Annotated in this window: 45 protein-coding genes and 3 tRNA genes; 23 read left to right on the top strand and 25 right to left on the bottom strand. The window is 50.5% G+C overall.

Annotation, left to right across the window (positions count from 1 at the left end):
- On the bottom strand, window positions 1-533 hold a 533-nt coding region (locus G465_RS15355; RefSeq protein WP_211213684.1), incomplete at its 3' end, for a hypothetical protein.
- Between the two features lie 162 nt (window positions 534-695).
- Here G465_RS15355 and purN point away from each other — a divergent pair.
- The 3 genes from purN to G465_RS0105130 are packed head-to-tail and all read left to right on the top strand — an operon-like array spanning window position 696 to window position 3,563.
- Complete coding sequence (gene purN, locus G465_RS0105120; RefSeq protein WP_022653409.1) at window positions 696-1,289, top strand: phosphoribosylglycinamide formyltransferase; 594 nt, start codon at window positions 696-698, stop codon at window positions 1,287-1,289.
- Window positions 1,290-1,300: 11 nt separating this feature from the next.
- Window positions 1,301-2,299, top strand: a complete 999-nt coding sequence (locus G465_RS0105125; RefSeq protein WP_081642698.1) for a DUF3108 domain-containing protein — start codon at window positions 1,301-1,303, stop codon at window positions 2,297-2,299.
- Window positions 2,292-3,563 (top strand): RsmB/NOP family class I SAM-dependent RNA methyltransferase, encoded by a 1,272-nt coding sequence (locus tag G465_RS0105130; RefSeq protein ID WP_022653411.1) that lies wholly within the window; start codon window positions 2,292-2,294, stop codon window positions 3,561-3,563. Before G465_RS0105125 ends, G465_RS0105130 begins: the two co-directional genes overlap by 8 nt.
- A 16-nt stretch (window positions 3,564-3,579) precedes the next feature.
- On the opposite strand, the gene G465_RS0105135 is transcribed toward G465_RS0105130, so the two are convergent.
- Genes G465_RS0105135 through gpmI form a run of 5 tightly spaced genes read right to left on the bottom strand, consistent with a single transcriptional unit; the run spans window position 3,580 to window position 8,664 of the window.
- Window positions 3,580-3,990 carry a hypothetical protein gene (locus tag G465_RS0105135; protein ID WP_022653412.1) on the bottom strand — a complete coding sequence of 137 codons (411 nt, stop codon included), beginning with the start codon at window positions 3,988-3,990 and terminating at the stop codon, window positions 3,580-3,582.
- A 12-nt stretch (window positions 3,991-4,002) separates the two neighbouring features.
- Window positions 4,003-4,128, bottom strand: coding sequence for a hypothetical protein (locus tag G465_RS16345; protein WP_022653413.1), 126 nt, complete (start codon window positions 4,126-4,128; stop codon window positions 4,003-4,005).
- Between the two features lie 33 nt (window positions 4,129-4,161).
- Entirely contained in the window at window positions 4,162-5,580 is a 1,419-nt protein-coding gene (locus G465_RS0105145; RefSeq protein WP_022653414.1) for a S41 family peptidase, read from the bottom strand.
- A 23-nt stretch (window positions 5,581-5,603) separates the two neighbouring features.
- On the bottom strand, window positions 5,604-7,124 hold the full coding sequence (locus G465_RS13610) for a peptidoglycan DD-metalloendopeptidase family protein (RefSeq protein ID WP_022653415.1): 1,521 nt from the start codon (window positions 7,122-7,124) through the stop codon (window positions 5,604-5,606).
- Between the two features lie 13 nt (window positions 7,125-7,137).
- A complete protein-coding gene (gene gpmI / locus G465_RS0105155; RefSeq protein ID WP_022653416.1) occupies window positions 7,138-8,664 on the bottom strand; it encodes a 2,3-bisphosphoglycerate-independent phosphoglycerate mutase in 1,527 nt (508 codons plus the stop codon).
- A 104-nt stretch (window positions 8,665-8,768) separates the two neighbouring features.
- Here gpmI and G465_RS0105160 point away from each other — a divergent pair, with 104 nt between their 5' ends.
- Window positions 8,769-9,083: an ArsR/SmtB family transcription factor gene (locus G465_RS0105160; RefSeq protein WP_245556751.1), complete on the top strand. Its 315-nt coding sequence runs from the start codon at window positions 8,769-8,771 to the stop codon at window positions 9,081-9,083.
- On the opposite strand, the gene G465_RS13615 is transcribed toward G465_RS0105160, so the two are convergent.
- From G465_RS13615 to folD, 3 genes are all read right to left on the bottom strand, one after another.
- A complete protein-coding gene (locus G465_RS13615) occupies window positions 9,080-9,694 on the bottom strand; it encodes a hypothetical protein (protein WP_052165395.1) in 615 nt (204 codons plus the stop codon). The genes G465_RS0105160 and G465_RS13615 overlap by 4 nt on opposite strands.
- Window positions 9,694-10,554: a formyltetrahydrofolate deformylase gene (gene purU, locus G465_RS0105170; RefSeq protein ID WP_027405188.1), complete on the bottom strand. Its 861-nt coding sequence runs from the start codon at window positions 10,552-10,554 to the stop codon at window positions 9,694-9,696. The genes G465_RS13615 and purU overlap by 1 nt, the downstream gene beginning before the upstream one ends.
- An 83-nt stretch (window positions 10,555-10,637) precedes the next feature.
- Window positions 10,638-11,492, bottom strand: coding sequence for a bifunctional methylenetetrahydrofolate dehydrogenase/methenyltetrahydrofolate cyclohydrolase FolD (folD, locus tag G465_RS0105175; protein WP_027405189.1), 855 nt, complete (start codon window positions 11,490-11,492; stop codon window positions 10,638-10,640).
- Window positions 11,493-11,606: 114 nt separating this feature from the next.
- Here folD and G465_RS0105180 point away from each other — a divergent pair.
- From G465_RS0105180 to G465_RS0105190, 3 genes are all read left to right on the top strand, one after another.
- Window positions 11,607-11,683, top strand: a tRNA-Pro gene (locus G465_RS0105180).
- Between the two features lie 43 nt (window positions 11,684-11,726).
- Window positions 11,727-11,803: transfer RNA gene (locus G465_RS0105185), tRNA-Arg, on the top strand.
- Between the two features lie 23 nt (window positions 11,804-11,826).
- Window positions 11,827-11,902 (top strand) — tRNA-His (locus tag G465_RS0105190).
- Between the two features lie 81 nt (window positions 11,903-11,983).
- On the opposite strand, the gene yacG is transcribed toward G465_RS0105190, so the two are convergent.
- The 7 genes from yacG to G465_RS0105225 all read right to left on the bottom strand — a co-directional run bounded on the left by yacG (window position 11,984) and on the right by G465_RS0105225 (window position 17,845).
- Window positions 11,984-12,166: a DNA gyrase inhibitor YacG gene (gene yacG / locus G465_RS0105195; protein WP_027405190.1), complete on the bottom strand. Its 183-nt coding sequence runs from the start codon at window positions 12,164-12,166 to the stop codon at window positions 11,984-11,986.
- Between the two features lie 12 nt (window positions 12,167-12,178).
- Entirely contained in the window at window positions 12,179-12,937 is a 759-nt protein-coding gene (zapD, locus tag G465_RS0105200) for a cell division protein ZapD (protein WP_022653421.1), read from the bottom strand.
- Between the two features lie 31 nt (window positions 12,938-12,968).
- The gene (gene coaE, locus G465_RS0105205) at window positions 12,969-13,622 is read right to left on the bottom strand and encodes a dephospho-CoA kinase (protein ID WP_022653422.1); all 654 of its coding nucleotides are present in this window, start codon (window positions 13,620-13,622) and stop codon (window positions 12,969-12,971) included.
- A 13-nt stretch (window positions 13,623-13,635) separates the two neighbouring features.
- The gene (locus G465_RS0105210) at window positions 13,636-14,397 is read right to left on the bottom strand and encodes a prepilin peptidase (RefSeq protein ID WP_022653423.1); all 762 of its coding nucleotides are present in this window, start codon (window positions 14,395-14,397) and stop codon (window positions 13,636-13,638) included.
- On the bottom strand, window positions 14,397-15,656 hold the full coding sequence (locus tag G465_RS0105215) for an HlyC/CorC family transporter (protein WP_022653424.1): 1,260 nt from the start codon (window positions 15,654-15,656) through the stop codon (window positions 14,397-14,399). The genes G465_RS0105210 and G465_RS0105215 overlap by 1 nt, the downstream gene beginning before the upstream one ends.
- 138 nt (window positions 15,657-15,794) lie before the next feature.
- Entirely contained in the window at window positions 15,795-16,865 is a 1,071-nt protein-coding gene (locus tag G465_RS0105220; protein WP_022653425.1) for a porin, read from the bottom strand.
- 371 nt (window positions 16,866-17,236) lie between these two features.
- A complete protein-coding gene (locus G465_RS0105225; RefSeq protein WP_022653426.1) occupies window positions 17,237-17,845 on the bottom strand; it encodes an OmpW/AlkL family protein in 609 nt (202 codons plus the stop codon).
- A gap of 259 nt (window positions 17,846-18,104) precedes the next feature.
- Here G465_RS0105225 and ubiD point away from each other — a divergent pair, with 259 nt between their 5' ends.
- Together ubiD and G465_RS15360 are read left to right on the top strand one after the other, a co-directional pair.
- Window positions 18,105-19,586, top strand: coding sequence for a 4-hydroxy-3-polyprenylbenzoate decarboxylase (ubiD, locus tag G465_RS0105230; RefSeq protein ID WP_022653427.1), 1,482 nt, complete (start codon window positions 18,105-18,107; stop codon window positions 19,584-19,586).
- Window positions 19,583-19,960 (top strand): DUF423 domain-containing protein, encoded by a 378-nt coding sequence (locus G465_RS15360; RefSeq protein WP_022653428.1) that lies wholly within the window; start codon window positions 19,583-19,585, stop codon window positions 19,958-19,960. Before ubiD ends, G465_RS15360 begins: the two co-directional genes overlap by 4 nt.
- Here the strand turns inward: G465_RS15360 and G465_RS15005 are convergent.
- The gene (locus G465_RS15005; RefSeq protein WP_155846495.1) at window positions 19,879-20,778 is read right to left on the bottom strand and encodes a ProQ/FINO family protein; all 900 of its coding nucleotides are present in this window, start codon (window positions 20,776-20,778) and stop codon (window positions 19,879-19,881) included. The two genes, G465_RS15360 and G465_RS15005, sit on opposite strands and share 82 nt — an antisense overlap.
- Before the next feature lie 251 nt (window positions 20,779-21,029).
- On the opposite strand from G465_RS15005, the gene G465_RS15010 reads away from it, so the two are divergent.
- The 6 genes from G465_RS15010 to G465_RS0105270 all read left to right on the top strand — a co-directional run bounded on the left by G465_RS15010 (window position 21,030) and on the right by G465_RS0105270 (window position 25,952).
- Window positions 21,030-21,575 (top strand): DUF2802 domain-containing protein, encoded by a 546-nt coding sequence (locus G465_RS15010; protein ID WP_022653430.1) that lies wholly within the window; start codon window positions 21,030-21,032, stop codon window positions 21,573-21,575.
- A gap of 12 nt (window positions 21,576-21,587) precedes the next feature.
- On the top strand, window positions 21,588-22,916 hold the full coding sequence (gene fliK, locus G465_RS15015; RefSeq protein WP_022653431.1) for a flagellar hook-length control protein FliK: 1,329 nt from the start codon (window positions 21,588-21,590) through the stop codon (window positions 22,914-22,916).
- Entirely contained in the window at window positions 22,909-23,244 is a 336-nt protein-coding gene (locus tag G465_RS0105255; protein ID WP_022653432.1) for an EscU/YscU/HrcU family type III secretion system export apparatus switch protein, read from the top strand. The genes fliK and G465_RS0105255 overlap by 8 nt, the downstream gene beginning before the upstream one ends.
- Window positions 23,241-24,092 (top strand): NAD(P)-dependent oxidoreductase, encoded by an 852-nt coding sequence (locus G465_RS0105260; protein ID WP_022653433.1) that lies wholly within the window; start codon window positions 23,241-23,243, stop codon window positions 24,090-24,092. Before G465_RS0105255 ends, G465_RS0105260 begins: the two co-directional genes overlap by 4 nt.
- Window positions 24,093-24,348: 256 nt before the next feature.
- A complete protein-coding gene (locus G465_RS13635; protein ID WP_052165396.1) occupies window positions 24,349-24,762 on the top strand; it encodes an LPP20 family lipoprotein in 414 nt (137 codons plus the stop codon).
- Window positions 24,763-24,770: 8 nt separating this feature from the next.
- The gene (locus tag G465_RS0105270) at window positions 24,771-25,952 is read left to right on the top strand and encodes a flagella assembly protein FlgT middle domain-containing protein (protein ID WP_162138813.1); all 1,182 of its coding nucleotides are present in this window, start codon (window positions 24,771-24,773) and stop codon (window positions 25,950-25,952) included.
- 39 nt (window positions 25,953-25,991) lie between these two features.
- On the opposite strand, the gene G465_RS0105275 is transcribed toward G465_RS0105270, so the two are convergent.
- Window positions 25,992-27,611 (bottom strand): flagellar assembly protein A, encoded by a 1,620-nt coding sequence (locus G465_RS0105275; protein ID WP_162138814.1) that lies wholly within the window; start codon window positions 27,609-27,611, stop codon window positions 25,992-25,994.
- A 182-nt stretch (window positions 27,612-27,793) separates the two neighbouring features.
- Here G465_RS0105275 and hemE point away from each other — a divergent pair, with 182 nt between their 5' ends.
- From hemE to G465_RS0105305, 6 genes are all read left to right on the top strand, one after another.
- The gene (gene hemE, locus G465_RS0105280) at window positions 27,794-28,861 is read left to right on the top strand and encodes a uroporphyrinogen decarboxylase (protein WP_022653436.1); all 1,068 of its coding nucleotides are present in this window, start codon (window positions 27,794-27,796) and stop codon (window positions 28,859-28,861) included.
- Window positions 28,858-31,044, top strand: coding sequence for a primosomal protein N' (locus tag G465_RS0105285; protein WP_022653437.1), 2,187 nt, complete (start codon window positions 28,858-28,860; stop codon window positions 31,042-31,044). The genes hemE and G465_RS0105285 overlap by 4 nt, the downstream gene beginning before the upstream one ends.
- An 89-nt stretch (window positions 31,045-31,133) precedes the next feature.
- On the top strand, window positions 31,134-31,400 hold the full coding sequence (gene grxC / locus G465_RS0105290; RefSeq protein WP_022653438.1) for a glutaredoxin 3: 267 nt from the start codon (window positions 31,134-31,136) through the stop codon (window positions 31,398-31,400).
- A 98-nt stretch (window positions 31,401-31,498) separates the two neighbouring features.
- Complete coding sequence (gene secB, locus G465_RS0105295; RefSeq protein WP_022653439.1) at window positions 31,499-31,948, top strand: protein-export chaperone SecB; 450 nt, start codon at window positions 31,499-31,501, stop codon at window positions 31,946-31,948.
- Entirely contained in the window at window positions 31,938-32,402 is a 465-nt protein-coding gene (locus G465_RS0105300) for an SH3 domain-containing protein (RefSeq protein WP_022653440.1), read from the top strand. The genes secB and G465_RS0105300 overlap by 11 nt, the downstream gene beginning before the upstream one ends.
- Window positions 32,403-33,395, top strand: a complete 993-nt coding sequence (locus G465_RS0105305) for an NAD(P)H-dependent glycerol-3-phosphate dehydrogenase (RefSeq protein ID WP_022653441.1) — start codon at window positions 32,403-32,405, stop codon at window positions 33,393-33,395. It begins immediately after the preceding gene.
- Here G465_RS0105305 and G465_RS16350 read toward each other — a convergent pair.
- From G465_RS16350 to aceK, 7 genes are all read right to left on the bottom strand, one after another.
- Entirely contained in the window at window positions 33,392-33,532 is a 141-nt protein-coding gene (locus tag G465_RS16350) for a DUF2256 domain-containing protein (RefSeq protein WP_081642701.1), read from the bottom strand. The two genes, G465_RS0105305 and G465_RS16350, sit on opposite strands and share 4 nt — an antisense overlap.
- A 66-nt stretch (window positions 33,533-33,598) precedes the next feature.
- The gene (locus tag G465_RS0105310) at window positions 33,599-34,351 is read right to left on the bottom strand and encodes an SDR family NAD(P)-dependent oxidoreductase (protein ID WP_022653442.1); all 753 of its coding nucleotides are present in this window, start codon (window positions 34,349-34,351) and stop codon (window positions 33,599-33,601) included.
- Window positions 34,348-35,148 carry a GTP cyclohydrolase FolE2 gene (gene folE2 / locus G465_RS0105315; RefSeq protein ID WP_211213695.1) on the bottom strand — a complete coding sequence of 267 codons (801 nt, stop codon included), beginning with the start codon at window positions 35,146-35,148 and terminating at the stop codon, window positions 34,348-34,350. Before folE2 ends, G465_RS0105310 begins: the two co-directional genes overlap by 4 nt.
- 54 nt (window positions 35,149-35,202) lie before the next feature.
- Window positions 35,203-35,787: a glutathione peroxidase gene (locus tag G465_RS0105320; protein ID WP_022653444.1), complete on the bottom strand. Its 585-nt coding sequence runs from the start codon at window positions 35,785-35,787 to the stop codon at window positions 35,203-35,205.
- Between the two features lie 114 nt (window positions 35,788-35,901).
- On the bottom strand, window positions 35,902-36,519 hold the full coding sequence (locus tag G465_RS13640) for a pseudouridine synthase (RefSeq protein WP_022653445.1): 618 nt from the start codon (window positions 36,517-36,519) through the stop codon (window positions 35,902-35,904).
- A gap of 82 nt (window positions 36,520-36,601) precedes the next feature.
- A complete protein-coding gene (locus tag G465_RS0105330; protein WP_022653446.1) occupies window positions 36,602-37,015 on the bottom strand; it encodes a hypothetical protein in 414 nt (137 codons plus the stop codon).
- An 84-nt stretch (window positions 37,016-37,099) separates the two neighbouring features.
- A complete protein-coding gene (gene aceK, locus G465_RS0105335; RefSeq protein ID WP_022653447.1) occupies window positions 37,100-38,848 on the bottom strand; it encodes a bifunctional isocitrate dehydrogenase kinase/phosphatase in 1,749 nt (582 codons plus the stop codon).
- A 338-nt stretch (window positions 38,849-39,186) separates the two neighbouring features.
- On the opposite strand from aceK, the gene icd reads away from it, so the two are divergent.
- Window positions 39,187-40,434 carry an NADP-dependent isocitrate dehydrogenase gene (gene icd, locus G465_RS0105340; RefSeq protein WP_022653448.1) on the top strand — a complete coding sequence of 416 codons (1,248 nt, stop codon included), beginning with the start codon at window positions 39,187-39,189 and terminating at the stop codon, window positions 40,432-40,434.
- 182 nt (window positions 40,435-40,616) lie between these two features.
- Window positions 40,617-40,912 (top strand): helix-turn-helix domain-containing protein (locus tag G465_RS0105345; protein WP_022653449.1); only part of this gene is annotated, 296 nt, incomplete at its 3' end.

Here is a 40,912-nt window from a genome sequence, read left to right on the forward strand (position 1 = left end):
CCCAGCACAGGGCCGGATGCCACGGGTTCAACGTCGCCCTGCTCGACGACGAGGTTGAAAAACCATTGCCCCTTGCGCAAGACCAGCTCCGCCTCCTTCGGCTGGCCGGATTCGAGGATGCGGCGCTGGTGTTCGCCGAGACGCAACGGCACGGTGATACGCCCATCGAGGGTATAGAGCGAGACGGTCTTGCCTTTGAGGGTGTAGGTGCGTTTGTCGAAGTGGACACTGGCGCGGTTGAAGCGAATGTCGGGAATGGGGGCATCCTTCCTGATGCGCCCGAGTTCTTTTTGTGCCTTATACGCCTTGCAGACCGAGAAGATGGCGTTGCAGCACATCTGGCTGCCCAGCGGCGTCGCTTCGCGCAGCATCGTATAGGTGCGCTGGTGCAGACCGACGCGGTTATACAGACGGTGCTCGCGCACGATGGGAACAAGACGGTTGCAGGCGTCCGCATAGACCACTTGAAGTGCTGCAAGACGGCCCGCGTGTTCTGCCGTCATATCAAGCCGAATCGACGCCGTGCGCATCATCCCTTATCGCCTCTTGGTGACATACTCGGTATGCCGTTTGATAGACACAATTATGTTTCGTGACAACATCAACCATACGTCACAGTTTATACCACATGGTGCGCTTCGCGCACCCGCAATTCCTCCCGCGATTGAAATCGCGGGTTTCCTTGCGGAGATTCTATGAAGAATGTTGTGATTCTGATTTCTGGTCGTGGTTCGAATATGCAGGCCATCGTGGACGCGCAAATCAGCGGTGCCCAAATTGCAGCGGTGATTTCGAACCGACCCGATGCCGCCGGTTTGGCTTGGGCTGCTGCGCGAGGTATCGCGACTGCGGTAGTTGACCATAAAGCATTCTCGAGCCGCGAAGGGTTTGATCAAGCCTTGGCAGATTGTATCGACAGCTATCAACCCGATTTGGTGGTGTTGGCTGGCTTTATGCGTATTCTGACCCCCGAGTTTACCCGTCACTACGAAGGACGGATGTTAAATATCCACCCTTCCCTGCTGCCGGCTTTCCCTGGGCTGCATACCCATGAACGAGCGATTGCCGAGGGTTGTAAAGTGGCTGGTTGTACCGTGCATTTTGTGACTGCCGAGTTGGATCATGGCCCCATTGTTGCGCAGGGGGTGGTGAATGTGGCGGATGATGAAGATGCCGATAGTTTGGCGGCTAAGGTCTTAAAAATTGAACATCAGCTGTATCCACAAGCGGTGGCTGATTTTGTTGCAGGGCGTTTGCAGATTCGCGGCAATCGAGTTGTGATGGTATAGGTCTTAACGTCATGCGAATGCCGCTGAGTGTGGCAATCGGGCTGTCCCTTCTGTGTCATGTAGTCGTGTTGACACAGGGGGGATGGCAACTGCCTGCACCCGAGGTAGCTGCACCCGTTAGCCCGTTGTCGGTGACATGGGTTCAGCAAACCGTGGCAGTCAACATCGCGCCTCCGCCTGTCGCCTCTGCTGTCGCTGAGCCCAGCATCACCCTTTCTCCTGTCGAGCCACCATCACCTGATCCCACCGATCTCATACCTGATCCAAGCGAGATACCGCCAGCCGTAGCAGAAACACCCGCAGAGACCGATGACGCTACCGCAGCACAGCAACCACCCACACAAACCGAGGTGCCGCTGTTTCCACAACATGCTTTGCTGCGCTATGAGGTGTTTTATGGCAGTTTATTGGCGGGATTGGCGGAGTTGAATTGGCAACAACAGGGTGCGGATTACCAGCTACAGTTGCGATTGCAGCCGGTATTTAGCCGTCCGCTGCTGTATCAGAGTGAGGGCCAGATTGACAAAAATGGTCTGAAACCACGGCGATTTTCTGGTGAACGTAAAGGACAAGTGCGCGAACAAGCCGAGTTTGATTACGCACAACAACAGTTGCGTTATGGGGCACAGCTTGAACATCTCAGCCCCTTGCCTGATGCGGCACAAGATATTCTCAGCGTGGCATTCCATATTGCCTTGCAGGGCGCATCAGTTTTACAACAACAATTAGCAGTCACCAATGGCCGTAAACTCTATCATTACCCTTTGACCGTGATGGGCGAGGCGACTTTTACCCTAGAATCACACTCGATTCCGGTCATTCATCTCGCCAGCCAAACCGATCAAGAAAGTACCGAATTTTGGTTTGCCCCACAATTTGCCAATCTTCCTTTGCGCATCCGGCGGCATAGCCCCGAGCTGACGCTCGATCAACGATTGATTTTTCTCAGTATTAACGGCGAAACCCAATTGGAACGCCCTCCTAAAGAAAGACCCCAAGCCCATGGCTGATTCTTCCTCCCCAATTCCTTTACTGGCGATTGTCAGTGCCCTGCACCGTGTTCTTCCGGCTGAGCATCCAGCAGACACTGTGTTATCGCATTTTTTCCGTACCCATCCGAAATTGGGTGCCAGCGACCGCCACCATATTGCAGAAACGGTTTTTGCTACGCTGCGCCGCTTGTCCTATTTGCGCGTTTTGATTGCGCCATACGATACCCCTCGCGCTTTTGCCATTGCTGCGCTGATTAAATTGCGCGGTGTACCGATTCGGGCGATTGAGCATGATTTGGGTCGTGATGAAAAAGAATGGGTGGTGACCTTAAAAGGTGCGCATCCTGAATTAACCCTATCTGAACAAGCCGAATTACCGCCGTGGGCCGTGACCTCATTGCAAGGCAGTGGGATGAGCGACGAGGCTATTTTGGCCTTGGGTCGTGGTATGCAACGCCCTGCGCCGTTGGATTTACGGGTCAATACCATTAAAGCCAAACGCGAAGATGTGTTAGCACAATTGGAGCGTGAGGGTATTGCCGCTGAAGCGACACCGTACTCACCATTTGGTATCCGCTTAAAAGACAAAATTGCTTTGAATAAACACAGTTTATTCGCGGGCGGTAAAGTCGAAGTGCAAGATGAAGGCAGCCAATTATTAGGCTTGTTGCTGGCGCCAAAGCGTGGCGAGATGGTGACCGATTTCTGTGCTGGTGCCGGTGGCAAAACCTTGTTGCTGGGGGCGATGATGCAATCGTCAGGTCGTCTGTACGCCTTTGATGTTGCCGAAGGACGCTTAAGCAAGATGAAGCCACGCCTAGCACGCTCTGGTTTGTCGAATGTTCACCCACAACGGATTGAGCATGAACGCGACAGCCGTATCAGCCGCTTGGTGAATAAAATGGATCGGGTGTTGGTCGATGCCCCGTGTTCAGGCTTGGGCACTTTGCGTCGTAATCCTGATTTGAAATTACGGCAAAACGCGGAATCGGTCGCCGAACTCAATACTTTGCAACGCAATATCTTGCAGTCGGCTTCTCGTCTGGTGCGAGTCGGTGGCCGTTTGGTGTATGCCACATGTAGTATTTTGCCGGCGGAGAACCAAGAAATCGTTCAGGCCTTCCTTGCTGATAATCCGCAATTTAGCCTGCTTCCGGTCAATGAGCTGTTAGCGGCACAACGGGTTGATCTGACGATGCCTGACGAGTATCTCAACCTCACCGCCCACCAACATGGTACCGATGGTTTCTTTGCCGCGGCGCTGGTTCGCCACGATTACTAAGTCTTAATTTGATGGCCTAAAGGGCACGCCGGAGTTCTTCTGGCGTGTCGTCATGATCGCCATGCAAATGTTGCTCGTACACCTTTGAATAGGCTTCATGGCTCTTGGTGGGTTTGGCTGGTTCTGCCAGATTTTCTAATTGCACTGCTTCACAGTAGGTAATCAAAGCATGATGCAGCTTTTGTAATAAGTTGTTGTCGATGTGAAAACCTTCATCCTGTAGCCATTGCAACAGCGCTGCCAGCGACGATTCCCCTAAGACATAGGTGACTAACACACGGTTTTGATGCGGGAAGGCCAGCGCCGATACGCCTGCGACGTGTTGTAACCGCTGCGCAGCTTGTTCTGCTTGACCGGGGGGGAAAGGGTGAAAAACGATATCGTGACACTTAAACAGTTCGTGAACCGGTGGGCGGCGGTGTGGCATAACAAGTCCTCCTCACATCACATCAAACACCCCAACACCCTGTTTTTTATCATTGGCTGGGTTTTGGTCGGGTAGGGCTGGTGGTTTTGCTTTCCAGTATTCGTCCAAGCGCAAAGATATGCAAGTAGGGCGCAGCATGGTGCGCCCTGATCCTTCGCTACACCTGATTACTTACTGTTTTGCTGGACTGGTGTTTTTGCTTTCCAGAATGCGTTGCACCTTGAGGATATTTAAGGCCTGACCCAACTGATTATCCGTTTTTGGATTCGGGTCACGCGGATTGACGGTGGATTCTGGTTTATCCTCTTTTTGTTCCACCGGTGTTAACGGCGTAACCGATTTTGGAGCTGATTTATCACTTGGGTTGCTTAAGTGATGTTCTAAATCGGCCTCGCGTAAACGCAATGGGGTTTGGGGGCTTGCCGCCGCTTTTTGTGTGGTTTGTTCTTCTACTACGACATCCGGCTCAATCCCTTTTGCCTGAATAGAACGGCCATTGGGGGTGAAATAACGTGCTGTGGTTAATTTAATCCCACCAGCAGATCCCAACGGCAGAATCGACTGCACAGAGCCTTTACCAAAGGTTTGCACCCCGACTACCACCGCTCGCTTATGGTCTTGCAAGGCCCCTGCCACAATTTCAGATGCCGAAGCTGTTCCAGCATTCACCAACACCACCAGTGGTATATCACGCATTTCCGCAGGTAAGCGATTTAACGGATCTTCGCCTTTCCGGCTGTAATTTTGTACCGAGGCGGTCAGGCGCATTTTGGCATCGGGGGCGCGGCCTTCGGTGTAAACCACCAGCGCATCTTTTGGCAAAAATGCTGCCGATACGCCCACTGCTGCATTGAGTAAACCACCCGGATCATCACGCAAATCAATAATTAACCCTTTGAGTGGTTTCTTATTGTCTTTTGACACGGATACTAAGGCATCGACCAGATTTTCAACGGTGTGTTCTTGGAACTGCGCCACGCGCACATAGCCGTAGTCGGGCTCTAATAATTTCCAACGCACACTCTTGGTTTTGATAATGGCGCGGGTAATTTGTACGGTGAAAGTGCGATTCTCACTCTTACGGGCAATGGTCAGGGTAATTTTTGTCCCCGGCTTGCCGCGCATTTTTTTCACTGCATCGGTGGTTGACAGCCCACGCGCCGAGGTTTCATCAATTTTGACAATCAGATCACCACTTTTCAGGCCCGCACGGAAAGCAGGGGTATCTTCAATCGGGGCAATGACTTTAATAAAACCGTCTTCCGAACCAATTTCAATCCCAAGACCACCAAACTCGCCCTGTGTGCCTTCTCGTAATTCTTTGTAGGCTTCAGGGTCTAAATAGGCAGAATGGGGATCAAGCCCAGTCAACATGCCATTGATCGCTTCGTTAATCAGTTTTTTATCTTCAACCGGTTCAACATAATCTTGTTTGATGCGGCCAAACACTTCGGCAAAGGTACGCAGCTCATTCAATGGCAAAGGTGCACTGGCTTCGCGTTCTGCCACTGCAGACACGCTCATCGTGAGCACCGCACCGAGTACGGCCCCACCCGTCACCAAAGCAAAGGTATTGCGTAAATTCGACATTGCTGATTCCTTGATCGTATTCTTTAACCACCGACCCATTGCTGAGGGTTGATGGGCTGTCCCAGATGACGGATTTCAAAATACAAACCGCTTTCCGCAGCCCCACCGCTGGCACCGGTGGTGGCAATCGTATCACCTGCGCGGACACGATCACCGATTTGTTTCAATAACGCCTCTGCGCCGCCATAAATGCTCATATAACTATTGCCGTGATCGACAATCACCATATTGCCAAAACCACGCAGCCAATCGGCGTACACCACACGACCTTCGGCAACCACCCGCACCGCCTGTCCCGCCGGCGCTTGGATAAAAATGCCTTTCCACACCGTGCTGGTTTCACCGCGCCGTGTACCAAAACGGCCCGTGATGGCGCCCGAGGTGGGTAGGCGCATTTTCCCTTTTAATGCGGCAAACCCTCGGCCAGCCGCAGCCGGTTCGGGCGGTGGTGTGGTTTTGCTGCTTTGTTCCGCTTCGGCTTCTTGTTTTGCAACACGCGCTTCTTGCGCTTTTTGGTTGGCTTGCTCTTGTTCAAAACGGCGTTTTTCCGCTTCAAGACGAGCCACTTCCGCACGATGTTGTTGCGCTTGCTTTGCCTCGGCACGCGCTGCGGCACGCGCTTGTGCCGCTTTGGCTTCTGCCAGTTTTTGTTCTCGTGCTCGGCGTTCGGCTTCACGTTTGGCAGCGAGTTCCGCCCGACGCTTGGCTTCTTCTGCTTTGCGTTTGGCGGCTAATTCGGCTTGGCGCTTGGCTTCTGCGCGTCGGCGCTCTTCTTCTTCACGCCGTTTACGTTCAATTTCACGATTGATTTGTTCAATCAATTGCGTCAACCGTTTTTCATCAGCCTGTAATTTGCCAATTTGTTGTTGCTGTTGCCGAATTTGGTTCGACAGTTTGGCGACTAATTGTTCTCGTTGTTGTTTTTCTGCTTCGAGTTTTTGCGTTTGTTGCTGCTGTTCGCCGGCAATCTTTTGTAAACGCTGGTTCTCAGACGCCAATTGCGCCGATAAACGCTGTAACTCGCCGAGCTGCTCACGCAAACGGTTGATGACTTGATGTTCGGCCCGCGCTAAATAGTGTTGGTACGCTTGTTCGCGGGCATTTTGATTGGGATTTTTTTGGTCTAACCACTGTTTCAGGACATCGCTTTCGCCCACACGGTGTTGATTACGCAACACACGGGCAATACGTTCCTGCGTGGCTTTCATCCCCTGTTGAATGTCTTGAATTTGCTGTCGAACTTGGCCGCGTTCACCTTCCGAGCGGTCTTTTTGCTCGGTCAATGAAGCCAGCGCACGCTTGGCCTGACTGATGGCAATTTCAGATTGCCGCAACGCATCACTGGCCTCGCTGTGGTCTTCTTCTGTTTCTTTGATTTCTTTTGACAGCGTTTGAATTTGTTGCCGAATATCTTTTAAGTCTGCCTGTGGCGCGGCAGGAGAACTGGGCAAAGCCTCGGGAGCCGCCCACGTCATCGCGGCCGCTCCACCACCCAAACAGGCAATCACACACCAAGGCCATACCGCCACCGGCAGCTTTCTCATAGTAACTTCGCAATCAATCAAAGTGTAATAAGCTGCGGCCTGTCATTTCTGCAGGTTGGGACAAGCCCATCATCGCCAACAGCGTAGGGGCGATGTCGCGTAATGCGCCCTCGCCAACAAAATGCGCCGCACGCTGACCAATATACAAACATGGCACACGATTTAAGGTGTGTTGGGTATGCGCTTGGTTATGTGCATGGTCGTGCATTTGTTCGCAGTTGCCATGATCGGCCGTAATCAACACTTCACCGCCGGCTGCCAGCATCGCGCTGACACAACGCGCCACGCATTGATCGAGGGTTTCAACCGCTTTAATCGCTGCTGGCATCACACCGGTGTGACCGACCATATCACCGTTGGCGTAGTTACAGATAATTGCGTGGTACTGTCCCGAGGCAACGGCCTGTTCAATATGGGCGGTGACTTCGGGGGCATTCATTTCGGGCTGTAAGTCGTAGGTTGCTACTTTGGGCGATGGCACCAAAATGCGATCTTCACCTTCATACACCGCCTCCTCGCCACCGTTAAAGAAGTAGGTAACATGAGGGTATTTTTCTGTTTCAGCAATCCGCAACTGGCGTAAACCCAAGCCGGATAAATATTCACCTAAAGTCTGCCGGATTTTTTGTGGTGGGTAGGCCACCGGATGTTGATAGGCCTCGCCATAGCTGGTCAATGAAGCAAAATAAGAGAAAGCCACCCGCCGCGCAGCAAAGGCATCAAAGGCTGGATCGGTCAACGCGGTGGTCAGTTGGCGGGCACGATCGGCACGGAAATTCATAAACAGCACCACATCGCCATCTTGCATCTTGACCGGCTCACCAATCACTGTGGCCTGCACAAACTCATCGTTTTCATCACGGGCATAAGCGGCATCAAGGGCGGAGTTGGCATCTGCGGCGTGATAAGCGGCTTCGCCTTCCACCAATAACTGATACGCCGGTAATACACGCTCCCAACGCTTGTCGCGGTCCATTGCCCAATAACGACCGACCATGCTGACTAAGCGTGCCTGTGGGCAGCCAGCCAAAACGGTGTTTAATCGATCAAGATAGGTGTGGGCGCTGCGTGGTGGGGTATCACGGCCATCTAAAAAGGCGTGCACATAAATCGCTGGCACACCGGCAGTGTGTGCGGCTTGGATTAAGGCATGGATATGCGCTTCATGGCTGTGAACACCACCATCTGACAACAAGCCCATGATATGAAGCACACCTTGACGTTTTGCTGTCGCAATCGCTTCGGTGATGACTGCATTATTGGCAAATTGACCGGTTTCAATATCGAGGTCTACGCGACTGATATCTTGTTGCACCACCCGCCCAGCGCCAATATTCAGGTGGCCGACTTCTGAGTTACCAAACTGACCCGAAGGTAAACCAACCGCGTGTTCAGAAGCATCTAAGGTTGTATAAGGGTATTCACGGCGCAGTCGATCCCAGTTGGGGGTTTGAGCATGCAAAATTGCATTGTCCTCTCCCTCAAGTCGATGACCAAAACCATCCAAAATCAACAGCAAAACAGGGGTTACATTCGACATAGTGCAAGAATCTATTCGGTGGTTAATATTAGGGCTTGTTGATGTTTACAGCCAAACAACTTACGATTGTAACGGTTTTTACCGCCTTTTACCGGAGCCTGGCCTTGCCATCCAACTATACGCATATCGAGCAGACCTCTCGTGCCATGAAGGCGATGTCACATCCGCTACGCTTAAAAATTATTTCTGTGTTGCAAGACCGCGAAGTCAGTGTGCAAGAGATTGTCGAACAAGTCGGTACTTCACAAAGTAATATCTCGCAACACCTCGCCGTGATGCGTGAAAAAGGCGTCTTGCGAACACGCAAAGACGCCAATCGGGTTTACTATCGCTTAGGTGACTTACGCACATTAGAAGTCTTAAAACTGATGCGTGAAGTCTTTTGTGGCTTTAGCGATGGCGAAGACAGCCACGACTAACTGTCCATCACCCCGCTGTGATTCGGTGGGGTCGGTTCAGTTGGCGCTGGGGTAGTGGGGGTGGCCTCAGGTGTGGTGAGTTCCTGTGGCAAGTTAATCCATCCCTGATGCGCAGCGGCGCCCAACATCAAGCTAAGTGCAAACACCGCTATCGGCATAAACAAAATCATCCCGACGATCACCCGTCCGCGTGTCATGGCAGTGGTCAGATGGAGTGCTTGAACCAGAATGGTGATGCCCCACGCGGCTAAACCAAAGGCTAAAAAGCTATCGAGCGGTGCCGGCACCGCCAATAACAAGGGTTCTAGCAGTTGTGGTGTGTGCGACAACACCACCAATCCAAATAAAGATTCTTGGCCTTGCCAACCAGATTGGCGCAACCACCACGCCATAAACCACGCCAATAAGCCACTCTCAACGACATTGACTGCCATAAAGAAAGCCAGTCGATTGGCCATGCCGCCGGTAAAGGTGTCGGCAACCAAAGCCGACGCCAATCCCAAACATAATAACCACAGAATCACTGCCGAAAGCGGATATTGATAGTGGCCAATTGGCCGGATTCTAAACCGCATCAAATCAAGTGCATCTTGCACAAGTCGAGCAAACATTAGTCGAAAATCACCGTTTTGTTGTTGTAAGACAGAATGCGGTTGTCTAAATGCCAACGCACCGCGCGAGATAACACCATCCGCTCTAAATCACGTCCTTTCTGAATCAAATCATCGACATCATCACGATGAGAGATTCGAGTGACTTCCTGTTCAATAATCGGGCCTTCATCCAATTGTTCGGTGACATAATGGCTGGTGGCACCGATCAGTTTCACCCCACGAGCATGTGCGCGGTGATACGGTTTGGCTCCATCGAAAGCTGGTAAGAAACTGTGATGAATATTGATGACCCGATTGGGGTAGCGTTGCACAAATTCTTCCGACAACACCTGCATATAGCGCGCCAAAATAATCAGGTCCACGCCATGTTGCTCTAATAAGGCAAACTGTTGTTGCTCAAGTTCCGCTTTATTGTGCCGTGTGACCGGTACGACATGGAAGGGAATCCCATTAAATTCGGCGATGCGGCGGCAATCCTCGTGATTAGAAATAATCAAGGGGATTTCACAGTGCAGCTCACCAATACGCCAGCGATGCAGTAAATCAATTAAACAATGCTCGTATTTGGAAACAAAAATCGCGATTTTCGGCTTGTTTTCCGAAAGGGCCATTTTCCATTCCATCCGATTTTCACGGGCAATCGGCTCGAATGCTGCTGCAAAATCAGCAATCGGTAAGGTAAAACCGTCTAAAGCCCACTCCACTCGCATCAAAAATAAGCCTCCATCGGCATCTTGATGCTGATCGGCATGCAAAATATTGGCGTTGTAAGACAATAAAAAATTAGCAATGGTTGCCACCAAGCCTTTGCGATCTGGGCAACAGATCAACAAAGTGGCGGAATGTTTGTGCGACATAAAGCATCCGGTGAAAAGAAAAATCAAATCAAAGACCAGCAAACCAGACACCGCCGCTGGGGCAATGTCTGGCTGTGCCTCAATTATTTCGCGTGTAAATTGGCTGCATCGAGGGTGTTTTGCAGCAGTGTCGCGACGGTCATCAAACCCACTCCACCTGGGACTGGGGTAATGGCCGATGCCACGGTTTGTGCTGCGGCAAAATCAACATCCCCGACTACTTTGCCATCTTCAAGACGGTTAATCCCGACATCAATTACCACGGCACCGGGTTTAATCCAATCGCCTTTGACAAAGAAAGGCCGTCCTACCCCTGCCACAACGATATCTGCCCGCCGCACTTCTGCCGCTAAATCAGCTGTTGCCGAGTGGCAAACTGTTACCGTAGCACGAGCCAACAACAACTCTAATGCCATTGGCCGGCCCACAATGTTTGATGCCCCAATCACCACCGCGTGTTTGCCTTTTACCTCAATGCCGGCGTGTTCCAACATAATCATCACACCACGTGGCGTGCATGGACGTAACAGTGGCATTTTTAACGCTAGGCGACCGACGTTGTAAGGATGAAAACCATCTACATCTTTTTTCGGATCGATGGTTGCAATAATGGTTTCTGGGTTGATGTGTTCAGGCAGTGGCAGTTGAACCAAGATGCCGTCAACCTCAGGGTCTTGGTTCAATGTGGCAACCAACTGCAATAAGGCTTCTTGTGTCGTTGAGGCTGGCAAATCGTAAGACAGCGAGCGAATACCGACTTTTTCACATGAACGTTTTTTGTTACGCACATAAATTTCTGAGGCAGGATTATTGCCCACGAGGATCACCGCAAGGGCTGGTGCGCGCAAACCTTGATCTAAGCGTGTTTGCACACCTTCGGCAACACGATCAAGCAAAGCAGCAGAAATAGTTTTTCCGTCAATCAGTTGGGCAGTCATATAAGCATCCGCTTCAGGGTGGCTAAAACAGAATTTTCGCATTTTTTTACATCTTGCCTCAACTTGTGTTGACAACCCGAAATTTTATCTATAATATTCGGGTCTCTTGATCGGCGGGGCGTAGCGCAGTCTGGTAGCGCACCTGGTTTGGGACCAGGTGGTCGTGAGTTCGAATCCCACCGCCCCGACCAAGAATTCTTCTGACTGGTGTCCCTGACCATCAGGCAACAGAAAGCGCCCGTAGCTCAGCTGGATAGAGCATCGGCCTTCTAAGCCGAGGGTCACAGGTTCGACTCCTGTCGGGCGCGCCAAAGGCGCAAAAGTGTTTACACTGGTGGCTGTAGCTCAGTTGGTAGAGTCCCGGATTGTGATTCCGGTTGTCGTGGGTTCGAGTCCCATCAGCCACCCCAAAATAAAGAAGCCTGCTTAATGCGGGCTTTTTTGTTTTTTTCAGATAGAAAAAAATCGCCGTCAACATCACGGCGATTTTTTTATTCTCGCTGACCTTCTTGGCTTGGTGTTTCGTCTTGCGCTGGAACAGCATATTTTTCTTCTGCCCATGCACCAAGATCAATCAATTTACATCGTTCAGAACAAAACGGACGATATAGACTCTCTGGTTCCCACACGACAGATTTCCGACAAATCGGGCACGATACAGTACGCACAGCCATATTTTCTTCTCTTCATAGTTTGCAATACGTCATGGTGAAGGGAATGGCTTGATCGATAACTTGTTTCCCTCCGCCATCAAAATTTGGTGTGATAAAGCGAACATTAACAGCATATTTACTGGCTGAGATTTCTGGAATCGCTGTAATGTCTGCTGCCATCTCTAGCCGCAATAGGTGGAAAACGTTACCACCTGACATCTGTTGAAAAGCGCCTCGTGGCGCAAGATGAGCTATTTTTTTGCCGCGATGGCGTAATAGCTTTAACAGAATATCGACAGCTTCTTTCACCGGCAAAAGCGGTTGCACCCATTGTTGCAATAATTCACCACGCTCTGCGCTGGCTAAATTTTGCCAGTAATGCAACGACGGCAAATCAAATTCATTCACGCCACCAGCAATATTTGCACGTTGGCGCACACTGTTGAGCCATTCATGTTCGCGTAAATGGTGCCCTAGGCGACCACTATTTTCTAATAATTGGGCTGAGGTTTGCTCAATTCTCTCCAGCGTGGCATCTAAACTGTCTTCTGCGATCAATGGATTATCACGCAAGCCTTCGAGAATATGCTTCTGTTTGTCCAACTCTTGTACCAATTCAGATTTCAAATCTAAACGGCCGGCTAAATCGAGCAATTCAAACAATACTACCAGCGCAATATAATGCGCATGTCCTTGTTCTTGCTGTTGAAAAAACGCTAAGCGCTTGAAAATATCTTCTAGGCGCAAGAGAGTGCGAATTTTTTCTGCGAGGGGAAATTCAAAGCAAATCACTGCGTGGCCAAAGGAAAAGAATAGGAATGAACTACAATCTGGAAGCAGCTTGCTTGGCAAGCGCTAGATAATAGTGATGTTTCTGCTCAACTTGCAGCAATAAGTGTGATAAATCTTTGCTATTGTCAATCACATCTTGCGCTGCAGCAAGTCGCTGTGCACGTGGCAGTTGATTGGCCATGATGGCTTGCACCTGTTCTACCGTCAATCCACTCCGCTGTTGTACCCGATCGATTTGCTGCTGCTCCGTACAATCGACCACCAGCGTACGTGATAAATATGGGGTGTAATGCCCTAGCTCGAATAATAATGGCACCACCAGCACTGCATACGGCGTGGTGACTTGGTTTAACTGCTGTAGGCTTTGTGCCAAGATCAATGGATGTAAAACCTGTTCCAGTTTTTGTTTCTCGGCTGGCTGATTAAACACTCGCTGCCTCATCCAAGCGCGATTCAATGCACCATCGGCTAAACGACAGTCCCGACCAAATACCGCCTCTAAAGCTGGCATGGCAGCGCCTTCGGCACCGGTTAACTGGTGAGCAATCACGTCAGTATCAATTACTGCACTGCCCAATGTCGCAAAATGGGCGGCGGCGGCACTTTTACCACTGCCAATTCCCCCGGTGAGACCAAGGACCCAAAGATTGACGGGAAGCGCAGGTAAAGTCACGGGCGGCAACAAGGGGTGAATCCTTTTACTGAGAAGACACTATCTGCCACAGATAGATTGCCGCACCAGCGAAGGCGAGTGCAGGCGCGAACGGAATATAAGGTGTTTGCTGTCGCTGACGCCACAACAAACCATATAAAGCGGCTAACGACGAGGCAGATAATAACACCAAAGGCAAATTTTCTAAGCCAATCCACGCTGCAATGGCGGCAAATAACTTGGCATCGCCTAAACCTAGCCCTATTTCCCCTCGCCATAGCCAATAGCCCTGAGCAACAAGCCATAGCAAAAGATAGGCAAGGGCGGCGGCAAGTACGGCTTCTTGTGTCGAGAGACGTTGTTCTGGGCCCAATACGGTCCACAAAAGCCCCAACCATAACAAAGAAAATGTCAGGACATCCGGCAATAATAGATGTTGGATGTCGATTATGGTGAGAGCAAGTAACAGGCTGAGGAACAACGCCGTCATCACAGCAGTGATGGGGGTTGCAGTTAACCAATATGAACCGCCCCAACAAAGCATGGTAAAAAATTCGATGAGTGGATAACGGTGTGAGATTGGCGAATGGCAATAGCGGCAGCGTCCCTTTTGCGCCAAAAAGCTCCATATCGGGATTAAATCTACGGCCGCTAATCGATGTTGGCAATGCGGGCAATGAGAAGGCGGCCACGCTAGGTTAAATCGGGGGGAGGCTTCAACCGACATGAGCATGTGCGGTAGCCGATAAATCACAACATTTAAAAAGCTACCACACAGTAAACCAAGTACACAGGCCAAAGCTAACATCAGCGAACACAGGGAATCAGTTTGACACGTTTCACTGCACGCTCATGTGTTTGCAGAATTTCAAATACACAACCATAGCGTTTGAAACAGGTGCCAACTTCGGGAATGTCTTGAAAATAGTCGAGGATTAAACCATTTAAGGTTTTGGGGCCATCGAGAGGGAAGTTTGTCCCACATAGACGATTCAGTTCTCGTAACTGTATTGTGCCATCCACTTCTAACATGCCATCTTCTTTGGCCAATAATCGGTTGTCGCGTGCAGGGGCTTGGGTGGTAAACCGTCCAACCAGTTGTTCTAGGATGTCCTCCAGCGTGACCAAGCCGAGTAACTCACCATATTCATCTACCACAATCGCAATGCGGCGATGGTTTTCTTGAAAGCTTTGTAATTGCGTAAAGAGTGGTGTGCCAGCAGGGATAAAGTAAGGAACACGCAACACAGAACGTAGCGCATCAACGCTGAGATCTTCACTTGAAAGATGCAATACTTTCTTGGCATGTAAAATACCAACGATGTTGTCTTGATTCCCTTCGCACACCAGCAACCGTGTGTGGTGACAAGTTCGCAGCTGATGGTCGATGATATCCATTTCATCAGCGAGGTTAATCATCTCAATCTGACCACGTGGCACCATCACATCGTCCACTGTCTGGTTTTCGAGCTCGAATAAATTGAGCAGCATGCTTTGGTGCTTTTTTTCAACAAACTGTCCCGATTCCAACACCAATACCCGTAGTTCTTCTGGGGTTAACATGGGTGTTTCCGGTTGTGGTTGTACACGCAAAAGACGGATGGTGGTCTTAACAAATAGATTCACAAACCATACAACCGGATAAAACAGTTTTAATAATCCAGTCAGCGGATAACTTGCTACGACTGCAATTTTGTCGGGATGTGTTGCAGCAATGACTTTTGGTGTGGCTTCAGAAAAAACCAGAATGGCAAAGGTAACGCCTAAAGTTGCAATACCGAGTGCTGCTTCATTTTGGCCAACTAATCGGAACGTAATGACTGTTGAAAGAGAGGCGGCAGCGGAATTAACAAAGTTGTTTCCTAGTAGAATCACGCCGAGCAACTTATCGGTTTGCGCTAATAGGGTTTGCGCCAGTTTTGCACCGCGATGACCCTGTGTGGCGAGACTTTTTAAGCGAAAGCGATTGGCTGCCATCATTGCCGTTTCTGACATAGAGAAACCAGCAGACAACAATAACAACAACACCAAAGCTAATGATAGCGTGGATAAGGGAATGTCGTCCAAGGTAGATATTTGTAAAGAATAAAGACTGCTGCAGTATCGTGAGGAGGATAGCCCACTGTCAAGCCCTAACAGCGCAACAAAAAAGGCAGCCGAAGCTGCCTTTTTGATTCTTAATTTAACCCTCTTGCGAGGAAAAAATTAGAAGTTGTGACGCACGCCAACACCGAAAGATTGCTCTTTGTCGGTATCTTTAGCGATGTTGCTGTCCCAGTTCACTTGACCGTAGGACACGTAAGCAGCAGTGCGCTTGGACAATGCGTAGTCAGCACCGATCACGAATTGGTTGTAGCCAGAGTCGTTAATTTCTGTGCCGTTCACTTTCATGTCCCAGCCTTTAGCGAAGGACACGCGAGGTGTGATAGCACCGATGGTGTAGGAAGCAGTCAATGCCATTTCGCGAGTTTTCACTTCGTTACCGGCTAAACCAGCTGGAATCGCACCGGAGTAAGAGCCGTAGCTAGCTTCTTCGCCGCCTTTAACTTGCTGGTAGCCCAATGCCACGTACAGGTTGTTAGCATCGTAACCGGCTTCTACGCGATGGCCGTGACCAGCTTCGTTGTTCTTGATGGCATCGCCATAACGCAAGTAGCTATAAGCGGCGAAAATGCCGTTGTTGCTGTAAGCAACAGCCAAGTTAGCGGTGTTTTTGTCAGTGCGCTCGCCAGCATTGTAAGCACGCACTTCGTCAGCACCGTACAGAGCGGACACAGTGAAGCCACCGAAGTTAGGGCTGTCGTAGCGGATAGCGTTGTTTACACGGCCATCGGTACGGGTGAAGATACCCAGACCATTCACGCTGCCTTTAGCAGAACCGTACATCCATGGATCAACTTGTTCCATGTCGCTGTTTTGGTAGGTGGACAAACGACCTACGCGCACTTTACCAAAGCCACCTTCAACACCGATGAAGCTGTCGCGGGTTGCAAAGCGGTTGCCAGTGGAGTTGTCGTCAAAGCTCAGGCCTTGCTCAACTTGCCAAATCGCTTTCAGGCCATTGCCCAGATCTTCAGAACCTTTGAAACCGATGCGAGAGGTGTCAACCATGTTGACGGTCATGCCACCTTTCAGGTCACCGTTAGGTGCGTTCACAAAGGAATCGCCCAAGGTTTTGTTGTAACCAACTTCAGCAGCCAATTTACCGTACAGAACCACGTCAGCCATTGCAGCAGCTGGCAAAGTAGCAATTGCAATCGCAATCAACTTTTTCATCGCAAGAATCCTTAATTTTTGTTGGACAAAGCGGGCGACATCGCTCTCCCGCTTGAGAAAAACCAGCGCAACACGAACACTAGTCTTTGCAGTGCAATATAGCGGTCATCGTTGCAAAAACACCAACGCCGGCCAAGTCATAACACGACAATCAAAGCACTTCAGCAAACAAAAAACACATAACATCATGTTTAAAAAAACATTTTTGTGTTTAAGCCAGTGTTGCAAAAAACACACACATCAAGTCATCTTCAGAAAAGGTGTACAAAAAACACAACACCATGGCATAACACCATCCGACAAATGACAGAAAAAAACGGCACTGCCAAAAAACAGTGCCGCAAGATACAACGAGAGGGAATGAGTAAAGCTTAGAACTTCATCCCTACGCCCACACCGAATACCCATGGGTTGATGCCGAGGTTACCAATTTTGGCACCATCTAATTTCACATCGGTATCAATCCAAATTTTCTTGACGTCCACGTTCACGAACACGTCTTTGGTCACACCAATATCAACACCTGCTTGCAAAGCGCCACCGAAGCTGCCGCTCTCTACGTCCAATTTCTTACCAGCAAATTTCAGATCGTTATCGTAGAAGAAGGTGTAGTTCAGACCAGCACCCACGTATGGGCGGATTTGACCTTCTGGATTGAAGTGCCATTGCAAAGTCACAGTTGGAGGCAGGTGGCTGATTTTGCCCAAGCTTGTACCACCAGATTTCAGTTCGTGACGAGCGGTACCCAAGATCAGCTCAGCAGCCAAGTTTTTGGTCACAAAGTAAGTCAAGTCGAGTTCTGGCACCACTTGGTTCGACACATTCACGCCCAAGGCATTGATAGTGGCGGTACGGGATTCTTCTGGGTTGATGCTGATAGCACGCAGACGAACTAACACATCGCCAGCTTCAGCAAAAGCAGGGGCAGCAACACCAGCGAACAAGGAACCTGCCACAAGGGCGAGAGCGATTTTTTTCATGTTTTTCTCCGAAGATACGAACGATTTTCAAAAACTTGCCACCAAGCGGTTACTACCGCACAGTCAAGCAGGGTAAACTTTTTTAACTGCACGCACTCTACCCAAGCTAGAGTATGAAAAAAACCCTGTTGTTGTAAAAAACAGACGGTAATCCGGTGTGGATATGACTTAAATCAAACAGCAGCGAACTCAATGCAGCAAATTGACGACAGTTTTCATTGCATCGAACCCTATTTTTCGCATGAGAAGCCATAAAAAAATGTCATTCGTTTGTCGTGATCTACGAGATTTTATCGATTTGTTAGAGAAAAAACGGTTAGTGCACCGAATTTCACGCCCAGTCTCACCCATTTTAGAAATGACAGAGATTGGAGACCGTGTTTTACGACAAGGCGGGCCAGCTTTGTTGTTTCAAACCCCAAAACATGGCGATAAGTCCTACGACATTCCCGTATTGGCCAATTTATTTGGGACTCCCGAACGTGTTGCCCTCGGTATGGGGGCCGAAGATTTAGCGCAACTGCGCGAAATCGGTAAAACCTTGGCTTATCTTAAAGAACCTGAGCCTCCCAAAGGATTGCGCGATGCGTGGGATAAACTGCCACTGCTGAAGCAGGTGCTGAGCATGGCACCGAAGGAAGTGAAAAAAGCACCATGCCAAGACATCATTTGGGAAGGGGATGAAGTTGATCTTGGCCGGCTACCAATACAACATTGTTGGCCAGGTGATGTGGCGCCTTTAATTACTTGGGGTCTTACGGTAACCCGAGGCCCGAATAAAAAACGACAAAATTTGGGGATTTATCGCCAACAAGTATTAAGTCGTAACCGTGTCATTATGCGGTGGTTGGCACATCGTGGCGGTGCGCTCGATTACCGCGAGTTCAGACAACGTTTTCCTGACCAACCCTACCCCGTTGCCGTGGTTTTGGGTTGTGATCCGGCGACTATCCTAGGCGCAGTCACGCCAGTTCCCGATTCCTTAAGTGAATATCAATTTGCAGGTTTATTGCGTGGTAGCCGCACTGAGTTGGTGAAGTGTATTGGGTCAGATTTACAAGTCCCAGCGAGTGCCGAGATCGTTTTGGAAGGTTTTATTTATCCTAATGATGTCGCACTGGAAGGGCCTTATGGTGACCACACCGGTTATTACAATGAGCAAGATCATTTTCCTGTGTTCACCATCGAGCGCATCACCATGCGCCATCAGCCCATTTATCACAGCACTTACACCGGCAAACCACCAGATGAACCGGCCATCCTCGGCGTGGCACTCAATGAAGTTTTTGTGCCGATTTTACAAAAACAATTTCCAGAAATTGTCGATTTCTACCTACCGCCAGAGGGCTGTAGTTATCGTATGGCGGTGGTTAGCATCAAGAAACAATACCCAGGCCATGCTAAACGGGTGATGATGGGGGTATGGTCTTTCTTGCGCCAGTTTATGTATACCAAGTTTATTGTTATTGTTGACGATGACGTGAATACCCGTGATTGGAAAGAAGTAATCTGGGCGATTACCACGCGCATGGATCCAGTACGAGATACCACGCTGATCGAGCATACACCGATTGATTACCTTGACTTTGCCAGCCCAATTTCTGGCTTAGGTGGCAAGATGGGACTGGATGCGACTAACAAACTACCAGGGGAAACCCATCGCGAATGGGGTACGCCAATTAGTATGGATCAAGCCACCAAACATAAAATTGATACGATTTGGCAGGAGCTTGGGCTGTGAAACGTTATGTGCTGATCTATACGCTATTCTTGTTAGCCATGGGGGTCGCACTGGGCGCTTTTGGCGCCCATGCGTTGAAACACCAACTTAGCGCGACTGCGTTACAGAACTGGCATACGGCGGTCAATTATCAGTTTTGGCATGCCTTAGGTGCTGGTCTACTCTGGCTGATTGCAAATCAAAAAGCCGTTTTTGAACGTTTTTATATCAGTGCTGTATTGCTATTGATCGGTACCACTTTATTTTCTGGCAGCCTCTATCTGCACAGCCTTTGTGGTTGGAAACCCTTGGTTTACTTCACCCCAATTGGTGGTAGCTTAATGCTGGTCGGTTGGTTTTGGGCAATGTACTGGGCATGGCGTGCGCGCGATTGAGAACGCAAAGGACGCGTCATCTGCCGTGCCACGCGATGACGGGATGGGAACGCCGACGGTAGGGGGTCTGGACGCGGTGGAATGCCCTTTGGACATTCTCTGCCGAAATCAACCAACATTTGCCGCAATTGTTGAGTTGCCAGCTGTAAGGCATGTGTTTTTTCTGTTTTGATTGCAACCAATCGCCGCAGGCCAATCGTGTATGTTTTGGGTTTTTGAGGATACACAGAGGCAGGACGAGACACGACTTGTGCCAGCCAAGGCGAGGTATCTGCGACCGGCAATACCGTTGACACAGGTGCTGGCTCTGCGGCAGGTGTTTCTGCTGGGTCGGCATCGGTGATATCACAGAAAATCAGGGTATCTGGTACCGGTATTTCCTCTACCGGCAAAAACGTTAAACCATGCGCAAACTGCTTCACTGTCGTTGTCTCCAAACCTTCGGAAGAAACACCCTGTTTTTCATCTAAACTTGCCAATCGGATCGCTGCCTGTGCTTGTTCTTCATCAGACACGGTAGCAACCGCTTCCCCAGCCAAATTATATCGTGCCCCACCTGCACGCAATGCCTTTAAATAACGCACACGTGCGCAATGCCATTGCAACACCCGCTGAATCACCTCTGGCGGAAAGACTGGTAACGCCTGTTGCAGATTGTGGTGTATGCCATGTTGTAACGGTCGATAATCTTTAAATACGCTAAAGCGTCGATAAATTTCCTGTTCGGCACGGTGTAGCTGTTCACGTTTGGAAAGGCGTTGGATAGAAGCCGCCCATGCCTCGTGCAAAATAGAATTTGAGATAGAGTTGGTAGCCATAGCATCAAAGTTAGCAGTTTTGCTGAAGTTGCGCACAACCCAAGCAGGGTTTCTATGCGAAAATGCCACGATTGCTGTCGTGTGTTCCCTCTAAGAGAGGACGCAATTGATTTTGGGAGACAAGGTTTTACCAGCTTAGCAGTGACAAGTGGCCGCGTTCAAGACAGTAGTAGAGTCACCCAAAAGCACCTAGACTTTCTTAAAATAGCTTTTGCAGTCGTGTGTATTCTTTTATTTGATGGATTACCAACATGGAACATGCAGTTTCCTGGTCTGATCTGATTTGGGTGTTGATGGCGCTGGCTGCCCTATATGCGCTGGAAATGTGGCTATTACTACGCCGACACCGGCGGTCACAGTTGGATAGTCTTTATCTTGAAAATCTACAAAAACAAATGACTGCTTTACAAAAAGATATGCGAGCCCTCGCTCAACGTATAGAACGCTTAGAAAGACGTCCTATGCGGGAAGATGTGTTACGTCCTTTGGCCGAGGTATCACCGATCTCCCATCCGGTATTAGATCCGCCTTCGGTGCCGGTTTCCCCACCGCCACAACCTGAGCCCGAGCCAGAGGCACCGCCCCCCCAAATCGTACCGCCAGCACAACCGCCAAGCCCACCACCGCGCACCAAGGTGGTTGACCCTTCGGTGCCTGATGCTAATAGCACCCCTTACCGACGTGCGATTGAATTAGCCCGCAGTGGTGTACCAGCAGCAGAAGTGGCCCAAGCTTGTGGCATCTCGCGTTCTGAGGCCGAGTTGATCGTTGCCTTATATCGCCGAACCCCTTCTTGATGAGGTTTTTTTATGCAACAGGTTAATTCCGTTGCCGGTCTCAATCCGGTGCAATTGGCCCGCTTCGTCAAAGATGTCGCTAAGCCTCTTCTTGAAGTTAATCCTATCCCCCCACGGTTGCCAGCGCTCAAAGTGGGCGAGGAGGTGACGGCGCGGGTTGTGAATACCTTGCCGGATAACCGCTTTGTGGTGATGGTGAAGAATAACCTGCTGACCCTCAACGTCAGTGCGCGTGGCGAACAAGCCCTGAGTGCACAACCCGGTTCTTTAATGAAGTTAAAAGTGGCCTCGGTTGGGCCCCGTTTAACCTTCACCATGGCCTCCGAAGTTGCCAACGAGCCAGTCAACCGCTCGATGAGCCGTGTTACGTTATCTGGTGCGACTCGGTATTTATCGGCATTGTTGCTGCAAGCTCGCAGTCAGTTTCCTTCAGAAAGTGGTGAACCTCGTCTATCAGCACGCAACACTGCTTTTGGCCGTGATATGAACTGGAACAATCAAGCTGCCGGTAAAGTGGTCGATTTTGGTGCGGCTGCACTCGGTAAACAGGCGAATTTAACCGCACGATTAACCAGTCTTGCGAAACCTTGGCCTAGTCAAATGGCTGGAACACAAGCCCTGTTTAATAATAATCCGGCCAAAGTCTCTCAACTCCTTGGCACTGATCAAGACTTACCTCTTCCCGATAGCCAAACCCTAGCCTCTGGCTTGAAAAAGTTAGTCTCTAGCAGCGGTTTATTCTATGAATCGCATCTGAAAGAATGGTTTAAAGGGGAACGTCCTTTAGCCGAGTTGTTAGAACAACCACAAGCAAAAGCGGAACTGCCACGAGCTATTCTCAACTTACTCAAACCCACCGAAGGTCAAACCATTGATGAAGCTTTATTAGCCAATAAACTGGCCGACCTTGCTGGTAAGGGCGCGAATAAAGAGTCAAGCTCTGTCAATATGAGCCCTTTACTTGGACAAATTGTGTCAAAACAACTCGACGTGTTTGAGTTTAGACAAGTGGCTTTTCAGGGGGAGTTATGGCCGGGGCAATCTTTCATTCTGCAAATTGAACAACCACCAGAAGAACAACGCACCGAAGAACGCCAAGCCTATGGCAGTGAAGAAGAAGCGCGCACTTGGCATACCCGTTTGGCGATGGATTTACCTTCCCTTGGGGGAGTTGAAGCACGTTTAAGCGTGGGGCCGCAGGGGGTTTCTTTGCATTTTGTCACCGAGCGCGGTGATGTGGCACAACTGATTGATACCCACCGGACTCGCCTCCAACAAGGCTTTTTAAGCGCAGGGTTGTCGTTGAACCAGTTCCAAATTGACCGAGGTTCGCATGACTAACCAACGTTATAAACGGCAAACCGCTGTTGCCCTTGCCTATGGTTCAGGGCAAACCGCACCTCGGGTGGTGGCGAAAGGGCGGGGTGAGTTAGCAGAGCGGATTATTGATCGAGCAAAAGAATCGGGGGTCTTTGTTCATGAGTCGCCAGAATTGGTCAACCTGTTGATGCAAGTTGACTTGGACAGCAATATCCCTCCCGAGTTATACCAAGCAGTGGCTGAAGTGTTAGCCTTTGTGTATTTTCTTGAACGACAAGCCGGTAATGACAGTGCTTTACCTTCCATTCCCGTCATGCCGCCCTCACCACTAGGAGATTCCTCTACATGAATGTTGGTTATATTGGTCTCGGTATTATGGGGCGCCCTTGCGCTTTGAACCTACTCAAAGCTGGACACCGCTTGTTCGTCTATGCACGGCGGCCAGAAAGTGCAGCTGAATTGATCGCTGCTGGTGCCACACTCTGCCAATCACCGGCAGAGGTTGCACGGCAGGTTGACGTAGTTTGTTCCAATGTCTCGGATACGCCAGATGTCGAAGCGGTGATGTTGGGTACCGAGGGCGTGATTGCTGGCGCTCACCCTGGTCTTGTTGCCATTGATATGAGTACGATCAACCCACTGACTGCCCGTCAAATTGCTGAGAAGCTGGCAGCCGCTGGCGTGGACTTCTTAGATGCACCTGTTTCTGGTGGTGAGGTCGGTGCGACACAGGGCACCTTAACCATTATGGTCGGTGGACGAGCTGAGGCATTAGCAAGAGCGATGCCGGTGTTACAAGCGATGGGCCGCAGCATTACCCACATTGGCGAATCTGGTGCCGGCCAAATTGCGAAAGCCTGTAACCAAATCATGGTCGGCATTCACATCGAAGCAGCGGCTGAAGCGATGAAACTAGCTCGTGCGGCAGGTGTGGATCCTGCAAAAGTGCGTGAGGCTTTGCTAGGTGGCTTTGCGGGTAGCCGAGTGTTAGACATTCACGGCCAACGCATGATTGATGACAACTATGCCCCCGGGTTCAAAGCTAAATTACATCAAAAAGATATGGGGATTGTGGCAAACACCGCTGCTGCGTTAAATGTGGCTTTGCCTGCAGCCAAGTTGGTGCAGGAGAAAATCGACCGCCTAGTCGCGCAAGGTGATGGTGAACTCGATTCGTCTGCTATTGCGCGTTTCTAAGCCATTCGACAGTATCATCATATCCGTATATCGTATTGTTTTTCGTTTTCTTCGAGGTGTGTGCTTATGTTGCGTGTTTTGACTTGTGCCACTGCGGTTTCACTGTTGGCCGCCTGCGTTCATCATCCAGCCCCTACTCCTGTCGTTTATGTGGATAAACCAGTACAGGTCACACCAAACAAAGTGCTCACTGATAACAGTGCGATTGGGTATGCTGGGCCGGGGTCTGTGGTGGTACCACCGGCACCAGACCTGAATGAATGCCTACAAACCAATCAAGATTGGTGTCGTGGGCTATGGTGCGCGTCCAACAACCAAGGGGTTGAGTGCCACTCAGCGTCACTTATTGGGAATGCGTGCGGCCAAACTCGACGCCTATCGTGCGATTGCTGAGCAAGTACAAGGATTGCGCTTGGTGGGTAACAGCACGGTTGAAGCGATGGCGGTGAAACATGATGGTTTCCGGACCTATGTGGATGCCTATTTGCGTGGCGTGAATGTCGTTTCCACTAGCAAAAACCGTGATGGTAGCTACGAAGCACGGGCTGAAATTGAAATTGATCGCGATTTCTACCGTCAATTTTTAATGGCCTATCAGTCGATGCAAGATAACACGGTGAAGAAAACCTCCGCTGCCCCCGTGAAGGGCAACTATTACATCGCCCATTGATGTTTACCTTGTCCCGTTTTTCTTGTCGTACCGCAGTGCAATTTGCCCTGTTGGGTGCGCTATGCAGTGGCGCCAACGCAGATACTGGCGTGGCACCACTGCAATATGGCCTGACTGTTGCCCGTGAAATGGCTTATCAAGATGCGCTGCGAGAACGCAATCGCCGTCTTGGTATCAATATCTCGGTCAGCGAAACCCTACAAAGTGATGGTACGGCCTATCAAGCAGGTAAATTGCGTGGCCGCGCTTTATTTGATCGGCCCGCCATCATTGCGGAGCGACAAGAAAACAATTTGCTGTATCTCACCCTTGCTTCTGATTTTGGTGGTAGTTGTGTCGGGCAAGATAAACAACCACTGCGCCGCAGTGTGTTAATCACCCCGTTTTGGCCGCCGGCGCCTGATCGGGGGGGGAATGAGTTGGCCTCAGATTTGCCTCATTGGCCCACTTGGCTTGGCAATCAGCTTGCCAGCACTGGCTGGTTTCGTACCGTTGGGGTAGCACCATGGAGTCCATTAACTGACGTTCATGCCCATCCTAGTAGTGGGAGCACCCAAGCGCGGCAGTTAGCTACACAACACCATGCCCAATTTATTGTTGCAGGGCGGATTCTTGATGCCAGTGTGAGTGGACGTGGGTGGCGGGTTGGCTCTTGGCTTTTGGGTGAAGATACCGCACCACAACAAGAACGCGATTGGGCGGCACCGATCTTGGTGCAAAAACCTACTGCCCGTCGTTGGCAATGGGAAATGTGGGTTTATGATGGTTTAACAGGTAATGTGCTGTGGCGTCAGCTATTCACCCACGATATGGCAGAAGCCAAGCCAGCACAGATTCAAGATTGGCTCGGTGAGATGGCCGCTCACATGACAGAGGCCCTATCATGTTTGCCTTTTACGGCACGAATTCTGCGGATTGAGAAAGGGCAGTTTTATCTTTCTGCCGGTGGTGAATCGTCTTTGGCGGTGGGTGATACGCTGTTGGTGTATCGGCAAGCACGCACATTCCCTCTTGCTGCTACTGCAACTGCTGATCCGTTAGGACTAGCGGAACAAATTGTTGGCAGCGTTACCGTGACGCAAGTACAGCCTTTGTTAGCAATTGCCACCGCTGCCGATGGCAATTTGCGCTCAGTGCAAGCTGGGGATTGGGTACGGCTTCCCCTCGCACCACGGCCACAAACAGATTAGGCGGATACGCTGTGCTTATCCGCCATACTGCACGATTTCTTAGCTATTTTTCTTCTCGGCATAGACCAATTGACCTTCGGCCAAACGGAACACGCCACGTCCACAATCTTCCGCAATAAACTTTGAACGGCGCCCGACGGTAACGGTGGTGCCGCCAAAAATCCCTTCGCGCACCACAATATCAGCCTGATCGGCTAATTTTGCTTCTGATAACAAAGCGCGTTCCTCTTCCATTGCTGCCGAGATTTCCTCTGACACCTTACGCAAAGTATTACGCGCCCGTTCTAACATCTCGCGCTTGTCGGGTTTTTCTTGCAACAATTTAATTAATTTACTGAGGTCGGCATGTTCCCGTACCTTGGCGGCGATGGCTTGTTTTTTTGCTTCCATCATTTGTTGCAACAAAGGATTCACACCCACTGAAACACGTGTATGTCCACTGCCCGGCCCCCCCAAGAAATCGGCACTCACCCCTTGCGTAGCACGGATATAGCCACCCATGATGTAGCCTTTTTTGGTGCCTTTTTTGCCAACCTCAATTCGATTCATCGCCATTACATCGGAATTGATTAAGGTCTCGCTGATATACACCGACTGTTCCGCAATCAAAATAGCATTTTCGATATAACGAGCGCGGATATTGCCCTTTGCACGAATACGTGGTGCAGGCGCATCACCTTCACCATGTGCCCCTTGGCCAATAATCCCGCCTTTGGCAATGATATTGCCGCCGGCCTCAATGTCGGCAGCTTCGATGGTACCTTCAACTGTCACATCACCACCGACTTTGATTTTCATGCCACTTTGCACATCCCCTGTAATCGTCAGGCTGCCAACAAAGTCAACATTGCCGGTGCTGATATCCACCACCGCCATTTTGACCACCGGTTCGATATTCACCCCATCGCGCAATAACACCGGCTGACCGGCAACCGCCGCCCGCAACAGATTGGGGTTTTCTGGATCAACCATCACCCCTTGCAAACGGCTGCCAAAGCGAGTGTCTTTACCGGGGGGCGGTGGAATATCCTCGCCCAACACATTTTTGCCTGCGACACCTAAGGTAGCTGGATGCCGTTGCATCACCGGCGCCCCTTCCGCCACTGTTGGAATGACACCAAGATCGCGTAAATCGACCTCGCCCTTTTCATTCATGCGCGGATGACGTTCACGATTGACACTCACCAAAGGCTCAAACCACGCATCTTTGCCCTGCTCGGGTGCGCGGCCTTGGGCGACGAGCACCATTTCGCCGATCTGGTCGCGTACAGCATTCAACACCGCTTTAGCATCTAAACCAAAGCTAATGCCTTCCTTTTGCAAAGCAGCAACCGCATCTTGTGGCGAGGCGGCTTTCCCACCCCAAGCTGGTGACACTTTGAGGTAAGCGGTCAGACGATCAGGCACCACCGTGACATCATAATGGGCATCAATTTTTTGCCCGATGACTTTAGAAAAGCCAGCCTCTTGGCTAAACGCCTGCACCACCACCCGCAGCGCATTTTCATCAATTTTCCAACCGGCATAACCCTGTTGTTCAACCCAACGCAACAAGCTAATGGGGTCGGTACGGGGCACATCTGCACCGTCAACCGGCGTATAGGTCAATACCAATTCGTTGGCATGGTTTTCATTCAGTGAGAGACCGGGCACAGGCATCTTGATCATCCTCTTGTTATGTCTTTCCGCCATTGCCAGCCACCGGCAATGCGAAATGGGCTGCCAAGCATAAAGACAGCAAGTGCGGCATTATCGTCTGTCTTGCCTTGACTGGCGAGTGTTGAACGGCACGAAACCGTTATACTTGTCGTTTCTGCCAATTTTTTTATCGTGAGAATATGATGCCCCCTCTACAAAACGATACTTTTTTACGTGCCCTGTTACGTCAACCGACTGAATACACCCCCATTTGGATGATGCGGCAAGCAGGGCGTTATTTGCCAGAATACCGCGCTACTCGTGCCCGTGCTGGCCACTTTTTGGCCTTATGCAAATCGCCAGAATTGGCAACCGAAGTGACTTTGCAACCGCTGGAACGCTTTCCCCTTGATGCAGCAATTTTATTCTCTGACATCCTGACGATTCCTGATGCAATGGGGTTAGGGCTGTATTTCGCTGAAGGGGAGGGGCCTAAATTCGAGCGGCCCGTACGTGATGAAAAAGCGATTTTGGCACTCAGCAAGCCCGATGTTGGCACCGAGTTGGCTTATGTTATGGATGCGGTCAGCAGCATTCGCCGCGCATTACAAGGTCGAGTGCCATTGATTGGTTTTAGCGGCAGTCCGTGGACTTTAGCCTGCTATATGGTCGAAGGCGGCGGTTCGGACGATTTCCGCCGCGTGAAAACCTTGGCTTATGATCGGCCTGATTTAATGCACCATTTATTATCAGTGACCGCCGATACTGTCACCGATTATCTAAACGCCCAGATTGCCGCCGGTGCACAGGCGGTACAAATTTTTGATACTTGGGGCGGTGCTTTGGGTCATGCCGCCTATCGTGAATTCTCGCTCTCTTATATGCAGCGCATTATCAGCGGTTTGACTCGTGAAGCCGAAGGCCGCCACGTACCGGTGATCGTGTTTACCAAAAATGGTGGGCAATGGATTGAAGACATTGCCGCGATTGGATGTGATGCTATCGGTTTAGATTGGACAACCGATCTTGCTGTAGCCAAACAAAAAGTCGGCGATAAAGTCGCGCTGCAAGGTAACTTTGACCCTGTTGCCTTACATGCCCAACCTGCGGCGATTGAGCGTGAAGTAGCGCGCATTTTGGCGAGTTACGGTCAAGGTCATGGTCATGTGTTTAACCTTGGTCATGGCATTGGTCAAACTGTTCCACCTGAACATGCCGCTGCTTTGGTCGAAGCCGTGCATCGTCTGTCCCGTCCTTATCACGCTGTATGACCTTGTTTGACACGCCCTACACGGTACAAGTGGCGTTAGATGTACCGTTAGATCGTTGTTTTGACTACATCGCCCCTGCCCCGTTGCCGATTGGGCAGCGGGTGGTGGTGCCGTTTGGCCCACGCCAATTATGCGGTGTGGTGATGGGGGCCGGTAGCCTTGAGCCTCCAGCAAAATTGCGCCCCATTCAGACAGTGCTAGACGATTTGCCACCGCTACCGACTGCTTGGCTGGATTTGGTCAAATTTGCCTCCGATTACTATTTATATCCCCTCGGTGCGACACTATTCACCGCCTTACCAACGCGTTTGCGGCAGCCCAAGGCATGGCAGGCAAAAACCGACCCGATCTATCGTTTGACTGAAGCTGGCAAATTATCAGCCCACTGCTCAACGCGTGCTCCCCGCCAACAAGCCTTACTTGATGTGTTGCGACAACAGCCTTTATCCCTGTCTCACGCTAAACAACATTACCCAACAGCGGCTAAGTTGCTGGAAAAATGGCGGGGGCAGGGATGGGTGAGTGTGGAGGATACCGCCACCGGTGAGATTCCACCGCTGGCGTTGGGGCCTCAGCCTCCCCTGACTACTGCACAAACGGAGGTTGTACAGGCACTACAACAAACAGCCACCGGTTTTAGCGTGACACTGTTACATGGCATCACCGGCAGTGGCAAAACAGAGGTCTATCTGCGCCGTATTGCCGAGGTATTAGCACAGGGTAAACAGGTGTTGGTGTTAGTCCCTGAAATCAGCCTCACTCCCCAGCTCGAAGCCCGTTTTCGGCATCGGTTTCCACATACACCGATGGTCAGCTTGCATAGCCAACTAGCCGAGGGTGAACGGGCTCAGGCTTGGGTGGCGGCGTGGCAACAACAAGCGCAATTGGTGATTGGCACCCGATTAGCGGTGTTTACCCCTCTGCCCGCGCTCGGTTTAATCGTGATTGATGAAGAGCACGACAGTTCTTTTAAGCAACAGGAAGGGCTGCGCTATTCAGCACGCGATTTAGCTGTTTGGCGTGCTCGGCAAACCCAGATACCGATTGTTCTCGGTTCGGCCACCCCAAGCCTCGAAACCCTAGCCAATGTGCAAAGTGGCCGCTATCGCTATTTGGCTTTGAATCAACGTGCCTCTGGTGCGCCTCTGCCAACGGTACAACTGGTTGATGTTCGGCAACAGCCGCTTGATGCGGGTCTCTCTCCGCCGGCGCTGGCCGCAATCAACCACCGTTTGCAACAACATGAACTCAGCTTAGTGTATGTCAATCGTCGTGGTTATGCCCCAGCATTGGCTTGTGGTGAATGTGGTTGGTTGGCGGCCTGTCCTTGTTGTTCTGCCCGCTTGGTGTGGCACAAGCCACAACAACGGTTGCGTTGCCATCACTGCGGCCATCAACAACGTATCCCTCCGGCCTGTCCGAGCTGTGGCAATGTGGATTTACGTCCCTTGGGGCAAGGCACACAACGGCTGGAGGAGGTATTACAGCAGCACTTTCCTTCTGCCCGTATTGCGCGCATCGACCGCGATACCATGCAACGTAAAAGCGGCTGGGATGAGCTTTTGGGAAAAATTGCCCGACATGAATTAGATATTCTGGTCGGCACCCAAATGTTAGCCAAAGGACACGACTTTCCGGCACTGTCCTTAGTCGTGGTGTTAAATGCCGACGGTGCGCTGTATAGCGCTAGCTATCGGGCAAGTGAAACCCTATTCGCTGAATTAACCCAAGTGGCAGGACGAGCCGGACGGGCAAACAAACGTGGTGAAGTGTTAATTCAAACCCAATTGCCACAAGACCGCCTGTATCAAGCCTTGGTAAAACATGATTTCCAAGGGTATACCCAACATCTGTTGCAAGAACGACAACAACTCGGTTGGCCGCCGTATTGTTATCAAGCCTTGTTGCGTGCCGAAGCACCACAGCTAGCAACGGCCTTGGCCTTCTTAGAGCAGATTTATCAAGATTGGCACACTCAAGGGGAGGCCTATTTATTCCCCCCACAACCTGCGGCGATGACTCGCTTAGCCAATCGGGAACGAGCCCATTTATTGTGGCAAGCCGAACACCGCAACCAACTGCGCACTGTGATGCAAGCACTTCGCCCGCATCTGGCTCAGTACGCTCGCGCCTATGGTCAGGGCTTACGCTGGTCGTTAGAGATTGATCCTTGGGAGGCCTAAAGCATCTTGCTAGAGTTTATGCTCATCCCCATGTGCAAGGTCTGCAATAGACTAATCACTTATCTCACCGAGGAAAAGGAAACCGCACCATGACCGCCACCGCCAAAGTTCGTATGTATACCAGTGCTGTTTGCCCCTATTGCCAGATGGCAGAACGTTTGTTGCAACAAAAAGGGGTGGGCGATATTGAGAAAATTCGCGTTGACCTAGAGCCCACACAACGTGAAGCGATGATGGAATTAACCGGTCGCCGTACCGTGCCACAAATTTTCATTGGTGATACCCATGTTGGTGGCTATGACGATTTATCTGCGCTTGAACGGGCAGGGAAATTAGACGTGTTGTTAAGCGCCTAAATGCACGCTAACAGCAATTTCTGTTATTCTCAAATCTCCTTCTTTTTTCACCTATCGGCCCGTTTTACGGGCCGCTGTTTTAGAAAGTTTTCTTTGTCATGAGCGAACAACAAGAGCTGCAACCCACTTTCTCGATTGAAAAAATCTACGTCAAAGACCTGTCGCTCGAAATTCCAAATGCACCACAAGTGTTTTTGGAGCGCGAATCCCCAGAAATTGATCTGCAATTGAATCTGGGTGCACAACAGCTGGAAGAAGGGATTTTCGAAAGCTCGATCACTATCACCGTCACCGCCAAATTGGCAGACAGCAAAACCATGTTCTTGGTAGAAGCCACCCAAGCGGGTATTTTCCAAATTCGTCATATTCCAGCCGAAGAATTAGATCCTATCCTCGGTGTAGCATGCCCAAATATCCTGTTCCCTTACTTGCGTGAAACGGTGTCTGACGTCGTCAACCGCGCAGGCTTCCCACCTGTTTTATTGTCGCCAATCAACTTCGATGCGCTGTACGCACAACGTGTCGCTCAAGCTAGCAATGAAGCGTAAAGCACGCCAACGGGTGTCAATCGCTGGCCTAGCAGGGGGATTTGCCCTGCTGCTGGCGATGCCGGCCTCGGCGCTAGAATTCCGCTCGGTCAAACAACATGGCAGCATCCTCTACGATGCGCCGGCGAGTTCAGCAAAAAAACTGTTCGTCGTCAGCCGTGGCTATCCGGTAGAAGTGTTAGCAGAACAAAATGGTTGGTCACGGATACGCGATGCGTCCGGCGGTATTGCTTGGATTGCAACACCTGACTTGCTAAAACAGCGCACTGTTGTTGTCACCTCGGAACAAGCCGAAGTCCGCCAAGCACCACAAGCCACCGCCCCCCTGTTATTCACTGTGGCGAAAGACGGTGTTTTAGAGCTGATAGAGCCACCCAAAGGGGGATGGGTCAAAGTGAAACACCGTGATGGTGTCAGCGGTTATGCCCGCATTCAGTTTTTTTGGGGTCTGTAAATGCGTTTAACCGTACTCGGTGCTGGTGCGTGGGGTACGGCCCTCGCCATCGCTTACGCGCGGCATCCAGAACATCAGGTGACCCTGTGGGCACGTGATGCACAACATATCGCACAACTGGCACAACAAGGTGAAAACAGCCGCTATCTTGCCGGTGCGCCCTTACCGCCATCACTTGCTCTCAGTGCTGATTTTTCGGCAGCGGTGAGTGATGCAGACTTGCTGTTGGTCGTTACGCCAATGGCAGGGTTACGCCCGACATTGCAACAGCTGGTAGAGCAACAACAGTGCAAACCGCTGTTGTGGGCATGTAAAGGGATTGAAGCCAACACCGGCTTATTACCCCATCAGGTCGTTGCCGAATGCTATCCACCCGATGTGCCTGTCGGCGTTTTATCTGGCCCCAGCTTTGCCAAAGAAGTCGCCGCTGATTTGCCGGCGGCTTTAGTGTTGGCGTCGCATGATGTCGATTTTGCCGACCGAACCGCCCAAGCTTTGCACAATCCCCGCTTGCGCTTATATGCGAGTAGCGATGTGATTGGGGTGGAAATCGGCGGCGCGGTCAAAAACGTGATGGCGATTGCGGCAGGCATGGCCGATGGTTTGCAATTTGGCATGAACAGCCGCGCAGCGTTAATTACCCGAGGACTGGCAGAGATGGCGCGTTTAGCCAGCCGTTTGGGCGGCGAAGCGCATACGCTGTCGGGATTGGCTGGGATGGGTGATTTGATTTTAACCTGTACCGGTGATTTATCGCGCAACCGGCGTGTTGGACAAGCCCTCGCCAGCGGCAAGACTTTGCCAGAGATTTTGGCGGAACTTGGTCATGTCGCCGAGGGCGTTGCTACCGCTTATGAAACACAACGGCTGGCGCAGGCGCTACAGGTGGATATGCCAATCACCGAAACCGTATGTGCAATCTTATCCGGCACCGTCAGTATTCATACCGCCGTCAGTCAATTACTAGAACGTGGCCCGCGCCACGAATTCTAAGCGCGGCGCTGTTGGCGACAACGGTTAGAACAATAGCGCACCTCGTCCCATACTTTGGCCCATTTTTTTCGCCATACAAAGGGCCGGCCGCAGCATAAACAAATTTTGCTTGGTAAGGTTAGTTTGTGGTGTGTCATAGCAAAAAAGGGCGGTTTTCACCGCCCAATCAGGGAGAACGCTGCACGCCGTTTCCGCTGGTGAGGTCAGACCGCTGGACGTTGTAAGCTGGCTTGCCCACCATCGACAGCAATGACTTGCCCCGTGATATGGCGTGCCGCTGGTGATAATAAGAAAGCCATCAAACCAGCGACATCTTCTGGCTCGGCTACTTGTCCTAATGGATTCATGCTTTGCATCCGCGCTTCCGCTTCTGGGTTAGCCAAGAAACGGGCTGCCAACGGTGTCCGTGTTAACCCCGGCATCACCGTATTCACTCGAATACCTTTATTGGCATAACTGGCAGCGGCGCTCATCGCCAACGCTGCCACTGCTGCTTTTGCGCTGGCAACAGCTTCATGATTAGGAAAACCACTGTGCGGCATCGCCACCAGCGAGCCCACTAATACTGCCGCCGCAGGATGGCGACGCTTTAAGGCCAAGGCCGTGAAAGCGCGTAAGGCACTAAACGCGGTAAAGGTATTTTGCCGCCAGACTGTTTCAAATTCATCTTCACGACATAGGTGCAGCGGTTTTAAGCTAATCGAACCAACACAATGCGCAAAACCATCAATCACCGGCTGTTGTTCGGCAAGCTGTTGAATGGCCTGTTCTGCTGCGCCACTGACGGTTAAATCGGCACTGACATACGCGGTCTCTGGGCCCAGCTCTGCCGCCAACTGCGCTAGTTTGCTCTCATCTCGCGCTAGCAATAACAGCTGGTGGCCTTGTTGATGCAGTTGCTGTGCTAAGGCACGGCCAATACCACCGGTGGCACCTGTGATTAAAATCGTGCTCATGCGGTTACACTCGCCGCAGGCCGTTGCCAGCGGATGCGGGCAAAGGCAGAGTGGTTGTGAATCGACTCAAAGTTTTCACTTTCCACCACAAAGCGATCAATTCGGCTGTCCTCGCGCAACGCTAAAGCAATCTCGCGTACCAAATCTTCAACAAACTTTGGATTTTCATAGGCACGCTCGGTTACCCATTTTTCATCAGGGCGTTTGAGCAGGCCAAACACTTCACACGAGGCTTTTTCTTCGGCGATTCTGACCAATTCCTCAATCGACATCGCCGCGTTTAACGCCACACGCAAGGTAATTTCCGAGCGTTGATTGTGTGCGCCATAACGGGAAATTTGTTTCGAGCAGGGGCAAAGGCTGGTTACTGGCGCCTTGACTTCTAATTCAAACTGCCATCCCTGTTCTGCACTCAAGCGACCAGTAAAACTGGCTTGCACGTCCAACAAACTTTGTACCCCCGAGACCGGCGCGGTCTTACGAATGAAGTAGGGGAAAGCCATGCAAACCTCACCGTCAGCAGCGTGAAGGCGCGTCGTCATTTCTGATAAAAACTGTTGAAAGCTGGCAAAGTCAAACGCGCCATCAAAAGCCTCGATATGTTCGACAAAGCGCGACATGTGCGTGCCTTTTTGATCGGATGGCAGCGAAACATACATATCTAAGGTAGCCACCGTGCTTTGGGCACCGCTTGCCGTTGCGATGGAAGCCGGAAAACGCAGAGCTTTGATACCGACTTGGTCAATAGCAAGGCCAAAGTCTTGCTGCGTGGCTTGGACATCAGGGAGGATTTCCAGTGCGCTCATGGTGTGAGTTCCTTGCAAAAGAATGGGGGGTGAGTCACAAGAGGGTTAGCTCGCAGCAAGATAAGGCCGCAGCACATTTTGGATGGCGGCGCTATCGGGTTCGACAGCACTGCCAAAGCTCAAGACTTTGCTTGCCTGCGGCAAGATCACGTATTTGTGAAAATTCCAGCGTGGGCTTTCACCGGTGGCTGTGCGCAGTTGTTGGTAGAACGGCATTGCATGCGGCCCACGCACCACCGATTTTTCAATCATCGGGAACTGCACGAAGTAGGTGAGTTTGCAGAAGTCGGCAATTTCTTTGTTGCTTGTTAACTCTTGCAAAAAGTCATTGCTTGGGAAGCCCACCACTAACAAACGGCTCTTATGCTTACTGTAGAGCTGTTCTAGCTTTTCAAACTGTGGGGTGTAGCCGCATTTGCTTGCAGTGTTGACGACCAAAATCGGGCGGTCTGCGTACTGGCACAGGTTGATTTTTTCACCTTGTAGGGTGGTGAAACTGTGATTGAGTAGGGCAGGGCATTTTGGTGCGGCGGCATGGCTATCACTACTCCACCACAACGCCGCACAGACTACTGCGACACTACTCCAACTTAGGCGTTGCCAATTCGGCCAAGACAAGCGAGCGGACATGCTGAGACTCCCGCAAAACAGATTGATTTAGATCAATCTATGCCCCGTCTTGGCCTTTGTCAAGAAATTTGTCTTATTTTTGTATTGAACAAAACAAGGTTGTTTGCGGTTTGTTCATCTTATTTGTCGAACAGCTGGAGATGATGGTTTTACGCGTTTAGGGGGCGAGGGGGGCAGCAAAGTCTGTTTTTCGCTGGCAGAGAGTTCGCGCCATGCGCCCAAGGGCAAATCTGCTAACCGCAATTCACCAATCGCAACCCGAACCAAGCGCAAAGTAGGTAGCCCAACTTTGGCAGTCATCCGCCGTACTTGGCGGTTTTTGCCTTCTTTCAAGATGATTTCTAGCCACGAGGTGGGGATATTTTTGCGAAACCGCACCGGCGGTTGCCGTGGCCACAGCGTGGGTTCTGCGATCTGTCGGGCTTGGGCGGGTTGTGTCACAAAGTCGCCTAAATCGACGCCTTGTTGTAGTTGGGTGATTTGTTGTGGCGAGGGGATGCCCTCCACTTGCACCCAATAGGTTTTGGCTTGTTTGAAACGGGGGTGTGCAATCAGATGTTGTAACGGGCCATCATCGGTGAGAAGTACCAAGCCTTCGCTATCGGTATCGAGGCGGCCAGCGGGATAGACTTTTGGCACAGGGACGTAGTCGGCTAGGGATTGGTGGGGAGGTGATGGGCTAAATTGGCAAATCACGCCGTAGGGTTTGTTGAGTAGGATGACTTTTGACATAGGAAGATTTATTGATGGTGCATCACCCCTACGGGGTGATAGCACTGTAGGGATAGAGATTTAATATGCTTTAGAGAGTGATCTACGGAATCACAGTAATAAACCATTTGGGGTGCATCGCGTTGAAATCTTCACGAATATTGAATGATAGATAGCTGGCTGAATCCAATACGTAAGGTCTGCCGTTTATACGCTTGAACACAACCCAATGCCAAAAGTCTCTACCTTCTTCCTGATAATGTTTGATCGAAAGTAAAGCGAGATCCGGCAATGTCTCCCAAGACTCAAAAGGTATTTCTTCAGGAGAAGTTTTGATGCCTGAACTCGATAACATGCGCCGTACGTACTGTGTATCTGACCATAGGGATTTATCCGAAGCATATATGCCCATAGCATTGGCTACAGTTTTCATCTCCGAATATGTTCTACCAAGAATGTTGGCAACTGATGCAATCCCACATCCGGAAATTTCTTCTTGAATGATTGGTTTGAGCACTGAGTCCTCCTTAATCCATAATTTTTTCGCCCCGTAGGTTGGGTTGAACAAATCAACCCAACCACGTTTTTAAATAAAAAACGATCAAGCAAACTGATGACAGAAGCGCAAGGCTTGTGGATAGGGGTAAAAATCTTCCATGTGACCGGCGCGGATTTTCTGCTGTCGCTCAATCCAAAACTCTGCGCTTAACAAATCGCGGTGATACTTCAAGAACATCCGCCGAGTTTCATGATTACCCAGTAAGAACGTCGCAAACTCCTCGGGGAAGACATCATTTTTCGCTACCGGATACCACGGCTCGGACGACATCTCCATCTCCGGCGTGGGTGCCGGTGGAATTTTGCGGAAATTACAATCGGTCATGTACTCGATTTCATCGTAGTCATAAAAAATCACCCGACCATAACGCGTTACCCCGAAGTTCTTCCACAACATATCCCCCGGGAAAATATTCGCCGTCGCCAACTCACGAATCGCATCGCCATACTCTTTAATCGCGTGCTCTTTCTGCTCCGGTGTTGCATTCTCGATATACATATTCAACGGCTTCATCCGCCGCTCAATATACAAATGTTGAATCACAATGCTGTCTTCGGTTTCTTCAATAATCGATGGTGCCAATGTGCGTAATTGCTCCATCAACTCAGGATCAAAACGGTGTTTCGGGAATGCAACATTTGAAAAATCCAACGTATCCGCCATCCGCCCAACCCGATCATGTTGCTTCACCAACTGATATTTGCGTTTCACCGTTGCATGATCGACTTCCTTACTGGTGCCAAACACATCTTTAATAATCTTGAACACAAACGGGAATGACGGCAGTAAGAACACCAACATCACCAAGCCGGGAATGCCGGGGGCAATGACAAAGTTGTCGTTAGAGTGTTGCAGATGGTGCATAAAATCACGGTAAAAAATATTCTTACCCTGCTTTTGTAAGCCCAACATGGTGTAAAGCTCGGCCTTGGTTTTAGTCGGCAAAATCGAGCGCAAGAATTGCACATAACCCGAAGGCGCTTCCATTTCCACCAAGAAATACGCCCGTGAAAACGAGAACAACACGCCAATCCGCCACGCTTCTAACAACACCGTGTCTAAACGCAAACGGCCATCGTCGTTAAACATCACCGGCACGGCAAAGGGATAAACCTGTGCGCCGTTGACCACTTTGCCAATGATCCACGCGGTTTTATTGCGATAAAAAGCCGAGTGCAGGATTTGGATTTGATAACTCACCTCGAGCTGTGGCCATGCGCCGCCAAGATGATTAAACACCGCTCGCATCACATGCTGAATATCACGCCGTAAATCAGCAAACGGCGTTTTCCAGCCAAAATCTTCGATGATTTTACGAATGGTGGCGCGTAGACCTGTTTTGGCAGGGTAGTAGCTGCGATAGGTGGGCGGGTCGGTTTCAATGTACTCGGTTGAAATCACCGGCCGCACAAAAATAAAATCGTTATTGAAGTAGTTACGATGCAAGATGCGAGTGAACACCGAGTTGAAAAAAGTCTCGGCCAATTCGGGTTGGCGATGATTCACCAACAAACCGATAAAGTGCAGCTTAACCTGCTGCCACACCGTTTCATCCAACGACTGCGCCTGAAATTCATCTTGTAAACGAGCGGTGGTTTCTGTCACACGCTCATCATAAAAATCAATCCGCTCTTGAATGGTGCGCTGCATCCCCATCCAATCTTGCGCTTCAAATTGCGACTTGGCACGTGCGCTACACTCACGGAACAAACGGTAATGACGATTAAAACCATCGACTAAAGCTTGGGCAATGTCCCATGCAATTGGATGGCGAGTGACAGCGATATTCATAAAACAAGCACCCCTCTTTTGATTATTTGTTTTGTGTGTTGCGGACAGTAAAATACCGTAAGCATAGCGCGTTGTCGCGATCTCAGGCAAAGATAGTTTTTCCAACCGCAAAAGCCAACGACTTGCTAGCAGGGGCGCGGGTTTTGCCGGATAATAGAGGGGAACACGAAAAAATCTGATGTTTGGCCTACCCTGCCACATTATATTTTTTCCGCTTCGCCCGCACTTTCGTACCCTGAGGGCCGCTGGGCACCGCCTCCTGGCGCCAAGCCGCCCCCACCCGGGCGCGGCTCCGTTCGAGCCACACCTTTAATAACTCAACTCAAGATGGAGTAGGCATGAGCGCAACTTCGCATATCAAGGTCCCCCAAGAAGGCCAAAAAATTGTCCCTGGTCAACCCGTTCCTAACAATCCGATTATTCCTTTCATCGAAGGCGATGGTATTGGTGTCGATATCACACCGGTGATGAAAGATGTGATTGATGCTGCTGTTGCGAAAGCCTATGGTGGCGAGAAGAAAATTCATTGGATGGAAGTGTATGCTGGTGAAAAATCCACCCGCATCTACGGTGCTGATGAATGGCTGCCAAAAGAAACATTTGACGCACTGAAAGAATATTCCGTGTCGATCAAAGGCCCAATGACCACCCCAGTCGGCGGCGGTATTCGCTCGTTGAACGTGGCATTGCGTCAAGAACTCGACCTGTATCAGTGCGTGCGCCCTGTGCGCTATTTCACTGGCGTACCTTCGCCACTGAAAGACCCAACGAAAACCGATATGGTCATCTTCCGTGAAAACACCGAAGACATCTATGCCGGTATCGAATGGCAAGCTGAAACTGACAATGCCAAGAAAGTCATCGACTTCTTGCAAAGCGAAATGGGCGTGAAAAAAATCCGTTTCCCAGCTACATCGGGTATCGGTATCAAACCTATTTCGGTCGAAGGCACCACTCGCATTGTGCGCGCCGCGATGAAATACGCGATCGACAACGATCGTAAGAGCGTTACCTTGGTGCACAAAGGTAACATCATGAAATTCACCGAAGGTCTGTTCCGTGATGTGGGTTACAAAGTGGCCCAAGAAGAATTCGGCGCAGAACTGATCGACGGCGGCCCATGGTGCAAATTCACCAACCCGAACACAGGTCGTGAAATCGTGGTGAAAGACGCGATTGCTGATGCGTTCTTGCAACAAATCCTGTTGCGTCCTGCTGAATACGACGTGATTGCTTGCTGCAACCTGAATGGCGACTACATCTCTGATGCCTTAGCGGCACAAGTGGGTGGTATTGGTATTGCTCCAGGTGCAAACATCTCTGACCAATACGCTTGCTTTGAAGCAACCCACGGTACTGCACCAAAATATGCCGGTCTGGACAAAGTGAACCCTGGTTCGCTGATTCTGTCGGCAGAAATGATGCTGCGCCATCTGGGCTGGAAAGAAGCCGCCGACTTGGTGATCAAGTCGATGGAAGCCGCCATTGGCGACAAGATCGTGACTTATGACTTTGCTCGTCTGATGGACGGTGCGACTGAAGTGAGCTGCTCTGACTTCGGTAAGGCAATGATCGAACGCATGTAATTGCATGCAGTCGTGAAAAACCGCAGCTTTCGGCTGCGGTTTTTTTATCCCCTGCGCCGTAAAACCTCGCCATTCATGGCGGAGATGTCAGGCGCAAACGGCAAAGCCGTTTTTGGGTTTTGTGTTGTGGTTGTAAAGTAAAAACAAATCAATGTTTGCTTTGCTGTTTGTATAATGAGCGCATGAAACGACTCCAAGCCTTCAAATTCCAACTGACACCTAACGGCCAGCAAACACGGCAAATGTCGCGCTTTGCGGGTTCGTGTCGGTTCGTCTTTAATAAGGCGTTGGCATTGCAAAAGGAATGGTATCAGACTGACCCGACAAGCAAGTTTTCTTACGTCAAATTGGCTAATCTTTTGCCCAGTTGGAAGCAAGAATTTGCTTGGCTGAGAGAATCACCAAGCCAAGCCTTGCAACAGGCTTTGAAGGATTTAGAACGAGCGTATCAAAACTTCTTTGCCAAACGTACCGCATT

The organism is Aquaspirillum serpens DSM 68, assembly GCF_000420525.1.
GTDB lineage: Bacteria > Pseudomonadota > Gammaproteobacteria > Burkholderiales > Aquaspirillaceae > Aquaspirillum > Aquaspirillum serpens.

What these genes read in the sequence shown, in the direction of transcription:
- purN (WP_022653409.1), top strand. Translation starts at nt 696, where the DNA reads ATGAAGAATGTTGTGATTCTGATTTCTGGTCGTGGTTCGAATATGCAG.
- G465_RS0105125 (WP_081642698.1), top strand. Translation starts at nt 1,301, where the DNA reads ATGCGAATGCCGCTGAGTGTGGCAATCGGGCTGTCCCTTCTGTGTCAT.
- G465_RS0105130 (WP_022653411.1), top strand. Translation starts at nt 2,292, where the DNA reads ATGGCTGATTCTTCCTCCCCAATTCCTTTACTGGCGATTGTCAGTGCC.
- G465_RS0105135 (WP_022653412.1), bottom strand. Translation starts at nt 3,990, where the DNA reads ATGCCACACCGCCGCCCACCGGTTCACGAACTGTTTAAGTGTCACGAT.
- G465_RS16345 (WP_022653413.1), bottom strand. Translation starts at nt 4,128, where the DNA reads ATGCTGCGCCCTACTTGCATATCTTTGCGCTTGGACGAATACTGGAAA.
- G465_RS0105145 (WP_022653414.1), bottom strand. Translation starts at nt 5,580, where the DNA reads ATGTCGAATTTACGCAATACCTTTGCTTTGGTGACGGGTGGGGCCGTA.
- G465_RS13610 (WP_022653415.1), bottom strand. Translation starts at nt 7,124, where the DNA reads ATGAGAAAGCTGCCGGTGGCGGTATGGCCTTGGTGTGTGATTGCCTGT.
- gpmI (WP_022653416.1), bottom strand. Translation starts at nt 8,664, where the DNA reads ATGTCGAATGTAACCCCTGTTTTGCTGTTGATTTTGGATGGTTTTGGT.
- G465_RS13615 (WP_052165395.1), bottom strand. Translation starts at nt 9,694, where the DNA reads ATGTTTGCTCGACTTGTGCAAGATGCACTTGATTTGATGCGGTTTAGA.
- purU (WP_027405188.1), bottom strand. Translation starts at nt 10,554, where the DNA reads ATGTCGCACAAACATTCCGCCACTTTGTTGATCTGTTGCCCAGATCGC.
- folD (WP_027405189.1), bottom strand. Translation starts at nt 11,492, where the DNA reads ATGACTGCCCAACTGATTGACGGAAAAACTATTTCTGCTGCTTTGCTT.
- yacG (WP_027405190.1), bottom strand. Translation starts at nt 12,166, where the DNA reads ATGGCTGTGCGTACTGTATCGTGCCCGATTTGTCGGAAATCTGTCGTG.
- G465_RS0105210 (WP_022653423.1), bottom strand. Translation starts at nt 14,397, where the DNA reads ATGTTAGCTTTGGCCTGTGTACTTGGTTTACTGTGTGGTAGCTTTTTA.
- G465_RS0105220 (WP_022653425.1), bottom strand. Translation starts at nt 16,865, where the DNA reads ATGAAAAAGTTGATTGCGATTGCAATTGCTACTTTGCCAGCTGCTGCA.
- G465_RS0105225 (WP_022653426.1), bottom strand. Translation starts at nt 17,845, where the DNA reads ATGAAAAAAATCGCTCTCGCCCTTGTGGCAGGTTCCTTGTTCGCTGGT.
- ubiD (WP_022653427.1), top strand. Translation starts at nt 18,105, where the DNA reads ATGTCATTCGTTTGTCGTGATCTACGAGATTTTATCGATTTGTTAGAG.
- G465_RS15005 (WP_155846495.1), bottom strand. Translation starts at nt 20,778, where the DNA reads ATGGCTACCAACTCTATCTCAAATTCTATTTTGCACGAGGCATGGGCG.
- G465_RS15010 (WP_022653430.1), top strand. Translation starts at nt 21,030, where the DNA reads ATGGAACATGCAGTTTCCTGGTCTGATCTGATTTGGGTGTTGATGGCG.
- fliK (WP_022653431.1), top strand. Translation starts at nt 21,588, where the DNA reads ATGCAACAGGTTAATTCCGTTGCCGGTCTCAATCCGGTGCAATTGGCC.
- G465_RS0105255 (WP_022653432.1), top strand. Translation starts at nt 22,909, where the DNA reads ATGACTAACCAACGTTATAAACGGCAAACCGCTGTTGCCCTTGCCTAT.
- G465_RS0105260 (WP_022653433.1), top strand. Translation starts at nt 23,241, where the DNA reads ATGAATGTTGGTTATATTGGTCTCGGTATTATGGGGCGCCCTTGCGCT.
- G465_RS13635 (WP_052165396.1), top strand. Translation starts at nt 24,349, where the DNA reads ATGAATGCCTACAAACCAATCAAGATTGGTGTCGTGGGCTATGGTGCG.
- G465_RS0105275 (WP_162138814.1), bottom strand. Translation starts at nt 27,611, where the DNA reads ATGCCTGTGCCCGGTCTCTCACTGAATGAAAACCATGCCAACGAATTG.
- hemE (WP_022653436.1), top strand. Translation starts at nt 27,794, where the DNA reads ATGCCCCCTCTACAAAACGATACTTTTTTACGTGCCCTGTTACGTCAA.
- G465_RS0105285 (WP_022653437.1), top strand. Translation starts at nt 28,858, where the DNA reads ATGACCTTGTTTGACACGCCCTACACGGTACAAGTGGCGTTAGATGTA.
- grxC (WP_022653438.1), top strand. Translation starts at nt 31,134, where the DNA reads ATGACCGCCACCGCCAAAGTTCGTATGTATACCAGTGCTGTTTGCCCC.
- secB (WP_022653439.1), top strand. Translation starts at nt 31,499, where the DNA reads ATGAGCGAACAACAAGAGCTGCAACCCACTTTCTCGATTGAAAAAATC.
- G465_RS0105300 (WP_022653440.1), top strand. Translation starts at nt 31,938, where the DNA reads ATGAAGCGTAAAGCACGCCAACGGGTGTCAATCGCTGGCCTAGCAGGG.
- G465_RS0105305 (WP_022653441.1), top strand. Translation starts at nt 32,403, where the DNA reads ATGCGTTTAACCGTACTCGGTGCTGGTGCGTGGGGTACGGCCCTCGCC.
- G465_RS16350 (WP_081642701.1), bottom strand. Translation starts at nt 33,532, where the DNA reads ATGACACACCACAAACTAACCTTACCAAGCAAAATTTGTTTATGCTGC.
- G465_RS0105310 (WP_022653442.1), bottom strand. Translation starts at nt 34,351, where the DNA reads ATGAGCACGATTTTAATCACAGGTGCCACCGGTGGTATTGGCCGTGCC.
- G465_RS0105320 (WP_022653444.1), bottom strand. Translation starts at nt 35,787, where the DNA reads ATGTCCGCTCGCTTGTCTTGGCCGAATTGGCAACGCCTAAGTTGGAGT.
- G465_RS13640 (WP_022653445.1), bottom strand. Translation starts at nt 36,519, where the DNA reads ATGTCAAAAGTCATCCTACTCAACAAACCCTACGGCGTGATTTGCCAA.
- aceK (WP_022653447.1), bottom strand. Translation starts at nt 38,848, where the DNA reads ATGAATATCGCTGTCACTCGCCATCCAATTGCATGGGACATTGCCCAA.
- icd (WP_022653448.1), top strand. Translation starts at nt 39,187, where the DNA reads ATGAGCGCAACTTCGCATATCAAGGTCCCCCAAGAAGGCCAAAAAATT.